This is a genomic window from Pedobacter roseus (genome assembly GCF_014395225.1).
GTDB classification, from domain to species: domain Bacteria; phylum Bacteroidota; class Bacteroidia; order Sphingobacteriales; family Sphingobacteriaceae; genus Pedobacter; species Pedobacter roseus.
The window spans coordinates 3,806,321-3,863,991 of the sequence record NZ_CP060723.1 but is presented as its reverse complement, the minus strand read 5'-3'; the positions used below and the strand labels follow the sequence as shown (position 1 = coordinate 3,863,991).

General features: G+C 38.2%; 48 protein-coding genes (2 of these 48 running past the window's edge). 16 read left to right on the top strand and 32 right to left on the bottom strand.

Annotation, left to right across the window (positions count from 1 at the left end; translation table 11 throughout):
• Positions 1 to 892: the 3' portion of a glucosidase family protein gene (locus H9L23_RS15830; RefSeq protein WP_187591325.1), read on the top strand. It extends 401 nt beyond the left edge of the window; 892 of the gene's 1,293 nt are visible here — the last part of the coding sequence; the start codon falls outside the window, past its left edge; it ends in the stop codon at positions 890 to 892.
• A gap of 279 nt (positions 893 to 1,171) precedes the next feature.
• On the opposite strand, the gene H9L23_RS15825 is transcribed toward H9L23_RS15830, so the two are convergent.
• From H9L23_RS15825 to H9L23_RS15815, 3 genes are all read right to left on the bottom strand, one after another.
• Positions 1,172 to 3,517, bottom strand: a complete 2,346-nt coding sequence (locus H9L23_RS15825; protein WP_187591324.1) for a GH92 family glycosyl hydrolase — start codon at positions 3,515 to 3,517, stop codon at positions 1,172 to 1,174.
• A 17-nt stretch (positions 3,518 to 3,534) separates the two neighbouring features.
• Positions 3,535 to 4,938 (bottom strand): sugar porter family MFS transporter, encoded by a 1,404-nt coding sequence (locus tag H9L23_RS15820; RefSeq protein ID WP_187591323.1) that lies wholly within the window; start codon positions 4,936 to 4,938, stop codon positions 3,535 to 3,537.
• A gap of 145 nt (positions 4,939 to 5,083) precedes the next feature.
• Positions 5,084 to 6,910: a class I mannose-6-phosphate isomerase gene (locus tag H9L23_RS15815; protein ID WP_187591322.1), complete on the bottom strand. Its 1,827-nt coding sequence runs from the start codon at positions 6,908 to 6,910 to the stop codon at positions 5,084 to 5,086.
• Positions 6,911 to 7,173: 263 nt separating this feature from the next.
• Here H9L23_RS15815 and H9L23_RS15810 point away from each other — a divergent pair, with 263 nt between their 5' ends.
• The gene (locus H9L23_RS15810; RefSeq protein WP_187591321.1) at positions 7,174 to 7,905 is read left to right on the top strand and encodes a GntR family transcriptional regulator; all 732 of its coding nucleotides are present in this window, start codon (positions 7,174 to 7,176) and stop codon (positions 7,903 to 7,905) included.
• 211 nt (positions 7,906 to 8,116) lie between these two features.
• On the opposite strand, the gene H9L23_RS15805 is transcribed toward H9L23_RS15810, so the two are convergent.
• Entirely contained in the window at positions 8,117 to 9,013 is an 897-nt protein-coding gene (locus H9L23_RS15805) for an ROK family protein (protein ID WP_187591320.1), read from the bottom strand.
• 148 nt (positions 9,014 to 9,161) lie between these two features.
• On the opposite strand from H9L23_RS15805, the gene H9L23_RS15800 reads away from it, so the two are divergent.
• From H9L23_RS15800 to H9L23_RS15785, 4 genes are read left to right on the top strand one after another with little or no spacing between them, the layout of a single operon-like run.
• Positions 9,162 to 9,803, top strand: a complete 642-nt coding sequence (locus H9L23_RS15800) for an RNA polymerase sigma-70 factor (protein ID WP_187591319.1) — start codon at positions 9,162 to 9,164, stop codon at positions 9,801 to 9,803.
• A gap of 47 nt (positions 9,804 to 9,850) precedes the next feature.
• Complete coding sequence (locus H9L23_RS15795) at positions 9,851 to 10,855, top strand: FecR family protein (RefSeq protein WP_187591318.1); 1,005 nt, start codon at positions 9,851 to 9,853, stop codon at positions 10,853 to 10,855.
• 33 nt (positions 10,856 to 10,888) lie between these two features.
• Complete coding sequence (locus H9L23_RS15790; RefSeq protein WP_187591317.1) at positions 10,889 to 13,990, top strand: SusC/RagA family TonB-linked outer membrane protein; 3,102 nt, start codon at positions 10,889 to 10,891, stop codon at positions 13,988 to 13,990.
• 1 nt (position 13,991) lies between these two features.
• On the top strand, positions 13,992 to 15,593 hold the full coding sequence (locus H9L23_RS15785) for a SusD/RagB family nutrient-binding outer membrane lipoprotein (protein ID WP_187591316.1): 1,602 nt from the start codon (positions 13,992 to 13,994) through the stop codon (positions 15,591 to 15,593).
• A 198-nt stretch (positions 15,594 to 15,791) separates the two neighbouring features.
• Here the strand turns inward: H9L23_RS15785 and H9L23_RS15780 are convergent, their stop codons facing one another.
• The 6 genes from H9L23_RS15780 to H9L23_RS15755 form a co-directional block, all read right to left on the bottom strand.
• On the bottom strand, positions 15,792 to 16,289 hold the full coding sequence (locus H9L23_RS15780; RefSeq protein ID WP_187591315.1) for a hypothetical protein: 498 nt from the start codon (positions 16,287 to 16,289) through the stop codon (positions 15,792 to 15,794).
• 356 nt (positions 16,290 to 16,645) lie between these two features.
• Positions 16,646 to 18,343 (bottom strand): porin family protein, encoded by a 1,698-nt coding sequence (locus H9L23_RS15775; RefSeq protein WP_187591314.1) that lies wholly within the window; start codon positions 18,341 to 18,343, stop codon positions 16,646 to 16,648.
• Positions 18,344 to 18,347: 4 nt separating this feature from the next.
• The gene (locus H9L23_RS15770) at positions 18,348 to 21,371 is read right to left on the bottom strand and encodes a tetratricopeptide repeat protein (protein ID WP_187591313.1); all 3,024 of its coding nucleotides are present in this window, start codon (positions 21,369 to 21,371) and stop codon (positions 18,348 to 18,350) included.
• Between the two features lie 440 nt (positions 21,372 to 21,811).
• Positions 21,812 to 22,741 carry an aspartate carbamoyltransferase catalytic subunit gene (locus H9L23_RS15765; RefSeq protein WP_187591312.1) on the bottom strand — a complete coding sequence of 310 codons (930 nt, stop codon included), beginning with the start codon at positions 22,739 to 22,741 and terminating at the stop codon, positions 21,812 to 21,814.
• Between the two features lie 2 nt (positions 22,742 to 22,743).
• Positions 22,744 to 23,292: a bifunctional pyr operon transcriptional regulator/uracil phosphoribosyltransferase PyrR gene (gene pyrR, locus H9L23_RS15760; RefSeq protein ID WP_025144664.1), complete on the bottom strand. Its 549-nt coding sequence runs from the start codon at positions 23,290 to 23,292 to the stop codon at positions 22,744 to 22,746.
• Positions 23,293 to 23,685: 393 nt separating this feature from the next.
• On the bottom strand, positions 23,686 to 24,510 hold the full coding sequence (locus H9L23_RS15755; RefSeq protein WP_187591311.1) for an aminotransferase class IV: 825 nt from the start codon (positions 24,508 to 24,510) through the stop codon (positions 23,686 to 23,688).
• Positions 24,511 to 24,636: 126 nt separating this feature from the next.
• On the opposite strand from H9L23_RS15755, the gene H9L23_RS15750 reads away from it, so the two are divergent.
• Entirely contained in the window at positions 24,637 to 25,035 is a 399-nt protein-coding gene (locus H9L23_RS15750; RefSeq protein WP_187591310.1) for a thiol-disulfide oxidoreductase DCC family protein, read from the top strand.
• On the opposite strand, the gene H9L23_RS15745 is transcribed toward H9L23_RS15750, so the two are convergent.
• The 3 genes from H9L23_RS15745 to H9L23_RS15735 form a co-directional block, all read right to left on the bottom strand.
• On the bottom strand, positions 25,032 to 25,238 hold the full coding sequence (locus H9L23_RS15745; RefSeq protein ID WP_187591309.1) for a hypothetical protein: 207 nt from the start codon (positions 25,236 to 25,238) through the stop codon (positions 25,032 to 25,034). The two genes, H9L23_RS15750 and H9L23_RS15745, sit on opposite strands and share 4 nt — an antisense overlap.
• A gap of 144 nt (positions 25,239 to 25,382) precedes the next feature.
• A complete protein-coding gene (locus H9L23_RS15740) occupies positions 25,383 to 25,757 on the bottom strand; it encodes a DUF779 domain-containing protein (protein WP_187591308.1) in 375 nt (124 codons plus the stop codon).
• Positions 25,758 to 25,949: 192 nt separating this feature from the next.
• Positions 25,950 to 27,455, bottom strand: a complete 1,506-nt coding sequence (locus H9L23_RS15735; RefSeq protein WP_187591307.1) for an aldehyde dehydrogenase family protein — start codon at positions 27,453 to 27,455, stop codon at positions 25,950 to 25,952.
• A gap of 334 nt (positions 27,456 to 27,789) precedes the next feature.
• Between H9L23_RS15735 and H9L23_RS15730 the strand changes: the two genes are divergently transcribed.
• Positions 27,790 to 28,716 (top strand): helix-turn-helix transcriptional regulator, encoded by a 927-nt coding sequence (locus tag H9L23_RS15730; RefSeq protein ID WP_187591306.1) that lies wholly within the window; start codon positions 27,790 to 27,792, stop codon positions 28,714 to 28,716.
• 75 nt (positions 28,717 to 28,791) lie between these two features.
• Here H9L23_RS15730 and H9L23_RS15725 read toward each other — a convergent pair whose 3' ends face one another.
• From H9L23_RS15725 to cmk, 8 genes are all read right to left on the bottom strand, one after another.
• Positions 28,792 to 29,583 (bottom strand): hypothetical protein, encoded by a 792-nt coding sequence (locus tag H9L23_RS15725; RefSeq protein ID WP_187591305.1) that lies wholly within the window; start codon positions 29,581 to 29,583, stop codon positions 28,792 to 28,794.
• Position 29,584: 1 nt separating this feature from the next.
• Positions 29,585 to 31,252, bottom strand: a complete 1,668-nt coding sequence (locus tag H9L23_RS15720) for a beta-N-acetylhexosaminidase (protein ID WP_187591304.1) — start codon at positions 31,250 to 31,252, stop codon at positions 29,585 to 29,587.
• A gap of 458 nt (positions 31,253 to 31,710) precedes the next feature.
• Complete coding sequence (gene rpsA / locus H9L23_RS15715; RefSeq protein ID WP_025144672.1) at positions 31,711 to 33,645, bottom strand: 30S ribosomal protein S1; 1,935 nt, start codon at positions 33,643 to 33,645, stop codon at positions 31,711 to 31,713.
• 1,183 nt (positions 33,646 to 34,828) lie between these two features.
• Positions 34,829 to 35,812 carry an SH3 domain-containing protein gene (locus H9L23_RS15710; RefSeq protein ID WP_187591303.1) on the bottom strand — a complete coding sequence of 328 codons (984 nt, stop codon included), beginning with the start codon at positions 35,810 to 35,812 and terminating at the stop codon, positions 34,829 to 34,831.
• A 186-nt stretch (positions 35,813 to 35,998) separates the two neighbouring features.
• Positions 35,999 to 37,072 carry a hypothetical protein gene (locus H9L23_RS15705; protein WP_187591302.1) on the bottom strand — a complete coding sequence of 358 codons (1,074 nt, stop codon included), beginning with the start codon at positions 37,070 to 37,072 and terminating at the stop codon, positions 35,999 to 36,001.
• A 16-nt stretch (positions 37,073 to 37,088) separates the two neighbouring features.
• Positions 37,089 to 38,582 (bottom strand): TPM domain-containing protein, encoded by a 1,494-nt coding sequence (locus H9L23_RS15700; RefSeq protein WP_187591301.1) that lies wholly within the window; start codon positions 38,580 to 38,582, stop codon positions 37,089 to 37,091.
• 61 nt (positions 38,583 to 38,643) lie between these two features.
• On the bottom strand, positions 38,644 to 39,474 hold the full coding sequence (locus H9L23_RS15695) for a 3-keto-disaccharide hydrolase (protein WP_187591300.1): 831 nt from the start codon (positions 39,472 to 39,474) through the stop codon (positions 38,644 to 38,646).
• A 262-nt stretch (positions 39,475 to 39,736) separates the two neighbouring features.
• The gene (gene cmk, locus H9L23_RS15690) at positions 39,737 to 40,417 is read right to left on the bottom strand and encodes a (d)CMP kinase (protein ID WP_187591299.1); all 681 of its coding nucleotides are present in this window, start codon (positions 40,415 to 40,417) and stop codon (positions 39,737 to 39,739) included.
• A 128-nt stretch (positions 40,418 to 40,545) separates the two neighbouring features.
• Here cmk and H9L23_RS15685 point away from each other — a divergent pair, with 128 nt between their 5' ends.
• The 3 genes from H9L23_RS15685 to H9L23_RS15675 all read left to right on the top strand — a co-directional run bounded on the left by H9L23_RS15685 (position 40,546) and on the right by H9L23_RS15675 (position 42,684).
• Positions 40,546 to 41,070, top strand: a complete 525-nt coding sequence (locus H9L23_RS15685) for a ferritin (RefSeq protein ID WP_223190986.1) — start codon at positions 40,546 to 40,548, stop codon at positions 41,068 to 41,070.
• 27 nt (positions 41,071 to 41,097) lie between these two features.
• The gene (locus H9L23_RS15680) at positions 41,098 to 41,511 is read left to right on the top strand and encodes a peptide chain release factor-like protein (RefSeq protein ID WP_246474712.1); all 414 of its coding nucleotides are present in this window, start codon (positions 41,098 to 41,100) and stop codon (positions 41,509 to 41,511) included.
• Between the two features lie 138 nt (positions 41,512 to 41,649).
• The gene (locus H9L23_RS15675; RefSeq protein WP_187591298.1) at positions 41,650 to 42,684 is read left to right on the top strand and encodes an MAC/perforin domain-containing protein; all 1,035 of its coding nucleotides are present in this window, start codon (positions 41,650 to 41,652) and stop codon (positions 42,682 to 42,684) included.
• Positions 42,685 to 42,749: 65 nt separating this feature from the next.
• Here H9L23_RS15675 and H9L23_RS15670 read toward each other — a convergent pair whose 3' ends face one another.
• The 3 genes from H9L23_RS15670 to lon all read right to left on the bottom strand — a co-directional run bounded on the left by H9L23_RS15670 (position 42,750) and on the right by lon (position 46,881).
• Positions 42,750 to 43,265 (bottom strand): L,D-transpeptidase family protein, encoded by a 516-nt coding sequence (locus H9L23_RS15670; protein ID WP_187591297.1) that lies wholly within the window; start codon positions 43,263 to 43,265, stop codon positions 42,750 to 42,752.
• A 110-nt stretch (positions 43,266 to 43,375) separates the two neighbouring features.
• Positions 43,376 to 44,326, bottom strand: a complete 951-nt coding sequence (locus H9L23_RS15665; RefSeq protein ID WP_187591296.1) for a lipid A deacylase LpxR family protein — start codon at positions 44,324 to 44,326, stop codon at positions 43,376 to 43,378.
• 83 nt (positions 44,327 to 44,409) lie between these two features.
• Positions 44,410 to 46,881: an endopeptidase La gene (gene lon, locus H9L23_RS15660; protein WP_187591295.1), complete on the bottom strand. Its 2,472-nt coding sequence runs from the start codon at positions 46,879 to 46,881 to the stop codon at positions 44,410 to 44,412.
• Positions 46,882 to 47,198: 317 nt separating this feature from the next.
• Here lon and H9L23_RS15655 point away from each other — a divergent pair, with 317 nt between their 5' ends.
• Positions 47,199 to 47,819, top strand: a complete 621-nt coding sequence (locus H9L23_RS15655) for a tetratricopeptide repeat protein (protein WP_187591294.1) — start codon at positions 47,199 to 47,201, stop codon at positions 47,817 to 47,819.
• 52 nt (positions 47,820 to 47,871) lie between these two features.
• Here H9L23_RS15655 and H9L23_RS15650 read toward each other — a convergent pair whose 3' ends face one another.
• Both H9L23_RS15650 and gpmI read right to left on the bottom strand, forming a co-directional pair.
• Positions 47,872 to 48,402 carry a hypothetical protein gene (locus H9L23_RS15650; protein WP_187591293.1) on the bottom strand — a complete coding sequence of 177 codons (531 nt, stop codon included), beginning with the start codon at positions 48,400 to 48,402 and terminating at the stop codon, positions 47,872 to 47,874.
• Complete coding sequence (gene gpmI, locus H9L23_RS15645) at positions 48,402 to 49,925, bottom strand: 2,3-bisphosphoglycerate-independent phosphoglycerate mutase (protein ID WP_187591292.1); 1,524 nt, start codon at positions 49,923 to 49,925, stop codon at positions 48,402 to 48,404. The genes H9L23_RS15650 and gpmI overlap by 1 nt, the downstream gene beginning before the upstream one ends.
• 206 nt (positions 49,926 to 50,131) lie before the next feature.
• On the opposite strand from gpmI, the gene H9L23_RS15640 reads away from it, so the two are divergent.
• From H9L23_RS15640 to H9L23_RS15625, 4 genes are all read left to right on the top strand, one after another.
• On the top strand, positions 50,132 to 50,497 hold the full coding sequence (locus tag H9L23_RS15640) for a DUF4783 domain-containing protein (protein WP_246474711.1): 366 nt from the start codon (positions 50,132 to 50,134) through the stop codon (positions 50,495 to 50,497).
• Between the two features lie 65 nt (positions 50,498 to 50,562).
• On the top strand, positions 50,563 to 51,405 hold the full coding sequence (gene nadC / locus H9L23_RS15635; RefSeq protein ID WP_187591290.1) for a carboxylating nicotinate-nucleotide diphosphorylase: 843 nt from the start codon (positions 50,563 to 50,565) through the stop codon (positions 51,403 to 51,405).
• A 49-nt stretch (positions 51,406 to 51,454) separates the two neighbouring features.
• A complete protein-coding gene (plsY, locus tag H9L23_RS15630) occupies positions 51,455 to 52,102 on the top strand; it encodes a glycerol-3-phosphate 1-O-acyltransferase PlsY (RefSeq protein ID WP_029279402.1) in 648 nt (215 codons plus the stop codon).
• Between the two features lie 96 nt (positions 52,103 to 52,198).
• A complete protein-coding gene (locus H9L23_RS15625) occupies positions 52,199 to 53,005 on the top strand; it encodes a M48 family metallopeptidase (RefSeq protein ID WP_055906438.1) in 807 nt (268 codons plus the stop codon).
• Between the two features lie 289 nt (positions 53,006 to 53,294).
• Here H9L23_RS15625 and H9L23_RS15620 read toward each other — a convergent pair whose 3' ends face one another.
• The 6 genes from H9L23_RS15620 to H9L23_RS15595 all read right to left on the bottom strand — a co-directional run.
• A complete protein-coding gene (locus H9L23_RS15620) occupies positions 53,295 to 54,551 on the bottom strand; it encodes an anthranilate synthase component I family protein (protein ID WP_187591289.1) in 1,257 nt (418 codons plus the stop codon).
• Between the two features lie 198 nt (positions 54,552 to 54,749).
• Positions 54,750 to 55,055, bottom strand: coding sequence for a type II toxin-antitoxin system RelE/ParE family toxin (locus H9L23_RS15615; protein ID WP_187591288.1), 306 nt, complete (start codon positions 55,053 to 55,055; stop codon positions 54,750 to 54,752).
• A complete protein-coding gene (locus H9L23_RS15610) occupies positions 55,049 to 55,276 on the bottom strand; it encodes a hypothetical protein (RefSeq protein WP_187591287.1) in 228 nt (75 codons plus the stop codon). Before H9L23_RS15610 ends, H9L23_RS15615 begins: the two co-directional genes overlap by 7 nt.
• A gap of 357 nt (positions 55,277 to 55,633) precedes the next feature.
• Positions 55,634 to 56,914 (bottom strand): adenylosuccinate synthase, encoded by a 1,281-nt coding sequence (locus H9L23_RS15605; RefSeq protein ID WP_187591286.1) that lies wholly within the window; start codon positions 56,912 to 56,914, stop codon positions 55,634 to 55,636.
• Between the two features lie 37 nt (positions 56,915 to 56,951).
• A complete protein-coding gene (locus H9L23_RS15600) occupies positions 56,952 to 57,449 on the bottom strand; it encodes a Fur family transcriptional regulator (protein WP_147229375.1) in 498 nt (165 codons plus the stop codon).
• A gap of 172 nt (positions 57,450 to 57,621) precedes the next feature.
• On the bottom strand, positions 57,622 to 57,671 hold the final stretch of the coding sequence (locus tag H9L23_RS15595) for a RelA/SpoT family protein (protein WP_187591285.1). It continues 2,158 nt past the right edge of the window; the window shows 50 of its 2,208 coding nt (coding positions 2,159–2,208); the start codon falls outside the window, past its right edge — the gene reads right to left on this strand; it ends in the stop codon at positions 57,622 to 57,624.

The window sequence follows — 57,671 nt, the reverse complement described above, 5'->3', positions numbered from 1 at the left end:
AACCGATCAGGAGACCTCATTAATTCAGGCGATTGCAAAATATATCCGCATTACAGGGGATAAAACCATTTTAAACGATAAAGTTGCAGGTTTAACGGTTAAAAACCAGATGGAAAGGGCGATGGATTTTCTGATGAAGGAACGGTTTAATGAGAAATATGGCCTAATCTGGGGAGCAACCACTGCCGATTGGGGCGATGTACAACCAGAACAGGGCTGGGGAGTGGTGATAGATGAAAATACTCACCGGGCAATTGATATTTACGATAATGCCATGTTTTTAATTGCTATAGAAGATTTTATAGCTGTTGGAGATTTAAATACTGATCAAACCCGTAAATGGAAAGGGATTTACAAGAATGTGCGTCAAAATATCAACAAATATCTTTGGGATGATCAGGCACAGAAATATATTCCGCATGTTTATTTAAATGGTTCCCCTTTTCCGGCATCGTTTGACGAATCAAAAGTATATTATCATGGTGGTACGGCAGTTGCTATTGAAGCTGGCCTGTTAACCAAAAAACAGGTAAAGGAAGCTTATCAAAAGATGCAGCAAAATGTTAAAGATGCCCATGCAGCAACTATCGGCCTTACACTTTACCCGGTTTATCCGGCAGGTACCTTCCAAAATAAGGTAATGGGGCCATATTCTTACCAAAATGGAGGCGATTGGACCTGGTTTGGGGGTAGGATGGTTACCCAGCTTATAAGATATAATTTATTGGCAGAAGCGAAGGAAGCACTGGATCCGATGTTGGCCAGGGTAATCAGTAATAATGGTTTTTACGAATGGTACACACCCGATAATCAACCAAAAGGTTCTTCAAGTTTTAGAGGCGAAGCCGGCGTATTGTGGACGGCTATTCGTGAGCTGGAGAAGAAGAAGTAAAGTACGGTTGAAATTCGGTTTTTGAGTTACACAATAAACACACATATAATAATAAGATGGGGTAATAAACGATAGGTTTATTGCCCTTTTTTATGGATAAACCAGCGAAAAATAATTCGGGAGATCGTCATTCCCAACCCGATAGCTATCGGGTCGATTGGGAATCTTAATGCATTGTGCCTTTTGTTAGCTTTAAGATTTCCGCCTGCGCGGGAATGACGACAAATCTCTGAGAATGACAGAATAAATGGAATGGTCTGATTCCCATTATTTTACTCATCAATACTTATCTTTCGGCGTTTTCTCCATGTGGATCAACAATTTCCCGCCATTTTGAATATCCTTAAGTTTCATAAAAGGAGTATTTAGTGCATTACCATTAAGCGAGAATGACTCCACATAACTGTTATCCTTGTTGTTATTTTTGGTTTCAATTTCGAAATCCTTTCCGCTAAAATATTGTTTATTGCCCTTAATCCTGATGGTGTTAAAAAGCGGGGCAGATAACCCGATTTCCGGCGAAGCATCGCTAAAACCCTTTACATCAAAAATACCCATAGATGCCATTACATACCAGGCACCAAGCTGGCCCTGATCTTCATCCTGCCCATATCCGTAACCATGTATGCCTTCAGTACCATAAAAATCATCCAAAATTTTTCTCACCCATTTTTGGGTAAGCGATGGTTTTCCTGCATAATTGAACAGCCACGAAATGTGTAAATTGGGTTGATTGCCATGATTATACAGGCTCTCCAACCCAGAAAAAGCATCGATCGTGGTGCCGCCGCCAAATTTATTTTTTTCGGATACGGTGAAGATACTGTCGAGCCTTTTATTAAAATCGTCTTTACCAATGGCCGATATTAAACCCATCGGGTTTTGAGGAACATAAAAAGTGTACTGCCAGGCATTTCCTTCCTGAAAACCTCTCCATGCAGCTTTGGGGTTAAAATCGGATATGAATTTCCCCTGCTCATCTTTAGGCCTGATGAACTTGGAAGTGGGATCAAAAATGGTTTTCCATGCATTTGAAAGCGTTGTTAAACGGTTATAATCTGCTGTTTTATTCAATAATTTTGCCCATTGGCCTACAGCATAACAGCTAAACGCATATTCGAGTGTGTGCGAAGCCGAAAACTTCCAGTTTTCATCTGATCCGGTACCCTGATCCAGGTGATTTACATAGCCATATTTTAAAAACCTTTCCAAATCAGGTTTTCCGGCACCAAAAGGACGGTTTTTAAATTCCAATTCGTTTTTGAGGGCTGCTTCGTAGCCCGTTTTTACATCAAAATCACGAATACCCGAATTGTAGGCCGATGCAATGGCCAAACTCACAAAATTTGTTCCTACGCCTGATACATAGCGGCTATTGGCAATGCCATCTGCCAGCCAGCCCGAATCTTTATACACCAATAACTGACTTTTAACCCAATCCGAATAATATTCGGGATAGGCGATGGCCCAAAGCTGGGTTAAATTCCAGAAAGCACCCCAAATCGCGTCGGTATTATAGTGGTTATGTAAGGGTACATTATTTTTATCGAGTGGGATTCTCCCGATTCCTCCATCGTTTTTGGGATAAGCGCCATTTACATCGCTAGCTAAACCACGGCCAGATAATGCATGATATAAGCCTGTATAAAATTTGGTCAAATCTTGTTTGTTTTCTGAAGTCACCCTGATTCTGCCAAGGTAGCTTGCCCAGGTATTCAATGCCTGTTCTTTGGCCTGGTCGAATGAAAGATGAGCTGCTTCCTGCTTTAAATTTAGCCTGGCGTTTTCAATTGAAGTGTAGGAGAGACCTGCTTTTAAGGTAATGCTTTCTTTTTCTTCAGTGGAAAAAGTGAGGTACAAACCTGCGCCTTTACCACTTATACTTTTTTTGCCCTTTGAAATGTTTTCTCCACTAAAAGTGCCGAAAGCAGTGGGTTTTTTACTTGCTACCACAGAAAAGTACATTTTTACGTCGGCACCGGGCTGATATTTCTGAACATAAACAGGCTGTGTAATTACATATCCTTCAATTTTCCCGTCCGGAGTGAGGTACACTTTTGCATCGGTTACTTTGCCACTCTCGCCCTGTTGATGTCCGATATCAAAAATGACATTGGCCTGTTTAGATTTTGGAAAGGTGTAACGATGAAAAGCAACTCTTTTGGTCGAAGTGAGTTCGGCCTTAATCTTGTAATCTTTCAATAATACCGAATAATAACCCGGCATGGCTATTTCATCCTGGTGATCGAAAGTGGAACGGTAACCTGTTTCAGGTTGTTCTAAACTTCCGGCTAATGTTTGCAGTTTTCCTACTGATGGGGCAAAAACTACTCCTCCGATCTGAAATTCGTGAAAATTGGCAAAACCTTCTATCGAAGTATGTCTTTGGTCGTAGCCTACCGCTTCCCAACCACTTTTATTGCCATACGATCCATTGGTTGATGGTGCTGGTTTGGCCATTCCAAAGGGTACAGCTCCCGGCGTAAAATAAAACCAGCGGCTGTGTGCCGTGCCAATGCGCGGATCTGCATAAGCCAATAAATCGCGGTCGGATTGTGCTTTTACCCGACTGCAAAATAAAGTGGTCAGCAATAAAATGGCAACCTTAATTCTGTTCGATGTCATATCCATAAATTCATTTGTTAATGAAAAAATACTGGTTTATCGCTATCCTCTTTCCAGTCGTTTTCTATTTGTTCAAGCGATTTTCCCTTGGTTTCGGGCAAGAGTTTATAAACCACAATAAACGCGATGATACAGAAAAAGGCGAAAAACCAAAAAGTACCTGCACTGCCAATTTGATTGAGTAAAATAGGGGTAATCTGGCCAACAATGGTATCGGCCACCCACATTACCATAATGCTAATAGCCAGGGCTCTTCCTCGTATGGCACCAGGAAATATCTCTGAAGCCACTACAAATTTTAATGGTCCGATTGAACAGGCAAAACAGGCTAAAAATGCCAGTACACATACTAAAAGCCAAATGCTTGAAGTGGCATTAAAATAGAAACAGATTCCGGTAAGGATTAATGAAACTGCCGCTCCTACAGTGCCATAAAGGTACAGTGGTCTTCTGCCCCAGCTATCTACTTTCCAGATGGCAAACAGGGTAAAAATCATATTTGCCAAGCCAAAAATAATCTGACTGATCAGCGAATTGCTTAATGAGATGCCTGCATTACCTAGTATTCTTGGTCCGTAATATATAATAGCGTTAATACCACTAAATTGAGAGAATAGCGGTAATAAAATACCGATTAATAATGCTTTGCGCATGGATGGCGCAAATAATTCTTTATAAGAGCTTTTAGAATTGTTGCTTTCTGTTGTAAACTGTTCCGGATGAATCTCAGGCAATGTTTGTCCGGTAATGCTGCTGATAATTGAAGCGCCTTCTGCTGTCCGGCCTTTTTGTATCAACCACCTCGGGCTTTCTGGAATGAGTAATAAACCAAACAAAAACAAAACTGCCGGCAGTACACCCATGCCCAGCATACCCCGCCAAACTTCCTGGTTAAATATGCTGTTTAATGCCGAAGCATTAACATGCTGAGCGGAAACTCCGTTCAACAATGCCGCATTGCTCAAATAAGCGACTAAAATGCCAAGTGTAAGTGCAAATTGATAATAAGTAACCAATCTGCCCCTGATCTGTGCGGGAGCAATTTCGGAAATGTAAAGAGGGACTACATTTGAAGCGATACCAATGCCAATACCACCTAGCACCCGAAAAGCAATAACACCAGAGAGGTTAGGGAATAATGCACAGCCCATAGCAGATACCACAAAAAGTACAGCGGTTAAAATTAATGGTTTTTTCCTGCCGAACCTATCGCTTAGCTCACCTGAAAAGGCCACACCGATAATACAACCCACCAAAGCAGAAGATACGAACCATCCTTCCTGTGATGCACTTAAAGCAAATTGCTTTTGTACCAGGGGTAAAACCCCGGATATAACGGCCATATCAAAGCCGAATAAAAAGCCACCTAAAGATGCTACAAGCGTTATTAAAAGCACACTGGTTTTTTTTTGCTTACTCATAATTTATAATTGGTTAAATTTTTATTACTACTAGCATATTGTCAGTAGGGAGGTCGTCTTTCCCGCGCAGGCGGGAATCTTAAAGCATTTTGCATTACGATTCCCAATCAAGTTGGGAATGACGATCCGCTAGTCAACACTTATATTACAGCGCCCCAAAATTCACGTCATCTTTTACAAAAGCCTTAATTACTTTTGCCCTGCCCACACCGGTATTAATTAGCGTATAACTTTCGGCTGCGGCAGGAATTACAAAAGTTTCTGCATAGTGAAAATCAGTAACCTGGCCATCTTTATTTTTTACTTTGATGGAAGAACCTTCTACAAGCATCAGTATATGACAAACATCGTTTGTTTTTACTGTAATCTCCGTATCGAATTCCAGTCGGTGAACATCATAAAAATGTTCCTGATGGGTTGGAAGGTGAATTAACGCCCAGTCTTCCCCTTTTTCAATCACTGCTGGTTTAGCAATCAGGGTATCAGTAACCACAATTCCTTTTCTATCGAAATTTAGGTTTTTAAAAGCATGTTCAATATTAATGGGCCGCGGCTGGCCATCTAATCCCAAACGGAGCCAATCGTACATTTTAAAGGTAAAGATGTAGGGTGTTGCACTAATCTCGAGTACTAAGTTATTGGCTCCGGCACTATGCACCGTGCTATTTGGAATTAAAAAAAGATCATGTTTTTTCGCATCGTGTACCTGCACATACTTTTCGATGTCTATTTCCTGGCTTAATTGCTGACTATTAATTAATGCCTTATTAAATTCAATCGGGTTAATATCTTCCTGGAAACCCAGGTAAACTTTAGCATCCTCATTACACTCCAAAATATAGTAAGTTTCATCCTGGGTAATGTTTTCACCAAATTCTTCCCTAATGTATTTTAACGATGGGTGGCATTGAACAGAAAGATTTCCGCCATCCATGGTATCCAGAAAGTCAAATCTGATCGGAAATTCAGTTCCGAAAATTGATGAATGTTTGCCCAGTACCGATTGATTTTCGGTTAACATTAAAAAATCAAAGGCAACTTCCAGCAGGTTACCATTACTTTCGAAAACAATGCCATTTTCAGGCACAATAAGTTCAAAAGACCAGGCGTAGTTTACTTCGTTTTTATTGAGCCCCTCAATGTTTTCCTGTAACCAATGGCCACCCCACGCGCCGGCTTCAAACCACGGCCGAACACGGAATAGAGATTGACTAATGTGTTTTAAGCCTTCTTTCAGGTCTTTTGCTATAACCCAATTTACTGAACTTTTATGTTGTACATCGGCAACCAGACTGATCCCATTTAAAATTTGAGCTTTATGGTCATTAAGTACCACCCAATCTACAAAATAAAATCTTTTGTACATTTCAGCAGCACTTGCGGGCTTATCTGCCCCGAGGTTGCTAAGCGCGTTGGCACGCATTCGGTACTGAATTTCGTTTTTAGGGATTTCGAGGTAAATGATAGGGGCATTCCAATCGATTAATGCAGCACCGATTCCGATTACAATATTTACTTCGCATTCAACATCGGGTTGGATAGAGCGGTACCCGCTTTCAAAAAAATCTTCGAGTTGGAGGGTGGATTTTTTGCCCCAAACGCTTTTGGTTTCTCCCAGAAAAGGATTGACCAATTGAGCAATTTCGTGGGTTGGCTTGATATGGTCTGAGAAACGGATCCAGTTAACCTTTACATTCTTTTTCTCAAACTCCTGTTGCAAAAGCAATTCTACCTCTTGCCAGAAAACGCCTATATAACCATCAATAATTACCGTTTCCTGTTCAATAATCCAAGATGCCAGTGACGAATAATCATTAAATATTTTGTTGTTGCCTAAAGGATGTACAGGGTACAGGTTATAGCCATTTTCGGGTTGATTAAAATGATCAATCTTTTCTGGCAAAATCCTTTCACCGCTTTTTCTCCATTTGTTAATTACGGGTGTTTCCTGAACGTTATTTTTTACTTCCATAAATTGGACAATATCATTGTTTTATAACAAATGTATATATGTATGTACATATATCCTAATATTTTAAAATAATTCTTATTTTCTGTTTCAATAAGGCTTTGATTTAGGTTGATCTAATTATTTCCAGGAGAAGTGATCTGAAAATATCGTTTTACTTTAAAGGCTATATACATACATAATGTTTCTGTTTATAAGCGCTTTTTTTATCTTTGCTAGGATGCATTTCGCATTTCTTGTTGCCTAAAGAGATGCATGATAAAAAAATGAAATTTTCAATTGATCATAAAAGCCCTGTGCCTTTACACATTCAGGCAGAAGAATTATTGCGGAACCTGATTAAAGATCCCGAATATGCCACCAAATTTCTGCCGAATGAGGTCGACATGGCTAAACAATTGGCAATATCCAGAACCACCCTTAGGCAAGCATTAAATAAACTGGTTTATGAAGGTTTGCTGATTCGCAAAAAAGGCATCGGTACCAAGGTTGCAGAAGTTTCGGTTAGCTCTAAAGCGAGTAATTGGTTAAGTTTTTCGCAAGAAATGCAGGCAAGAGGCATTCCGATCAAGAATTTCGAACTTCACATCAGCTGGGTATTCCCTGATGAGAAACTGGCCCATTTTTTTGATATCGCTACGGATAAAAAAGTATTGAAGTTAGAGCGTTTGAGGGGGAAAGCAGAAGGGGCTTTTGTTTATTTTATCTCTTATTTTCACCCGCGCATCGGGCTTACAGGCGACGAAGATTTTAAACGTCCGCTGTACGAGATTTTGGAGAAAGACCATTCCATCATTGCTGATCTATCAAAAGAAGAAATAAGCGCTAAAGCTGCCGATAAATTTATTGCTTCGAAACTGGATGTAGAAGTTGGAAGCCCTTTGCTTTTTAGAAAACGTTATGTTTTTGACCAGGGCGACCGGCCCATCGAATATAATTTGGGCTATTACCTGGCAGATAGTTTTGTTTATACGGTGGAGAGCAGGCGTGATGCGTAATTAATGATAAAAGAATCTTTAACAAGACTATAATAGACAAAAGGCATTAGTGCGATCGTCATTCCCGCGCAGGCGGGAATCTTAAAGCATATTACATTAAGATTCCCAATCAAAGTTGGGAATGACGTATCGCAGAGGGGCTAGCATAATATACTTTCCTGTCGATAATATTGGTTTATAAAATAAATTAACGCTCAGGCCTGTGCTTCATTTATATTTTTTCCGCTGCTTCTTTATTCTCCTTAGCCCAGCAGCCTGCAGCGCCAACAAGGGCAGCATCTTCATTCAGTTCGGAAATATGGATCGGGCAATTAATGCCTTGCGATTGAAGGTATTTAATCACTCCGGGGATAAAACGACTGGAAGCATTGGCAATATTACCGCCAATTATTATCGCCTCTGCTGCATTATCCTGTTGAAAACCTTTTAAAAAAAGTCCAAGGTTTTGGCTAAACTCTGTAAATACTTTTCGCACCGTTGGACTTTCGTCGTAAAGCAGGGTAAGTTCGCGAACATTTAAAATGTTTAATCCGCTAAGCTCGTAATAACGTTTTAAAAACCATCGTGTAGAGAGGTAATCTTCGGCTATGCCATCCAAAAAAGGGGCACACCACAAATTGGCATCTGTAATTTTTCCTTCTGCGCATACCGCGCTGCCCAAACCGGTACCTAAGGTGATCCCGATGAGGTTGGCGTAATTACGGGCTTCGCCCGCAAAAACTTCGCCTGCTAAAAAACAGGAAGCATCATTACTCAATAAAATCTGATCGCTGCTGATCTGCAGTTCGCTGGCCAACATTTCTTTAACGTTGAGCCCATAAAATGCAGCATATTTATCGTTTCCGGCAATATAAGAAATACCATTTTCGTAATCGAAAGGACCGGGCATGGCAATGCCCAAACAGCCAATTTCCTGGTCAACTTTTTTATAGGCCGCTTTGATGTTATCGGCCCATGTTTTGATAATTTGCTGGGTTGCGCCATGCGAATCTACACGTTCGCGGGTAAAAGACTTTTTAAGGATGTTTCGTTGTTGCATATCGATTACGGCCGCGGTAATATGCGATCCCCCAATATCAATGCCCAGCACATAATTGATTTTATTCATTGCTTCTGCTTCTATAGATCTATAAATGGCTTGTGCCGGGAAGGGCACTAAAAGAAGAACCCTTTTTTTTGTCAAATTGCCTACAGCAGCAAGATTTTTTTATGAAATATTTTTTATTACCTTACATTTGATTCAAAAACTAACCAAGTTGAAAGCAGTCAAGCCAGATCTAGTCGTTTTATGGAAGAAGATTTGTCTCGAAGATGATATAACGTCCTTTGAGCAGCTTTATCGCTTTCTGTATGGCAGGCTGCTTAAATTTTCCATTTATTATGTAACCGACAGGCAGGCTGCGGAAGATATTGTTACTGAAGTATTTGTTAAATGTTGGGAAAACCGGAAGGAAAGTACCCATGTGCTCAATCCTGAAAGCTACTTTTTTATCGCGGTAAAAAATCAATCACTTAAATACCTTAAAAAAAATTCATCGGTTACGTTTATCGATTTAGTTGATACAGAAGATGATGTTTCGGTGAATATGCAAACCCCCGAATATATTATCGAGACCAAAGAACTGCACAGGCAACTCGACCTGGCCATTGCAGGTTTGGCGCCACAGGCAGCAACGGTTTTCAGGCTGATCAAAGAAAGCGGAATGAAATATAAGGAGGTGGCCGAACTGTTGAATATTTCACCACGAACGGTGCAAACACAATTGTTCAGGGCCATCGCAAAACTGCGGATTGTGCTGCAACCTTTAAAAGACAGTGGTACAGATGAAAAAAAGCTTGGAAAAATGATCTCGCTGGTTATCTTAGTGGGAACTTTATCTTTTTTATATTTCTTGTAGGCAATTTTCTCATAAAAAGGAACATATCATAAAGGACGGAACACAAAATGACAGATCAAAGATTTACAGAATTGCTTGGAAAACAATTGGCCGGAGAAATTTCGCCGGATGAATCTATTGAGCTGAAATCGATTTTGGCCGATAATGCAGCGCTGAAAAAAGAACATGATGTGTTACTTACCTATTTTGAGTCTGAAACTGTTGAAGATGAAAATATAGATCCCGTTTTTGAGCGGATCAAAAGCCAGATTAATATTCCAGGAGAATCGAATTTAATCGTTCGTAAAAGTAAATCTTCTTACATCTGGCTAAAAATTGCTGCCGTTTTAGCAATTGCTTTGGCTGCGGTTCTCCTTTACAACCGGGGAAACATTTTCTCTACGCAACCTGATTTATTAAGCGTACAAACCAAAGCTGCTGAGGTTAAAACCATTGTATTGGCCGATGGCTCTACTGTAAAAATCAATGCGGGCAGCAGCTTAAAATATCCGGCCCGGTTTAAAAATGATACCAGGGAGGTTTATCTGTCGGGTGAGGCCTTTTTTGAGGTGCAAAAAGATGCGGCACATCCATTTATCGTACATACAGAACAGCTAGCAATAAAAGTGCTGGGTACTCAATTTGATGTAAAAGCCTACAAAAACGATACTTTTACCGAAACCACTTTGATCAGGGGAAAGGTATCGGTATCGCTGGAAAATAATAGCGACCAAACTTTTATTTTAAAACCGAATGATAAATTTATTTTATCTAATGGCAAAGGAAGCGTAAGTCAGCTGACGCTTTTCAACGGGGCAGGAGCAGATAAAATAGTTGAAACGGCCTGGCTTAACCATGAACTGATCTTTAAAAATAACCGTTTTGATGAAGTAGCCAAGCTTTTTGAGCGCTGGTATGGCATAAAAGTAAACTTTAAAGAACCAGAACTAAAAGCAATTCAGTTTACCGGTCATTTCGAAAAAGAAAGTCTTACCGAAGCCTTAAACGTGCTAAAACTCATCGAAAACTTCAATTATTCGGTAAAGGGCAAAAATGTGTATATCTACCGTTAGCACACAACACTTTAGCCATGTATATTTGTTGCCATGAATTTTGTGCAGCGGATCATATTGTTAATTGGATTAATTTTTCCGCTGTGTGCTTCTGCGCAAACCAAAGTTACCCTGAATTTTAACGATGCCAGTTTCGAAAAGATAATTGAAGCGATACAGAACCAAACTGTTTACCGTTTTGCCTACAGCGAATCCAAAATTCCAACACATCACGTATCCGTTAAGGTAGAAGAAGTGGAAGCTATAAAAGTTATTGAACAGTTACTGCTCAATACAGGTTTTACCTATTCAGTACTTCCTAATAATTTAATCGTGATCAGAAAAAATACGGAAGGAAAATTGAATGCAGATAGTGTCCGTTTTTTAAAGGAAGTAGTTATTACAGCGTTGGGAATTGAAAAAGACAATGAAAAAGTGGGTTACGCTTTAACCACCATCAAAGGGTCTTCCATTGCCAAAGCCAGGGAAAGTAATATGATTATGGCTTTACAAGGCAGGGTAGCCGGGCTTAATATTACGGGTGTAAACGGTGGACCAGGCTCTGCCGCACGTGTACTGATCCGCGGGGTTTCGAGCATGACAGCGGCTTCACCTTTATTTATTGTAAATGGCGTACCTATTGATAACAGCATCAGGGGCAGTGCAAACGAATATGGCGGGGCTGATTATGGCGACGGCATCAGCAACATTAACCCAGATGATATTGAAACCATCACGATATTAAAAGGTTCGGCTGCTTCTGCTTTATATGGTGCAAGGGCAGCTAATGGCGTAATCCTCATTAACCTGAAAGGAGGTGGAGAAAATACCAATGCTAAACTGGAATACAATACCAATCTATCTTTAGATCTCCCTGTAAATTCTACCGATTTTCAGTATACCTATGGCCAGGGTGCGCAGAATAAACGGCCTACTGATCAGTACAATGCCATTTCTACCAGTTTATTGAGCTGGGGAGAAATGATGGACGGGAAGCCGAGCGTTCAGGTTGATGGTTCTATGCGTCCATATTTGCCGGTTAGAAACAATATCCAGAATTTTTACCGTACTGCGCCTGCTTTTATCAATACCTTATCGCTTGTGGGTGGAAATAACCGGAATAATTACCGCATTTCAGCTTCTAATTTAGATTATAGTTCGCTGCTGATTAACAGTGCTTTAAACCGTAAAACATTTAATTTTTATGGGACGGTAGCTTTAAGCAAAAAGCTCTCGCTTAGCCTCACCGGAAATTACATTTACGAAAAAAATAAGAACAAAAGTTATTTAAGTGATGGTCCTTTAAATGCCAATTATGGGATTTCTGCACTGGCTACCAGCTTAGATCAATCTATTTTAGCGCCGGGTTTTGATGCTGAAACAGGTTTTGAAAGCCGTTGGAATGCCGACGAATATAAAACCAATCCTTATTTTTTAATGAACAAACAGGCTGATTATGCCACCAGGAACCGTTATATCACTTCGGCGGTATTAAAATATCAGCTGGCCAGCTGGGCATCACTTCAGGGCAGGATTGGCTACGATTCCAGTAAAGATGAAGTGGTGAGTATTTTGCCTACCGGAACGGCTTTCTCGATCAACAGACAGGGTGGCATAAATGCGTACAATCAAAATCATACTTCCGAACTGAACAGTGATATTTTATTCAGCGCCACACACGACCTCAGCGATAAACTAAGCTTCGAACTTTCTTTGGGTGCAAATTACCGCAATAGAAGGGGTACAAATGAGAAATTAGTCGGTTCACAATTTAAGATTCCTTATCTGTACGTTCCGGAAAACCTCATCACCAGTACAAAAACACTGGGCATATCGAGAATTGTAACCGAATCTGCTTATTACACTGCTGATCTCAGTTATAATCGTTTTATGAATTTTTCTGTTACAGGCCGTTATGATATCTATTCAACTTTACCCGCCCATAACCGTGGCATATTTGTACCCGGGGTATCAGGCAGTTTTATATTTTCGGATCTTTTAAAAATAAAAGGGCTCGATTTTGGTAAATTAAGACTCGATTTTGCTAAAACAAGCGGTGAACCCATTGTGCCTTACACCACGCAGATTTATTACACGGTAGATAATCAGGTAAACGGTGTTCCGGTAGGTGGTTTTTCAGGCGATCTGCCCAATTACAACCTAAAGCCTTTTACTTTGAACGAAATAGAGGCTGGTCTTGATCTTAAATTTTTTAATAACCGCCTGGATATCGATTTTACCTATTTTAACCGCCTTACCCACAACGAAATTATCAATGCCAAACAATCGGTTACCACAGGTTTTACCTCCGCTTATGTTAACCTTGGCGAAACCCGGAACGCAGGTATCGAGCTGGCTTTGGGTTATACGCCGATCCTCACCAAAAATGCAAAGTGGCAGGTCAACCTAAACATGACCAAGGTGAAAAATACACTGCTTTCAATCGATGGCAACAGCAATTATACATTAACGGGTACCTACCGACCTTTAAACGCCAATACAGCGCTCGTAGTGGGAAAGCCGATTACGCAGATTATGGCTTACGATTATTTACGCGATGCCAATGGAAATGTGGTTATCGGTTCGGATGGCATACCTAAAAGGGGAAACTTTATCCCCATGGGCAGTACGATCCCAAATTTATATGGCGGGATCACTAACAGTTTTAACTACAAACAATTTAGTTTTTCTTTTTTGATTGATTACCGTTTTGGCAATAAAATCTTATCCGCAACTGCTTATTACAGTTATGTGCAGGGCTTAAACAAAGCTACTTTGGTAGGCAGGGAAACGGGTATTGTAGCTGATGGCGTGCTGGAAAACGGGCAAAAAAATACGATAAATGTACCTGCTTATGCCTATTATCCCGAACTGGCTACCAATATTTCTGCATTATCGGTGCTTAACGGTAGTTTTATCAAATTAAGGCAGGCTACATTGGGTTATAACTTTAATCCACGTTATTTAAAAAGAACTCCTTTTAGTAGTGTAGCGATTGACCTGGTGGCGAGAAATCTGTTTACATTGCTAAAATACAGTGAAAATATAGATCCTGAATCTCAGTTTTCGCCAACTTTAGGTTATGCCGGGATAGAAGGCGCTTCATTACCAGCCGCCCGTACTTTTGGGATCAACTTTAACTTTAAATTCAAATAAGATGGTGAGGAAGGGTTTTTATGTTTTGGGTTTATTCTTAGTGATGTTGTTAGGCGGTTGTTCAAAGGCAAAGCTCGATGAAATTAATACCGACCCGACCAAACTTACCGAAAACAATTACGATCCCAACAGTTTGCTGGCGCAGGCGCAGTTAAAATATGCTAATTTGGGTTATTATCAGCTATTGTACCAAAGTACCATGATGCAATTGCTGGCCTCAACCTATTATTATTATAACAATGGCGATAAATACATCAATGTTGGCAGTTTTACCGATTATCAGGGACGTATTTTTGACGAAGGTTATATGGATGCTTCCTACATCAGGGAAATGCAGCGTTTGGCCAGGTTAAAAGATCCTGTTGCTTATCAAAACCTGATTGCAATAGGCGATATCATGTTCGTGCTGATTTTGCAACGGATTACCGATACTTACGGCGATGTGCCCTACAGCCAGGCTGTTAAAGCCATGGAAGGCATTAAATATCCGGTTTACGATCGTCAGGAAGATATTTATACTGCGATGCTGAATGATCTTGATGCGGCCACGCAACAACTGGATGCAGAGAAACCATTGCCAACTGCCGATCTTTTTTATAAAGGCGACATTAACAAATGGAAAAAGTTTGGCTACTCTTTAATGTTAAGGGTGGCCATGCGTTTGACCAAAGCTAACCCTGAAAAGGCCAGAGTGTGGGCAGAGAAAGCTGCCGGTAAGACTTTTCAAAGCATCAATGATAATGCAATACTGTTAACCGATGCTTCTTCTTTTAGCAGTCAGAATGGTACTTCGTTGGCCTTACGCACCTATTCTGATTACCTGGAAGTGCGCTGGAGCAAAACTTTGATCGATCAGCTTAAAAATACCAACGATCCAAGGCTGGGTATTATCGGTGAAATACCGAAAGATGGACTGGCAAAAAATGCAGATCAGAACCTGACGGGAAATAGCGATGCCAATGTTCAATTGGGCATGCCAAATGGGTATGACCTGCAAGGGGGAAGTACCGATATCAGCCGTTCGCCAGAATACCCGGGTGGTACGGGCAGCGGAAGTGATTTTGCACCATTGGGTAAATACTCGAGGCCACGCACCGGAATGTACCTGAAATTGGGTGGGCCGATTTTTATCCTGAGTTATGCCGAAATTGAATTTCTACTAGCCGAAGCCAAGGTAAGGGGTTGGAATGTGGAAGGAACTGCAAAGCTGCATTATAGCAACGGACTAACAGGAGCCATCCAATCTTTAGCACAATTGGATCCCCTGGCTGCGGTTGAAGCCAATAAAATTATTGACTTTGTAAATCAAAACCCACTTGACGAGACGAGTACGGAAAATTCGTTAAATGCCATCAATACGCAATATTGGGTAACCACTGGAACCGATTTTAATTTTATTGAGGCTTGGTTAAACTGGAAAAGAAGCGGTTACCCTAAACTTGTACCTGTAAATTATAAGGGCAATGTAACCAATGGCACCATACCAAGGCGCCTGATTTACCTCTCTACAGAAATCCTGAACAACCCGCAAAATTATAAAGATGCGGTGGCCAGGATAGTTGGCGGGGATGTGCTTACGGCGAGGGTGTGGTGGGATAAGTGAGGGAAAAGGATGTAAGATGGGAAATGTATGATGGATGATTTGGACGAAAATAATTTGTACGTCCAAGTTGGCGCTCTTTGTACCCTATTCTATTGGTCGGTGTCTCACCAACCAAGAAGATAACTTTATTCAATCTATCTTTTATGCCGGTAAACTATCGGTCGGTGGAACACCAACCGATAGGTAAAAGAACCAGGGTTAAAATGCATACATATTGTTGCTACGTAGGTTTTCGATGGCTATTTTAGCACAATCAGCGAAGGTATTGTAGTTACGGGTTTCTTCCTCTACACTGATTAAGGGTTTATATCCATATTCACTAAAGAATAATTTGGTATGTGTATCATAGTTTGTAAGAAAATCAGTTAGCGAAGCTAGGTCGGCATCCAGGCCTTCACTTTCGAAGTTAAACTGACAGGAACTCTTATAGGAGATGAATATATCGTCGCCTGCTTCAAATGAAATTTCGACACTGTACTGGCCCGGACCAGTTTGGGTAACAACTTCTTTTTCATTCTTACCTCCTATATCATAAATGATATTGAACGTGATGTACATGGTGTTTAACGAATCAACCTTTTCGCCGGTAATCTCAAAACCAGATGAATAGCCCCAATTAGTTTTGCTTTCTGCCAAATGTTCGTTGTTATAGATGTATTCATCTATCCGGATAGGCTGTACATTAAATATTTTCATTTGAGTAATTTATAGGTATTCAGATCGCTTTGGGAAGTTCATTTAGTTAAACAAACGCAAATCTTTTTAAAGATAAATGGTTTTGGCTAAAGAGGTAAATTTTTTGCCTCAATAAAACCAATACATTTATGATGGCATTATTCAATTGGTCGGCGTCTCACCAACCAAATAGAAAACTTTGTTCAAGTTATCTTTTATACTGGTACAGTTTCGATCGGCGAGATACCAACCGATAGGTAAAATATTCTCAATTAACCCGATAACCATCGGGTTCGGAATGACGATCTTATTAAGAACCCCAAACAAAAAATGCCTCCCAATTTCGGAAGGCACTTATTGTTTGGATAAGGATTTTCCTAAAAAGAATAAGTCAATCCACCGAAAATATTAAATCCATTTGCCTGGTAATACAAGTATCTACTGTAATTTTTATTTAAGATATTATTTGCTTTGGCAAAAACAGAGAATTTATTGTTGATCCTATATTCTGTACCGAGGCCTAAATCTACATATCCTTTAACTGTTTCAATAAGCTCTATGTTGGTGTTGGGAATTACATATTGTGAAGCAGGGACAGGAGCACCTGTATATACTTTTGCTTTTACATCATCCTGTATTACTACAGCTGCATTAAAACTTAGTTTTTTGTTGTAGGTGTACACAAAGTTCGAACTTACTTTTAAACCCGGTTTAAACCAAGAGTAAGTTTCAGAAGCAGGTTTCCAGTCATCAAGGTTTAATTTACCCGTCCACTTTAAAGCATCACTTACCTGTATAGAGATTTCACCTTCTAAACCGGTTAATTTCGTTTTACCGAAATCGTAGATCACGTCAAACTTATTAAAGTCAGTAAAATTGTTTACGAACAATGGCATATCATCAAACTGTTTAACATATACACGCGCTTTATAGCCAAAACCCGGACCGCCGGTGCCTTTGATACCTGCACTGAAGCTTAATTTTTCTACGGTGTTTTTAATCACTGCATTGCTATTTAACCACGGGTTTTCATCCGTAAAGCTTTTTAACGAGTTTCTGTTCACATCACCTTTAACTTCACCAAAAACCTGTAAATAATCAGGGATCAGGGTGAAATCGGCAGTAATCGCAGGGAATATTTTAGAGCTGCTTACTGCACCAAATTCCTGTACAAAATTAATACCTGCTGTAATTTTAGCCCCTTTAACCTGTAAACGGATATAAGGGTTTAAACGCAAAAGGTTATTGCCAACGCTGGTTAAAGCATCTTTACTATTGCCGAATTCGGTTGATGCGGCTAAACCCAGGTTTAACGAATTAATGCGTTTGTTTACATAACCATTTAAACTCAGGTAATTTTCTTTGGCGCTAAATTTATCGTTCCAGATGTAGCCATTGGCTTTTAAAGCATAGCTGAACGCATCTTCATCTTCGGTAAAGTTTTTTACCAGTTCGCCTTCCAGTTCGATGGTGGTTAAGGCCTGTTTGTCTGGATTTGGATTTAGCGTTGGTCTGCTATCGTCTATGCCATAAAAATAAGTACCGTTACGCTCAAAACTAATTTTACCGCTAACAGTATTCTGATCTAAAATGCTTCTGCCAAAAACGCTTAACTGCTGGTTACTGCTGTTCTGTTTGTTCAGCTTTCCTTCCTGACTAAAGTGTTTAAAATATCCACCAAGCTGTAAACCTTCGTCCTTTCCGGTGTTAAAATAAGCTTCGCCTAAAAGTGTTGCTAACGAACCAAATGCACCTTTAACATAGTTGTTTACCAAAATGCTTGCTTTTTCTTCGGCAAGGGCCTGGGCCTGTAATTTTTGGATATCGCTGTTCAGCTCTAATTTTCTATCCAAAATGCTATAGTTCAGTTTTGCTTTATAGGTTTTAACGTCATCCAGGTTCGGACTTCTTCTCAACTTCACCGCCTCAGCTAAAATTGGTTTATATGGGCGTACCACTTCGATCTCTTCGTTAACCACGCCTTTTTCTTCAGGCTTTTTATCCTGCGCCTGCGCAGTCATTAATCCAGCAGCTAAAAAAAACAGTGAACTATATATATATTTAATCGATTTCATAATGCTACTTCTTCTGGTTTAGTTTTTCTAGTTTTTCTTTGGCAGTAGGGATAATATCATCCTTGCCTTCGTAATTATCAATTATACTTAGAAGTGTGCTCTTTGCCTGCAAATTGTCTTTCAGGGCAACGTAGTTATCAGATAAAAGGATAAATGCCTTGGCTACCCAATAATCGTAAGCGGCCATGTTGTTAATCACATCAAAACAGGTTTTTGATGAAGTTTTGAAATCACGCTTATTGTATTCCAATAAAGCCAGGTTGTATTTCGCTTCAGCAGCAGCAATGGTTTTTGTTTTGGCAACCACATTTTTAAACTCTTTAATTGCAGTGGTGGTATCACCTTTTAACAGATAAGCTTTACCTGAATATAAACTCGAACTGTTTTTTTCTTCCTCTGATGCTTTTTCAGAATCTTTAGTCAACTGTGCATATTTTAGCATGTCATCAGGCATGTTTAAAGCCGTGTAAGCCTTTAACAGGTTATTGATGGCAAAGCTATAGTGCGATTTATAATCGGTCGTGGTTTCTAACCTTTTCAGGTAAACAATTGCCTCGTTGTATTTCTTCTGATTTAAGAACAATTGAGAAATACTCACTAACGAACGTTCAGTATAATCGCTGGTCCAATCGTTTAAGATAAACTCATAGTCAGGGATTGCTTCATCCGGACGACCCAGTTTAACCAATGATTCGGCCCTGATAAATTTGGCTTCTTTCTCATGTATGGCTTTAGGGAATTTATCAAAATAAGCATTTACCGCCTGGAATGCACCGTTTGCATCACCTTTTAAATAAGTGTTATTGGCTGCCGCAAAAACAATGTTATCCTGCTCTGAGCCAGAGTAATTTCCAAGTGGGGTAGTGGCTGCATAAGTGATAAATCCGTTCGCATCGCCACGGTCTACATAGATGTTCTTAATCGATTCCATGGCCTGTTTAGCTTCGTCGGCAGTTGGATAATCGCGGATTACTTTTTTAAACGATTCCAAAGCTGCATCGTCCTGATCCTGGTTATATTGCACCAAACCAATGGTAACCAAAGCTTTTGCTACATAACTGCTGCGTGGATATTTAGCTACCAATGCAACAAGATCTGATTTAGATTTATCAAAATCACCCTTATTGAAATAAGTATAGGCTGTTTCGAAACCGGCATCATCTGCGTAGTTTGAATTTGGAAAGGCATTTAACAAACTTTGCATCGTAGCAATTTTTGCATCATATTGATTCTCCAAACCCTGAATCATCCCTTTTTGGAAAGTCGCGTAATCTTCAGAAGTGGTTTTGCGGCTGATGATCTTATTATAATTCGCCATCGCATCACCGTAATTCTTATTTACGAAATATGAATCGGCTAAACGGATGGTAGCATCATCAATTGTTTTCTGATCTTTATCGTTACCTGCCAGGAATTTTTCGAAATAATTAGCTGCTTTGCTGTATTTTTCATCTTCGAAAGCAGCATACGCCAAAGCATAATTTGCAAAATTGTAAACACCGGTTTTATCAGCATCCGGCATTTTTAAGAATTTTTCGAAAGTGCTAACCGCTTCTCCGAACTTGCGCAGCTCGTACATCGATTCTGCTTTCCAGTAAGTGTTCAATGCATTGATCTCATTATCTTCTGGGAATTTCTCAGAGCGTAGGAACATCGATAAAGCATTAGGAAATGCCCTTTCGTTATAAAACTCCAATCCGCGGAAATAAGTCACCTTCTGATAAGCTTCTTTAGCCTCCAATGTTTTATCAGGGATTGGCTCCAAAATATCTACAGCGGCCTGATAGTTTTTAGTGGTTAATAACACCTCGCCCAATAGGGTTTTGGCTTCATTTATTTTGCGCGATTTCGGGAAGGTTTTTAAGAAGCCCTGCGTAGCCTCTAAAGCCTGTTGGTGAAATTCGAGCTCGTAGCTTAACTTGGCATAATTTAACCATGCTTCTTCCTGGATCACTTTATCAAAACTTAAACGCGAAGCCCTGAAAAATGCACTTTGTGCTTTTTGTTTGTCGCCCAACTGGATAAAATCCTTACCCAGGGTAAGCATACCGTTTTGCAGATAAATGTCGTCGTTATTTAGTTTTTCTAAAACGCTGATCGATTCTTTGTACTTTTTATTCTGAAATAAAGAGTAACCGTACTGATAAATGAACAGGTTATTTTTGGTTTCGCTTTTATCTTTTGCATAATATTCTGCAAAGTATTTTTCAGCATTTTTAAATTCAGATTTTGCGAAGTAAGATGCCGCTACCAGGCTCAACATTTCGGGCTCGAACTGTTGTTTGGTTTTTTGCATGGCAGGCAAAGCATAGCTGATTACATCATCATAACGCTCATCCAAATAGTACATCGAAGTAATGTAATACGGATAACTTGCTTCGTAAGTAGGAGAGCCTTTTAACTTTTCGAAATTGGCCAATGCCGTTTTATACTCCTTGTTTAAGTAGTTGATGTAGGCAAAATAGTAGGTGGCACTTTCCTGAAAATCGCCTTCCTCTTTTTTAACTTTTTCGAATAAAGGCTCTGCTTTTTCGTAATCCTTTAACTCAAAATAAGCATAACCCTGTTTAAACTGGTACTCGTTCCGTTGTTTGCCAGAAAGGGTAGAAGGATCTGTTTTTTCGAACCACTCTAAAGCTTTTTTATAATTTTTCTGGTTGAAATAGGTTTTTCCAACGTAGAAATAAGCCAGTTTGGTGTTCGGATTTAACGGATAATCTCGGATAAATGCCTGGAACAAACTTTCGGCATCAGCATTGGTCAACTCTAAAGCGCAAACTGCTGCATAAAATTTTGCGTTCTCTTTTAATAAAGATAATTCGGCATTGCTCTCTGTTTGGGTAGAAGGTTTATAACGTTGCAGCTCAACTAGTTTAAACTGTTGTGCAGCTGCAGTGTATTTCTCTTTGTCTAATAATTCTAAGCCCGTTTGATAGTTTTTGTTGAGGTTCTGCACAGCGCTAACCTGAGCGTAGGTGCTAAAACTTCCTGCTAAAAGTAGCGGAATTAGTAAGTATTTTTTCTGCATTGGTTTCAAATATGGTTGGTACTAAATTAGAAATAGTATCAAAGCTTATCAACAGAAGTAATTAACATCTGTTAATAACACAAATTAACGACGGGATTTTTGGTTTGGTATTAGGGAGTAGACGAATGTTGAAAAATGATGAGGTTCATTGGTTCAGTTGTCATTAGCACTGCCGCATCTGGTAGAGGTTCACTGGTTCATTTGTCAATAGTTCATTGGTACCGCCGCATCCGTCATTGCTAGGCTTTTCATCCAACAAAGCAATCTAGTAGAAGGATTAATTGGTCAATCATATAAACTGGTTAATCGCCATAGACTATTAGTAATGGACTATTTACCAATGCATTTCTATAAAGACGCTGGACTTAGTCCTTTTGGCAAGATGCTAGATTATGGACTCTGCACAAATAAACCAATGACCAATGAACGATTGAACTAACCTACCCCTGGCTTGCCAGTAAATACAACACTGCCATTCTCACCGCAACTCCATTCTCTACCTGTTCTAAAATGATAGATTGTTTGCTGTCGGCCACATCGCTGGTAATTTCCACACCACGGTTAATAGGGCCTGGATGCATTACGATGATTTCTTTATCTAGGTTATCTAAGATCTGTTTGTTTAGGCCATACATCATGGCGTATTCCCTTAAAGATGGAAAATATTTAATGTCCTGACGCTCTAATTGGATACGTAGCATATTTGCTACATCGCACCAATTCAGTGCTTTAATAAGGTTATGCTCAACCTTTACTCCAAGTTGATGGATGTGTTTTGGGATTAAGGTTGTTGGTCCGCAAACCATAACCTCGGCACCTAAACGCTGTAAGCAAAGGATATTGGAGATCGCTACACGCGAGTGAAGGATATCGCCCACAATTACCACTTTTTTGCTTGCCACATCGCCCAGTTTCTGGCGGATCGAGAAAGCATCAAGCAAAGCCTGGGTAGGGTGCTCGTGCGCACCGTCGCCTGCATTTACAATTTGTGCTTTTACGTGTTTACTTAAAAACTGACCTGCGCCGGCGTAAGGGTGTCGCATCACCACCATATCAACTTTCATTGATAAGATGTTGTTCACCGTATCAATTAATGTTTCGCCTTTGCTTACCGATGACGAGGAAGCTGCAAAATTAACCACATCTGCCGAAAGCCTTTTTTCAGCCAGTTCGAAAGAAAGTTTGGTACGGGTAGAGTTTTCGAAGAAAATGTTGGCAATGGTAATATCACGAAGCGAAGGCACCTTTTTGATCGGCCTGTTAATCACTTCCTTGAAATTATCTGCAGTTTCGAAAATTAATTCGATATCATTCCGGTTAATATCTTTAATGCCTAAAAGATGTCGGGTTGATAGTTTTTCTGCTGCCATTTTTATTTATTGTTTTCCGATATTAAAATCACTTTGTCTTCACTTCCTTCGCTCGCCCAGGTTACTTTTACCTGTTGCGAATTTAAGCTATCTACCTGATGCCCAATGTAATCGGGTTCGATAGGTAAATGCCTGCTAAACCTCCGGTCTATTAAAACCAAAAGTTCCACTTTCTCTGGTCGGCCGTAAGCAAGCAGGGCATCAAGTGCCGCCCTGATGGTTCTGCCTGTCCAAAGTACATCATCAATTAAGATTACTTTTTTGCCTTCGATGATAAAATCGATCGAGTTGCTGCTAGCGGTAACCAAACCATCCTTACGGCGGAAATCGTCCCTGAAAAAAGTAATATCAAGGTTTCCCTTTAATATTTTCTTGTTTTTTAGGATTTGCTCAAGTTCCTGGTGGATGCGGTCTGCCAAAAAAATACCCCTCGGCTGGATGCCAATTAAAACGGTATTCGCGAAATCGTCGTGGTTTTCAATTAATTGATGGCAAAGCCTCTTAATTGTAATCTGAATTTTTTGTCCGTCAAGAAGTGTTTTCTTTTGCATTGAAGAAGGATTGGGCAAATATATAAAAATGTTTTAAGGTAGGAAAGTTGAATGTAGATTGTTTTAGGGTTTCATTGTTAAATTGTTCTTTATCAAAATGTAATGCGTAAAATATTTTTTTTGGAGGAGCAGAAAGGATAAAGCAAAAAGACTAAAGTTGAAAAACCACAGACTCCCATTTAATCTTTTTAAGCTTTAGTCTTTCTGCTTTCAGCTTAATTTGTTTTTTAGCTTAAATTTTGGAAAGCAAGCTCAGCTTTTTATCTTAACGTTAGTCCGGCTGTACACTTTAGTCCCAATTTTCATCCGATAGCTATCGGATCGGGAGCTGCCGTTTCCATCCGGTTTAGGTGGTTGGTTTTCTGCATTTATTAAGGGTAAAAACCCACTGTTTCAATTGTTCTGGTCTAGTTCGATTAGCTTTAAAAGATTATCATTGATTAACCTCGTAATGATACTTTTTCCATCACCTATCAATTTTCCATCGACTTTATTAACAGGAAAGGCATTTTTTGTAGAACTGCTGATGAAAGCTTCTTTGGCATCGTACACCTCGTCTACAGTAAAATCCCTTTCACTAAAAGTATAACCAGGAATTTCCAGACTTAAAATTTTCTTTCTGGTAATCCCATTTAAAACTTCATTTTTCGCTGTAATAATCTCGCTGTTGGTCACAATGAAAAAATTTGCCCTTGGGCATTCCCTCACTTTGCCATTGTTATGGTAAAGCAGGTCGTCGGCTCCGTTTTCTTTTACAAATTTCTGTAAACGGATGGCCTGTAAATAATCGATCGTTTTTACCTGTGGTATTTGCCGCTGGTGGTTATAGCTCACCAGGGCGACCCCCGTTTTGGTTTCAGTTTCGATAATATTTAAAGGCGTTTGGATAATGATGAGATTTGGTTTTACCATTGTATAACCATCTTCAGAGAAACCACCGGTAAGGATAATTTTGATGCCCGAATTTGGAATGTTGTTTTTTTCGATCAATTTAAGGATTGCCTCATGAAGCTGTTCGCGGTTAAGTTCCACTTCCAGGTTCATTTCTTTGGCCGAGTGATAAAAACGGTTAAAATAATCCTGTATAAAAATGGATTTGTTGTTGATCGTTTTCAGAAAATCGAAAATTCCGTATCCTCTTTGAATGGAAAGGTCGGCTACCGAAATATTGGCATCTTCCTGTAAAAACAGTTTATTGTTGATCGAAATATACATCATACATCAGCTAAATAACAAAGGCTAATTTACAGGATTATCTTTTTTATAGCCAATAAATGGTGTAGATAAATCGGAATAGTACAGAAAATTGATTTTTAAAGCAGCTTTAATGGCTAACTTTATGCTATGGCCCAACCTATAATTTTTTTTGACGGCATTTGCAACTTATGCAATGCATCGGTGCAGTTTGTAATTACTCACGATAAAAAAAATCATTTTAGGTTTACGGCATTACAGGGAGATTATGCCAAAGAAACATTGCCTGAATATCGTGTCGATTTGCAAAAACTGAATACGGTTTTGCTGTTGGAAAATGGAAAGCTTTATACTAAATCATCGGCAGCCTTACGCATCGCTAAAAAACTCAGCGGACTATTTCCTCTGCTCTATATTTTTTACGCAGTTCCGAAAGTTATCCGCGATTGGTTTTACGATATTATTGCTAAAAACCGTTATAAGTGGTGGGGAAAGCAGGAGAGTTGTTGGGTACCAACAGCCGAGTTGAAAAGTAAGTTTTACCCTTAGTTTTGCTGATCGTTTTTCTTTCTGCCCGGCGACCATAACCACAGCGATAACACGATCAATGGAATGCAAATACTTAATGAAATTACAATCAGGATCGGGCGCTGTTTTATCATGTCTGCTTCCTGAGAAATGAAAACATATACTGCTTCTTTAATGGCAAATATGGTAATGATGGTGGAGAGGACAGCAAATAGTTTACGCATGATTTTGTTTTGAATGCAAAGATTGCATTTATTTTTAAAAGCAGGAAGAAAAGTCGTCATTGCGAGGCAGCTTTTGGCATTTATCAAAAAAAAGCCAGTCGGATTTCTCCAGGCTGGCTTCTGTTTAAACCAAATAAACAACAATTACTCCGCCGTTTTAACAGGAGTTAAATCTTTTAATTCTTCTTCTGTAAATAAGCGATAATGTATTTTGAATGTTTTTTGCAATGGTGTTTCTAAAGAAAAACCACCTACACCAAATCCATCCAGCACATCTAAGGTAAAATGCGAGAATTTCCAATATTCGAAAAGATCCCTGTCTACCCAGAATTCGCAACCTTCTACTTCACCCAAACAAACATCCCGCATCCGCAGGTAATAGCCTCCTTTTTCGAAACATTGCGGTTGAGTGCCTTCGCAACAGCCACCGGCCTGGTAGAACATGAGTTCACCGTGCTTTTCTTTAAGTACCGCAATCAGTTCCTTGGCTTTCTCTGTGCAATCTATTCGCTCAATCATGATTATTTATTGTTGATGGTTAATAGTCTAATGGTTGATAGCCATGGTGCCTATCGCATGTCTTTTTTAAAACTTGTTAAGCTACTGCGATAAAACGATGAGTATTCAACTAACAAGCCAGTAACTATGATCTACTAGGCTATTGCCATAAACGATAGGCTATGAACCAACAGACCATTAACTATGATCTAACTAAAAGAAACCCAATTTATTTTTATCGTAAGAAATCAACATGTTTTTAGTCTGACGGTAATGGCCCAGCATCATTTTATGATTTTCCCTACCTACACCTGATTGCTTGTAACCACCAAAAGGTGCACCTGCAGGATAAGCATGGTATTGGTTTACCCAAACACGGCCTGCCTGGATGGCGCGAGGCACCTGATAAAGCTCATGGGCATCGCGTGTCCACACACCAGCGCCCAAACCATATAAAGTATCATTGGCAATTTCGATCGCCTCTTCAACCGTTTTAAAAGTAGTCACGGCTAACACCGGACCGAAAATCTCTTCCTGGAAAATCCGCATTTTATTATGGCCTTTAAAAATGGTTGGTTTAATGTAATAACCGCCACCCAATTCGCCGGGTAATTCATTTACTTCTCCACCTGTTAATACTTCCGCACCTTCTTCTTTTCCTAATTTAATGTATTGGGCAATTTTTTCATATTGGATTTTTGAGGCTTGCGCACCCATCATTACCGTTCTATCGAGCGGACTACCGATTTTTATCGCTTCGGTTCTCTCGATTACTTTGGCAATAAATTTTTCGTAAATATCTTCCTGAATCAATAAACGCGATGGGCAGGTACAGATTTCACCTTGATTTAAAGCAAACATTACCGCACCTTCTACTGCTTTATCTAAAAAGGCATCATCATCGGCCATCACCGAGCTGAAAAAGATATTTGGCGATTTTCCACCTAACTCTAAAGTAACCGGGATAATATTTTCAGTAGCATATTGCATCACCAATCTTCCGGTAGGGGTAGAGCCTGTAAATGCCGCTTTGGAAACTTTGGGATTGGTAACCAGTGCACGGCCAAGTTCTGCGCCAAAACCATTTACCACATTAACCACGCCCGGAGGTAATAAATCGCCAATCAGTTCCATTAAGATCATAATTGAAACAGGCGTGCTTTCTGCTGGTTTTAACACCACACAGTTTCCGGCTGCCAGGGCGGGAGCCAGTTTCCAGATACCCATTAAAAGTGGAAAATTCCAGGGGATGATCTGTGCCACTACGCCAATTGGCTCGTGTACAATAAGCGACACTGTATTTTGATCGAGTTCTGATAATGAACCTTCTTCTGCTCGGATCACGCCGGCAAAATACCTGAAATGGTCTACACCAAGTGGTAAATCAGCCGCTAAAGTTTCCCTAACCGCTTTTCCGTTATCTATGGTTTCAACAGTTGCCAGGTACTCCAGGTTATCTTCCATGCGTTGGGCAATCTTATTTAAGATGATGCTTCTTTCGGTTGAAGAAGTTTTGCTCCAGGTTTTAAATGCTTCATGCGCAGCATCTACCGCCAGTTCTAAATCTTCTTTGGTAGAGTGGGCTGCTTTTGTAAATACCTTGCCATCAATCGGTGATATATTGTCGAAATAGGCGCCTTTAACCGGTGCTACAAATTTTCCGCCGATATAGTTATCGTAATGGGATTTGAATGATGGTTTCTCAATTAAATTTTCCATAATTATTATTGATGATTAAATTTTAAAAGTCACCATGAGCAGGATTAGACATAGGATTTTAGTGGGATTGCTCATCATGATTTTTGTGGTAATAAGATTTGGTTAATACAAACCTAATGGCAAAGCGGGCGGAACAGATAGGATAATCGGATCAATCGGTAGCATTATCGTTTCAGGTTTTGTAACCATCTTGAAGCAGTACCAATCTTGGTGCTCAGTTAGTGGGGATTGTCGTATTTAGCAGGATAATAGACACTAGGGATGACGGTTTAAAAAGATGGAAATCGTTATATTTGATTATAGTAAATAAGTCTAACCAAAATTATTTCGGTTTATGCAACATACATTGGATCAGGTAAAGCTCAGCGCTTCGGAAACCTTAAAGACTTTGGTAGAGAACAGAACTTCCTATACTTTAGAGCGCTGCGAATTAAATGTTTTCGAAACCTATACCCAATCTTATAAAGTTCCCCTTACTTTTAACGATTTTGTGATTACGAGTATGCTGAGGGGTAAAAAGGTGATGCATCTGTTCGATAAAGCGGGATTTGATTATTTTCCTGGTCAAACCGTTATTGTTCCTCCATCCGTTACTATGGAAATTGATTTTCCGGAAGCTACCAGTCTGAACCCGACACAATGTATTGCTTTGGCTATTGATCAGGAACAGATCCAAAAAACAATTGTTTATTTAAACGAGTTTTTTCCAAAGGAGGGAAGTAACGAAAAGTGGTTGTTGAATTATGATGAATACCATTTTTACAACAACGAAGAAATTGCCTACCTTATTAATAAGGTGATCCGCATCTGCTCCGAACGTACAAAAGAAAAAGATGTGCTGGCCGATTTAACGCTAAAAGAGTTGTTGGTACGCATTATGCAGACCCAAAACCTTAAAACCATCAGCGATGACGGTTATAACCTCAATCAAAACCCGCTGGCTTTTGTACTGAACTACATTAAATCGAACCTGAACGAGAAGATAAGCATTAACAGTTTGAGCGATAAGGCCTGTATGAGCAAGGCAACATTTTACCGGTTGTTTAAACGCGAACTGGGCATTAGTCCGAACGACTTTATTTTAACCGAAAAAATAAATAAAGCTAAACTTTTACTGGCCCAGCCTGGTACAAAAGTAGCTTCAATAAGTTATGAACTGGGTTTTAACGATGCCAATTACTTTATCAGGGCATTTAAAAAGATAGTGGGTATTACACCTGGTGCTTACCAAGTGCAGGTGGTAAAACAATTGATTCATTAAAACAATAGTCGAACTAATTAAATTAGCGCATCTTTGGTATGCCATAATTTCTAGATGAATATTACTTTTTCTTAGCTAATTGTACTTGAAATTTTCTACACCGGTATATTCAAAATAACCGTTAGGTTTTAGCTTATATACTAAAGCTTGGTTTTTTACAGTTCCTTTATCATTTACTAAAGGAATAAATATCGACTGCCTACTTGTATTATAGGTAATAAGCTGTACTGGGCGCTCTGGTCTATCAACAACGCTAAAAAAATCGAAATATACATCAATGTAGTTTAGCATTTCGTTTTTAGTTTTAAATACTTTTGGTGAAGTTAATTTATTACCAGTTATTCGGAATGCTTGAATTATTTGTACAACATCTTTGCTTGTTTGGATGCTGTTAGATATAGCAAAATAGGTTATGTTGCTTTGAATTTTAACCGAATATATTTTAGAACAGAAACTACCGCCATTTGCATCTTCTTCTTCCACTACCTTAGAAAAAATTTTATCATTATTTCTCCACTGTATTATTGATTTAAAATACCGCATTGTTCCACCGATTCCATCGTCCCAACTGTATATTCTAAAATTCCCATCAGCTGAAGTATTTATATTGCAAGTGTTTTTTGCCAATAATTTTCTAAAAGTATAGTTAATGCTTTCTGGATTGTTTTTTATCAAAGCAATAAAATTCTCCTCAACTTTTTTTGAATAGTACAATGTACTATCAATATCATTATTAGCGCTTTCAGGATAAAGTTTATTGTAAAGCTTAATAAGCTCAATTTCTTTTTTCTCCAGTTTTGATGATTGAGAAAAGCTACTGCTTGATATTAAAAGGAATAAAATAATTGTAAGATTGCGTAATTTCATTTTAGTTTTCTATTAGATACTTTTTGCTGTAAGTTAATCCCATCAAATCGTAGCGTTTAAACTGTGTTTTAAGCCTTTTCTGAAAATCGGAATAGTTACGTTTTTCTTTCGGACTCCACAAAATTTCGCTTAAAGCATCCAATCTGGGGAAAAGCTGATACTGAACTTTCGCAGGATTGGTGATATACTCACTCCATAAACAGCCTTGTCCACCCCAGATGTATTTAGCCTGTTCGGCTGTTAATTCGGCCGGTACGGGTTCGTAATTGTATACATCAATTAGTGGAGAAAATTTATTGGCTGTTAAACTATCTTCCTTTGCAAACTGGGCGTGGTTAAAATACATTTTAATTTCAGGCGTCATAATTACTTTATGTTGCTGTTTGGCGGCTTCAATACCACCTTTTTCGCCCTGCCAGCTCATTACCACCGCATTTGGCGCCAAACCGCCCTGTAAAATTTCGTTCCAGCCGATAATGGTTTTGCCTTTGCTGTTTACAAATTTTTCCATCCTGCGGATAAAATAACTTTGCAGTTCACTTTCGTTTTTCAATCCGTTGGCTTTCATTATCTCTTGCGAAACAGCAGATTTTTTCCACCATATTTTGGAGGCTTCATCACCACCAATGTGGATATATGGCGATGGGAATAAATCCATCACTTCTGTTAAAACGTTTTCCAAAAATTTAAAAGTCGTATCCGAAGCCTGTAAAACATTGTTATATTTGTTCATCATTCCCCAGGTTTGGGCAACTTCATATTTTTTATTGGGCTCGGTTCCTAATTCAGGGTAGGCAGCTAATAAAGCCATGCTATGCGCAGGCATTTCAATTTCAGGAATAATGGTAATGTAACGTTTAGCGGCATAATCAATAACCTCTTTAATCTGCTCCTGCGTGTAGTAGCCTCCATATTTAATGCCATCTGTTTGGAGTACTGCGTCTATAGGGGTAATTTTAACTTCTGTTGGTAAAACCTGATATTTGATGTTTTCATTTCCTTGTCCGGGCCACAGGCCAATAATGCTGCCATTTCTCCAGGCCCCAATTTCAGTAAGCTTAGGGTATTTTTTGATTTCAATCCGCCAGCCATGGTCATCAGTTAAATGCCAATGAAAATAGTTCATTTTATGAAGTGCTAAATAATCGATGTACTGTTTTACAAAGGCTACATCAAAAAAATGTCGACTTACATCGAGGTGCATGCCACGGTAACCGAAACGGGGATAATCAGTAATTTCGACATTTGGAACATTTAAAGTAGTAGATTTTGATGTTGGCAATAATTGTATCAAACTTTGGATGCCATAAAAAGCAGCGGTGTCTGATCCGGCTGTAATGGTAATGGTATTTTGATCTACCTTTAATTGATATTGATTTAGATTGCTTACTCCTTTATCAACGATCACATTGATCATGTTTTTTCTTTTAATGTCAGGGTTTTTAAACCATTTCAGTTTTAAATTATAATATTTATTTAGGTACTCATCTAAAAAACTAATTGAACTGATCGCAGCAAAATCGGCATAAAAACTGGTCGTAATATCTATTTTAAATGGTTGTGCCTGTTGATCTGATTTAATAGCAACAGGTTGAGGGATAATACTTACTTCCTGTGCCGAAAGTTTAAACGAAATAATTGTTAGAAACAAAAGGATAATTTTTCTCATGCTGAAAAGACTTGGTTACACTTTTCAAAAGTAGTCATTATAGGCGGTTGATAGGAAAAGGTTTGGCAGGGCGAATTACTTTGTTACATAAACCCGATGGGAGCGGGCACGAAGTGTAACGGAGTAAAGCGGACAGCGGGGCAGGAGTTACCGATTTAGGATGGCGTTCGTTTCCAAATATTGAACCATATACGACATTTAAGAAAATATAAAAGTATGCTGTAAAACTTAAGTGTACTCAGGTGACTTAGGTGGTCAAAATCCATTGATTGAGTTTGCTTCGTCCCTCAGATTGAAGCACGACGTCATCTCGACTGGAACGTAGTAGAATGGAGAGATCTAGCACAGTAAGATTTCTCGATTTCGTTGCACTCCGCTCGAAATGACGGAAACTCGATGAAGCAAAAAAAATCCCGATAACTTTCGCTATCGGGATTAATATATTCAGTTAAAAAGAACTAGCCTTTTTTAGCTTTGCTTTCTTCGCCTTCTAATTGCGATTTCAATTGAGCCAATACGTCTAAGTCTCCTAAAGTAGATTTCTCTACAGAATCTTTAACTTTTTTAACCGCAGTTACCGCAGCTTTAGCTTCTTTTTTCTTAGTTGCTCTTTCTTCAGCAACAGCTTCAGCTTTAACCTCTTCCCAGATACGGGCGTGAGATACTACAATGCGTTTTGCTTCTTTGTTGAATTCAATGATTTTGAAGTCATTGGTTTCTTCAGCTTTAACCGAAGTACCGTCTTCTTTAACCATGTGTTTAGTTGGTACGAAACCTTCTACACCATAAGGTAAAGCAATAACAGCACCTTTATCAGTTACTTTAACAACTGTACCTTGGTGAACCGAATCTAAAGTGAAGATCGTTTCGAAAGTATCCCAAGGGTTTTCTTCCAATTGTTTGTGACCTAAGCTCAATTTACGGTTATCAACATCAAGTTCTAAAACAACAACATCTAATACATCACCAACTTTAGTGAATTCGTTAGGGTGGTTTACTTTTTTAGACCAAGATAAGTCAGAGATGTGGATTAATCCATCGATACCTTCTTCGATTTCAACAAAAACGCCGAAGTTAGTCATGTTTTTAACAGTTGCTTTGTGCTTGCTTCCAACCGGGAATTTAGCAGCAACTTCTTGCCATGGATCGTTAGATAATTGTTTAATACCTAAGCTCATTTTGCGCTCGTCTCTGTCTAAAGTTAAAACTTCAGCTTCGATCTCATCACCAACTTTTAAGAATTCCTGTGGGTTTCTTAAGTTTTGTGACCAGCTCATTTCAGAAACGTGGATTAAACCTTCAACACCTGGGATGATTTCTAAGAAAGCACCGTAATCTGCAACAGTTACGATTTTTCCTTTTACTTTAGAACCAACCTGGATGTCAGTGCTTAAGTTCTCCCAAGGGTGTGGAGTTAATTGTTTTAAGCCTAAAGCGATACGTTTTTTCTCATCATCGAAATCTAAAACAACCACGTTGATTTTTTCATCTAATGATAATACTTCTTTCGGATGCTCTATGCGGCCCCAAGAAATATCTGTAATGTGAAGTAAACCATCAACACCACCTAAATCGATGAAAACACCGAAATCAGTAATGTTTTTAACAGTACCTTCAAGTACCTGACCTTTTTCTAATTTAGAAACGATCTCTACTTTTTGGCTTTCTAAATCGTCTTCAATTAACACTTTATGAGAAACTACTACGTTTTTAAACTCATGGTTAATTTTAACAACTTTAAATTCCATTGTTTTACCCACGTATACATCGTAATCGCGGATAGGTTTAATATCAATTTGAGATCCTGGTAAGAAAGCCTCAACGCCCATGATATCAACAATTAAACCACCTTTAGTACGGCTCTTAACGAAACCGTTGATGATTCTATCATTTTCAAGAGCCTCGTTAATAGCTTCCCATGATCTTTGGGTTTTTGCTCTTTTGCGGGAAAGGATCAATTGACCGTTAGCATCTTCCGGTGCTTCAACGAAAACGTCAACTGAATCGCCGATTTTAAGATCCGGTGTATCACGGAATTCTGAAGTAGAAACTAAACCGTCTGATTTGAAACCTACGTTTAATACTACATCTTTGTTGTTAATTGAAACAACAATACCGCTGATGATTTCACCTTTAGTGATCTGATTGAATGTTCCGGCATACATATCTTCAAACTTTTTACGGTCTGCATCATTGTAATTACCGAAAACTTTTTCATCTGCATCCCAATCGAAATCTTCGGTTGGTGTTGCTAATGATGATTTGATCGATTCGATCGAAACTGAATCAGCTTCTGATTCAATCGTTTCTTTTTCAGTCAGGCGTCCGCCTTCTCCCTGAAGTTCAGCTGTTTTTGCTGCTAATTCTTTTTCTGCTACTTGTTTTTTAGCCATTAATTAATTATCTCCTTTTTTCCCTATTTAGGGACTGCAAAGGTAAAAATTTTTTAATTAATAGAAAAGATTTTTTTAATAAATGTTGCTGATTTTTAGCGTTTTATAATTCCCCTCCCATGGAGGGGTGCCTGAAAGGCGGGGTGGTTATTTAAATTTACCAGATACATTACGTGATATATGAGCATAATATAATGATTTTTAATCTAATTATTTGAAAATGAATGTGCAGTAGTTCTTCTCAAACAGCAGTCCCGCTATCGCTTATAGTCCTCACTGCGCTGCGGGCTATTCCGCTCTATCGGGTTTAGAAACAAAGGATTGTGTAAAAAAAAAACATCAAACGTTCCTACGGAACGATACGCCAATTACAAATTGGCTACCCATGATTCGTCCCGCCGGGACGGTTTACCGGCAATAGTTTAAAATGTCTGTTAAATAAATTCTTAATCAATCCTTTCCATTTTGCCAGGAAGGTTTACAGCAATGAAAAAAAAGTGTCAATTAAATATAAATGGCAATAACAATATTTGCCGTCCCACCGAGACGGTTTACAGGCAATGGTTTAAAATGTCTGTTAAATAAATTCTTAATCAATCCTTTCCATTTTGCCAGAAAGGTTTACAGCAATGGAAAAAAAAAGTGTCAATTAAATATAAATGGCAATAACAATATTTCCCGTCCTGCTGTGACGGTTACAGGCAATGGTTTAAAATGTCTGTTAAATAAATTTTTAATCAATCCTTTCCATTTTGCCAGGAAGGTTTACAGCAATGAAAAAAGTGTCAATTAATATAAATGGCAATAACAATATTGCCGTCCCGCAGGGACGGTTTACCGGCAATGGTTTAAAATGTCTGTTAAATAAATTTTTAATCAATCTTTTCCATTTTGCCAGGAAGGTTTACAGCAATGGAAAAAAAAGTGTCAATTAAAATAAACGGCAATAACAATATTTGCCGTCCCGCTGGGACGGTTTACCGGCAATGGTTTAAAATGTCTGTTAAATAAATTTTTAATCAATCTTTTCCATTTTGCCAGGAAGGTTTACAGCAATGAAAAAAAAGTGTCAATTAAAAATAAACGGCAATAACAATATTTGCCGTCCCATCGGGACGAATCATGGGTAGAAAAAAAATATATGTTTTTTTCGTTCCGTAGGAACGTTTGGTAGGTGGCAGATTTATTTTTTCGTAAACGTTCCCCTCGTAAAGCCTTCGCCAATTAAGGTATGGTCATCCCTGATCAATAACATAATGGTGTTTTGCTGATCGTATAATTTGATCATGTCACCCTCAACTACATATTTAGAGGTAAAAATCGAATCCCTGTAAGCATCGGTAACCGATACCGAATCTTTTGATTTAAAATTGAAGGTTTTGTATTGGATATCTTCATTGCTGGCAAAGGTGCCCGAAACTATTTTTTCTTGTATAAAGGTAATGAAACAGAAATAACCGATCACCAGGATTACGATGACCGAAAAGCCTATTAAAAATTTATTTCCACTCGCATATTTGATTGAAAAATATAATATCGTGATTAATATTAAGGCAACAACGGCAAAAAAGATAATGTTGTTATAACTCTTGGTTTGTAAAGGAACCGATGCAGCAACAGTTGTTTTATCTGCAGCAGGTTTATTTACCGGAGAAATCCTCACCAAAAATTCTTTGCTTACCCATCCTTCGCCATTGGTAACTTTGATTTTGTAAAAGCTTGTATTTGATGAATCGATAACAGCAACATTTTCATTCTTTGGCAGGTGCCCAACAATTTTGCTTTTAGGATCAGCTTTTTCCCTCACCCGCAAATCGTCAGTTGTGGTGCGGTACATGTCATTGCTTGTAGCTGTTGGAGTGGTAGTACTTGGCTGTGGTGTATTGGCTTGCGGAGTTGTTGGTTTAGCCGCCGGGGCAATTTTTTTAACGAAATCTTTACTCACCCAACCTTCGCTGTTTTTTAATTTAATCTTATAAAATTTAGCATCGCCTGCATCTAAAACCGTCAGATTTTCATTTTTAGAAATCGATCCGATTACCTTACTTTTCGAATCCTTAGTTGCCCTAACACGTAATTTATCGGCCGTAACACGGTATATATCTTGCGCATTTACGCTTGTAGAAAAGATTGTGAGGGCAAAAAATAGGAATAAGATTTTAGTCATGTTGTTATTTTTGGTAGATGCTTTAACAGAGCGTTAACTGCATAAAAGGCATCAAATTAAGATGCAGAGCGAGCCATTATTATGCCAAAAATAGAAATTCTTTTAGTAATGATTCCAGAAGATGAGAAAAGATTTTTTTACAAATTTTATCCTGCACCCAATCAGGCATTAAAAAACACCTGGTTCCTATTTTCTTTTAACCACATAAAGTCCGTTTCCACCGCGGTCGCCAATATTTGTGCCGTATGATAGGATAATAAAAGCAACGTCTGTTTTATTTTCAAACGCTTGCGGTACCTGGTATAAATTTAAGTCGATTGCTGGCTCAGTGGAAAATCCAACATTTTTGAGTGCAATTTCCTTAAAACCGATCACTTCATTTTTATGCTTCAATGTTAAGTATGCATCGCCACCCCAGGTTTGTGGCAGTCCGGTATATGGCGCCCGGCCCTGTAAGTTCTCCTTTTTAAAATACTTTAAATTGATGGGGTTCTTCGGATCTTTCCAGTTGTAAGGCCGGGTTTCTCCATCATTTTGGTTTTTATAACTTAATAATGGGTATTTTCCAGTTATACTGCTTTTTAAAGCAACAAATCGATTTCCTTTAACCGGATAACCCTTAAAATCGAGCTCATTTTCAGAGCCCATATCCTGATAAATCCGCTCATCATTTTTAAGTGTATTCATCGCGAGCCAGCCTTTATCCATTTTAAAATAAAAAGTTAAAGAATGCCAGTCTTTTGATGGTTTATAAGTTACTGCAGTTGTATTTTTGTAATTGGCTTCAAAAATTTCTTCCCATACCTTTTCATCCATTTTAAAATCATGGTTCAAAAAATCAACAAAAGGCTGTCTGTTTTTATTGCCCGATGTGCACCAATCGATAAAATAATCTTCTCCAAAAACCACACCTTCATTATGAAAAGTATGGATGGCACTGCTGTCGTTTACCAGCGAGTCTGTTAAATTACCTTTTGCATCGAGTTTATGGTATACTTCAAAATCCTGGTTTACATGTGCCGTAGTTATAATAAAACTAGCCGTTTTGGTATCGTAATCTATATTGGCCGGGTCATAGAAAAGATATTCCACCCCAAAATTTTCTGATTGGGCGCCTTGATTCAAATAGGGGTAATGTTTAAGCTGATTAGGGAATGATAATTTCGATAAGGCGATATTGATGGCCGTAAACTTAGCCATATAGATAATAAGCAGAACGATGAAAATGGCTAGCGCTATCAAAATATTTTTCCTGGTCATTTAATTTGATTTAACACTACCAGCTTCCACCCGTACCACCACCACTGCTGCTTCCACCACCCCAGCTACTGCTTGATGAAGAGGAAGAGCTGCTGCTGCTACTTGAAGAAGAGGATGATGAACTGGATTCGACAAGCATGGCCAGTGTAATCCACTTTATAAATTCTGTTTTTTTGCAAAAACTGCACTCGTTTATAAGTTTCGCTTGCCCCTCATGACTATAAGTAGCCTGTTTTGTGGTTACGCGTTTGTTGAGTTGGTAGGTTCTGAAATAACAATCAGGACATTCGGTATAGCTATTATACGCTTCAGCAGGCCATGCTTTAATAATATGCTCCTTGTGATCTGTACTCTCCCAGATATCATAATCATAAGCTTTCACTATTTCCTCTTTACGTTGCCCTCTTGTTAAAAAAGGTTCACCCTCAATATTTAGGTCCCGGTCTACACGCACCATTTCCTGGTTTTTGCTATCCAGAACCGGTTTAAAGCGACTGATATTTTTAACCCTTTTGAATAAATAGGTAATAATAGTAATCAGGACAAGCGGAGAAAAAATAATCAGCCAAAAATTCTTTTTGTTAAAGGTGCTTACCGAATTAAAGAAGTTTTTATCGTCATTGTGCATTTTTCGCAATGCTGAAATGTGGAAAAGGTACCTGCCAAAAAGTGCAAGCGCTAAAACAACATATAAAATGATTGGAACATCTTTCAGCTTTATTTTTTCAATTAATTTAAAACCACCAAAAAAGAAGAATATAAAGCAAGTTACAAAAGTGATGATCATCGCAACTGCACAGCCTTTGCCAATCTTCTCATATTTGCCATCATCCGCTTTGGACGTTTTGATCGCATTTTTAGCCTGCCTGTTCACAATTTTAAATACTCCCCAAAAAAGCAGGCAAATTATCCCGGTAGGCAACCAGAAATTTTCTAAATTATTACTGTTGTCGTGTTGGGTAAAAAATTGATTAAGCTCGGATTTATTCTCCGGATTTAAAATAATTTCACCAATGGCATTAATGGTATTGGTAATTCCGGTGGCAAAATCATTTTCTCTAAATGCTGGTAAAAGCTGTTGCTCAGCAATGTGTTTTAGCTTTACATCAGGTAAAACACCTTCGGCACCAGTACCTGTAATAAACCTGTATTTTCGGCGCTCCTTCGAGATAAACAATAGTAAACCATTGTTACTCGTTTTAGAGCCTATTCCCCAGATATTGAACAGTTCATAAGCAAAATCGAAATCTTCTTTATCGTGGTCAAAATCGTTAACCACCACTACAGCCACTTGCACGTTGGTTTTGCTTTCAAAATCAGCAATGGTGCTATTAAGCTGCGAAACGGCGTCGCTGCCCAAAATTTTGTCAGGATCACTTACATAACCGCCACCATTTTTTTTAGGATCGGGGATATCTTTTACCTGATGGGCTTTTTGCGCGAATGCGACGTTTGTCGCAAAAAGAAAGAATAATAGGGCAAAGCGTTTAAATAAAGGGATATGGAGCATCGTATAAATTTAGGTGTAAGGTTCTTTACATCATCATTTAACATATAAGTACTGATATGGTTTACTCTTTTAATATTTTCGCCAGTACTTTATCCAGCTTTGCTTTATCCTTCATATAAGCTTCCAAATCGTAAAGCTGCACTGTTTTAAACTCAATAGGATGACTTTCGCTCTGTAAAGAAATATAACCAGAGGTTAAAGGTTTGCCATCTATTTTAACTTTCGGATCGAAATTAGAAACATTGCCACCGCCAATCTGAGGTTTGGTATATTCAAGTACAACCTCACCTTCAATAATGTGTTTTATAACCGAATCGCCCAGTACTAAAAATTCTGCTGTTACCCACTGGTCGCCAGCATAGGTTTTAGATTTAGAATCCAAACAGTGTGGCGTAAACAATTTACCGTTATAATTAATTAATGTTCCAGGAGTACATACATTGCTGGTATGGCGCTCGTGTTCGCCATCTCCGCCTAAAATTTGCCCTTCGATAGAAATCGGGAAATCCTGGTTTTTTAACATCGTTGCCGGATCCTGGCAGTGTAACATGGCTCCGCTATTGCGTGTTGCCCAGCCTTCGCCTCCTTTAGCCTGTTCACCAATAAAGCGATAAGTTACTTTCAAAAGGTAAGCAGAAAAAGGTTTTTTATAGAAAATATGTCCATATTGTTGGTCAAACTCTTTGTAGCCATCATAACTCACTTTCATTACACCGTTTTCTACACGGAAAGTGTTGGCATAATTTTCTTTATAGTCGTGTTTTGCAATTTTAATGTTCCAATCTTTTAAATCTTTTCCATTAAACAGGTTAATCCAGCCTTTTTGGGCATTCACATTTAGGATAAAGAGGGATAAAAATAATACGGTAAGGTAAATTGATTTTAATTTCATAGCAACATTTGGGTTAGGTGCTAAAAATATGAAATTTTTTCTGAAGTCAAAGGTCAATAGCCTGATGGGTTCATGGCTGATAGTCTGGAGCCGATCAGTTTGCAGATTAGCGTTTGGGTTTTGGAGTCAATTATCCGATTGCAACAATTCCCCTCGGTGTGTTACCCTGAGGGGAGTTAAAGGGCTTGGTAGTTAAGGTTGGTGGCCCATAGCTAGGGTGTCAGTTAACCGATTTAAACAATTAACCAGTTAACCCATTGAACTAATGAACCAAAAACGGATTAACTCTCTCCAGAGCAAAATCTAATTGTTCTTGTTGGGTAAGATCAGTATTATCCAGTATCACGGCATCGTCGGCCCTTACCAGCGGACTTTCTTTACGGGTGGTGTCCGCATAATCGCGGTGGGCAAGGTTTTCGAAAACCTCTTCTAATGTGGGTTCGTTATTTCCTTTGCTTTCCAGTTCTTTAAACCTGCGTTCGGCCCTGATTTTTGGATCAGCCGTCATAAAGAATTTTACCGGTGCATCAGGAAAAACGGTGGTGCCAATATCACGGCCATCCATTACGATGTTTTTAGATTTACCCATGCGTTGCTGTTGTTTCACCATTTCATGGCGTACAATTTTATGTGCCGAAACTTCGCTTACATTTTCAGAAACGGGCATTAAACGGATTTCATCAGAAACTTCTTCGCCATTAAGGGTAATGTGCGATTCGTAATCGCGGGAGTGGAAATTCAGTTCAATGTGCTGTAAAGCATCAACAACTTTAGCGTCATCAGCAACATCAATATTATTCCTTAAAAAATAGAGCGTAACGGCACGATACATCGCCCCGCTGTCTACATAAATGAAACCTAATTTTTTAGCCAATGCTTTTGCTAATGTACTTTTTCCGCAAGATGAATAGCCATCTATTGCTATTACCAGGTTTTTCTTCATCGTAGCGCAAAGGTAAAAAATAGAAACAGAATGCTGAATTTTTGAAGATATAAAGATAGATTCTAAACAAGATAATGCTAAAACATTGATTTACCGGATGTGTTTATAGTTAAATTAAATACACCATTATGTTGTTATCTGAAAAAATGCTGGAGGCCCTGAATAATCAGGTTAAACTAGAAGCCGAATCATCACAAGTATATTTGGGCATTGCCTCATGGTTGGAAACACAACCCGGTTTAGAAGGTTATACCGAGTTTTTCTACCGTCAGAGTGATGAAGAACGCCACCACATGCTTAAACTGATCCATTATATTAACGACCGCGACGGACATGCCATTGTGACGGCTTTAGATATGCCCAAAAACTCTTTTGGACAAGTGATAGAAGTTTTTCAGGATTTTTTAGATAATGAATTATTGGTATCGAAGAGTATTAACGATCTGGTAGAACTTTCGCTAAACGAAAAAGATTACCTCACCTTTAAATTTCTTCAATGGTACCTGGATGAACAATTGGAAGAGGAAAAAATGGCAAAAACCATGTTGGAAAAACTGCAATTGGTGGGCAACGATAGGGGAGGAATTTACCAGTTGGATAAAGATATTGTAGACCTTAGAAGTAAAGTGAGCGAAACCAAAGAAGGAGAATAAGCTTTTATTAATACCAAATTCTTACTTTTGCAGCATGTTGCCTACAAGAGAAGAAATTTTACGAGCTGTTACTTTCAAAACTTCCAGAAGTGGGGGCAAAGGGGGCAGAACGTAAATAAAGTTTCGAGTAAGGTTGAACTTATTTTTAGTATTGATTCTTTCGAGCACTTTAACGAGCAGGAGAAAGGGCTTTTAAAGGAAAAACTTCAGCACCGCCTGGATACTGAAGGACTTTTGCACATTGTTTCGCAGGAAGACAGGAGCCAGCTGTTAAACAAGGAGAAAACCATCGTAAAACTGATCGATTTATTAAAAAGATCACTTGTTGTACAGAAAAAACGAAAACCGACCAAAATTCCAAAAGATGTTATCGAAAAAAGGTTAAAAAATAAAGCTTCAACGGCTGAGAAAAAGAGAAACAGGAAAATAATTGATTTCTAAAGGCTTACGTATACTTTTCTACTATTTTTTTAGTTGTTTTAATTTGTAGTTTGCGGAAGTCTGTCTGAGTTTAAAATTTGTGGATGTCAATGGCATAAAAATTGACAGTGCTGGGCACACACACAAATAATTAACCAAATGAAAAGAACAATTTTAGCGCTGGCCCTTATGGCCACACTTGCTGCCTGCAAGAAAAACTCCGAAGAAATTCCAAATCCTGTTCCTGAAGAAAAATTATCGCCTAATATTCCTTTTACAGTTAAAGGAGCAAAACAAGATGTTAAACCGCTTTACCCGGCATCAGAAACTTTTAATTTTTTAGGATTCGGATATGATGTTACAGATAAGTTTAATGACCTATCTTCTGTAAGGGCAAATGTAGTTGATATTTCAGCTTATGATGCCGACAGAAAATATAACGTTGTTTTTATAAGAGGTACACAATCTTCTTGGAGGACTACTCAGGCCGAAAGTGCCTTTGATTTATCAACAAAACTCTCTAATTCGTATGATGCAACCAAGGGTTTAAAACTCTTTGGAAATACCATTAATCAGGTATTTCCAGAAACAGATGCTACTAATAAAAAATATGTTTATGGCCACTATTCATATTACATAATATGGAAAATATATAAGTTCTATAACGATCAGTCAGTAAATAAATTTCTGACAGCAGATTTTAAGAGAGATATTACTTTATTATCTGCTCAGGAACTTGTTAATAAATATGGAACACATGTTTTAACAAACATAAAAATAGGTTCTAAGTTTGACGTTGTTTATCAGGCAGAAGCGCCTCAAGGTGGAAGAAGAGATAATATTATTATGGAAGGATTGCGTTATACACTAAAAAGAACTTTTGGCTTGCCTACCGGCTATTTGGATGATCCTAACTTACGCGACTTGAATGATAATACTTCTGCACAGATTTATTATAGTTCAACAGGAGGTGATATTAGCAAATTAAAACCCGAAACCATAAATAACAGAGTTGTTGTGAACCTTAATAATTGGGTGGCTTCTACTATAGAAGATAAAACAACTTTTATAGGCGCTTCAGATGATGGTTTCGCTCCGCTCTATAACTTTATCGATGATGCAGTTAAAAAAGCTGAAGTAAAAGCTTACCTCGATCAGTACTACGTCGCTAAGGCGGTTAAACTGACAAATTAAAATATCAAAAAAGGGACATTAATTGTCCCTTTTTTGATATTAGCTAACCATTGTCATATTAAAATTTAAGGTCTGATATCTATTTTGGTTCCAATTTTTACGGCATAATACAACTCATCTACTTCTGCATTAGTTAAAGCCATACAGCCATTGGTCCAATCAAAAAGCCTTTGAAATTTACCAATAAAACCTATATGGTTTCTGATTCCATGTATTTTAATGTCGCCGCCAGGGTCCTTGCCCAGTAATTTTGCTTTTTCTATATCCTTTGTGTTTGGATAAGATACGCCTAGATTTTTGTGATAACCGCTGTTTGGGTTTTTGGCGTTAATGGTATAACCTCCCTCAGGGGTTTTTTCATCACCTTCATATTCTTTATGTCCAATAGGACTATCACCTAATGAAATCTGATAAGTTTTAAGCAGTTTTTGCTTTGAATATGCTAATAATTGCCGGTCAGATTTTTTTACAAGGATATAATCAATTTCCGCATTGGCAGGCAATTTCTTTTCAGGATATGAATTGTATATAACCACACCGAGTAGGAATAACAAAATTGTAAAGAAAATCACTTTTTTCATATTCTGTAATTATCAATTAACCAATTTAAACAATTAACCTTTGCCAGGTTCCAATTATCAGTTAACAGTTAACTACTCAATTAACCGGTTCAAACAGTTAACCGATTAACCTAACTTTTCCCAAACCTATAATATAAGCTCAAAGCACCATAATTCTGTGCTTTAGCCACACTTTTAACCTCTTTTGTTTTAAAAATGACGTTAAAATCAGCTGTAAATCGCTTCGAGCTATAATTTACTCCAAATTGTTGCTCAAAAACAATCGGTTTTACGCCAAATGTAACCGGACTATTATTGTTAAACAGACTTCCCTGTATTGTAGCATCATAAGCCACAAAATTAAGCTGTGGTTTTACATAAAAGAAAAACTCCGATTTATTTAAACTTTTTGTTTTCGAATTTCCGATTACCGCATTGTGGTAAGCACTGTTGAACAATTGATTTAATTTACCAATCCTTAAAAGTGCTGATGCGCCCAAGCCCGAAAAGGTTGTTCCTAAATTGGCATAACCCTGCCCGCTGATATCAAAAATAGGGTCATCTGGTCTGAAAAGTAATTTGCTATAATTGGCCGCGAAATTTACAGCTACTTCATTTTTAATCTGGTAGTCCCAGCCTGCCGGGGTATAAAAACCCACGGTTTTGTGTAGAAAACGTTGCGCATCCTGGGCAAGTGAATTTGGGCCAACGGTACCCAATTCTACACTGGTTTTTAAAACACTTTCATTTTTATAAAAAACAGAATAAGCACCACCAGCATATAAGTAACCTGCAAAAGGCCTGTCCTGATCTTCTTTGTTAGGTACCTGCCCCCAATAAGGTGTGTACATTTTCTGTCCGGCAGAAATTTCAAAAGTCTTTTTCTCTATTTTATCAGAAAGTTTTTCGGTATTAAGTGCCCTGCGGAAATATATAAATAAGCCATTGGTGTAATATCGGTCGTTTAGTGTAGCCAAATAAGCATCGTTTTCGGTTTTAAAACCAAATTCATTTTTAAATGATTGAGCAAAACCAGTTGAAACAACCAGGCAAAAAACTATAGTGGATAAAATCGATTTCATAAAAAAAGTCCCGATGGTTATCGGGACTATAAAAGTATTTATTGTAATTGGATTTTTGATCGTTAATCCAAAAGATTTACCAATTAGTTGACAATCGGCGCAATTTTTATGCTTAAATCCAAGGGCTTTTTAACCTTGTTTTTAGTCAGGGCCATTTCAATTACTTCACTCATTTCGGTTACATAGTGAAAGGTTAAATCTTTGATGTAACTTTCTTTAATCTCTAAAATATCTTTACGGTTGCTTTTGCAAAGGATAATTTCTTTAATGTTTGCCCTTTTTGCAGCCAGTATTTTTTCTTTTATACCACCCACCGGAAGTACTTTTCCACGCAGGGTAATCTCACCAGTCATAGCTAAATGTTGTTTTACCTTACGTTGTGTAAAGGCAGAGGTTAATGCTGTAAGCATGGTTACACCTGCTGATGGACCATCTTTTGGCGTAGCACCAGCCGGAACGTGAACATGAACATCCCAGTTATCAAATAAAGTGTAATCGATACCAAATTCAGCAGCATGAGCACGTAAATAAGCCAGAGCAATCACTGCTGATTCTTTCATTACATCACCCAGATTACCGGTTAGGGTTAATTTCCCTTTTCCTGGGCTTAAACTCGATTCGATGAATAAAATATCGCCACCAACGCTTGTCCAGGCTAAGCCTGTTACCACACCAGCAACTTCATTGCCTTCATATAAATCCTTATCGTAAATCGGTGCGCCTAAAATACGCTCTACATCATCATTGGTTAAGTTGGCTTCGTAGGTTTCTTCCATGGCGATTTTTGTAGCTACACCACGTACCAACGAACCTATCTTTTTCTCTAAACCACGAACACCCGATTCCCTTGTATAATCTTCTATCACTTTTTCAATCAGGGCTGGTTTAAGGGCAATATCCTTGGTTTGCAAACCATGATTTTCTTTCTGTTTTGGCAACAGGTATTTTTTGGCAATCTCTATTTTTTCTTCAATGGTATAGCCGTTTACCTCAATAATCTCCATACGGTCTAACAAAGCAGGTTGTATGGTGCTTAATGAGTTTGCCGTAGCTATAAAAAGGATATTGGATAAATCGTAATCCATTTCTACATAATGATCATAGAAAGCGCTGTTCTGCTCAGGGTCTAAAACCTCCAGCAAAGCAGATGACGGATCGCCACGGTGATCGGTACCTACTTTATCAATCTCATCTAAAACAAAAACAGGATTATCTGCCCCGGCTTTTTTGATGGAAGAAATGATACGGCCCGGCATTGCACCAATATAGGTTTTACGGTGACCACGGATTTCAGCTTCATCGCGGATGCCGCCCAAAGCCATACGCACATATTTACGACCTAAAGCTTTGGCAATTGATTTACCAAGAGAGGTTTTACCCACTCCCGGAGGACCAACCAAACATAAAATCGGCGCTTTCATGTCGCGTTTTAATTTAAGTACCGCCAAATATTCGATAATACGTTGCTTTACTTTTTCTAAACCGAAATGATCTTTATCCAAGATACGTTGTGCTCTTTTTAGGTCGAAATTATCTTTTGTAAACTCACTCCATGGCAAATCTAAAAGTAATTCCAGGTAATTTAACTGTACCGAATAATCTGGGGCAGCAGGGTTCATTCTACCTAGCTTATCCAGTTCTTTATCAAAATGATCTGCAACCGGTTTAGCCCATTTTTTCTTTTTGGCTTTTTCCTGTAAGGCATCAAATTCTAAATCGGCAGAATTACCGCCCAGTTCTTCCTGGATGGTTTTTAACTGCTGATTTAAGAAATAATCGCGTTGTTGCTTATCAAGATCGGTACGCACTTTAGACTGGATCTGGTTTCTCAGTTCCAGCATCTGCAGTTCGACCATTAAAAGCTCCATTACCTTTTGGGCCCTTTCCTGCAATTTATCCATTTCAAGGATTTTCTGCTTATCGGCCATTTCGGCATTCATGTTTGAAGAAATGAAATTGATCAAAAATGAATTGCTCTCGATGTTTTTAAGCGCAATGCTGGCCTCACTGGGGATATTTGGAGAAAGCTGAATAATCTGTGCAGACATCTCACGGATAGAAGCGATCAATGTTTTGAACTCTTTATCTGCCTTGTGTTTCTGCTCTTCGAACTTTTTAACAACAGCTTTAATATAAGGCTCGTTCTGTACCTCTTCAATCAGGCTGAAACGTTGTTTACCCTGTATAATTACGGTGGTATTTCCGTCAGGCATCTGCAACAGCTTAATGATGTTTGCTACAGTACCAACGGTGTTAAGTTGCTCAAAAGTAGGGTCTTCTATCGAAACATCCTTTTGAGATACCACTCCGATAATTTTATTTCCCTTGTAGGCTTCCTTAATTAATTTAATTGATTTATCTCGCCCAACCGTAATGGGAATCACTACGCCAGGAAATAAAACGGTGTTTCGCAAAGGCAATATGGCCAACGTTTCAGGGGTTTCCTCATTGTTCATTTCCTCTTCGTCCTGTTGAGACATAAGGGGGAAAAACTCTGTATCTTCGTTGATGATTGGCATTGCTGATTGGAAATCAAATATATCTTGTTTACTCATTATCACATTTTCCGCTAACGACAAACTGGCAGTTTAATCGTATTCACTTTGTTTAATTTTGGTATTAAGTTAATAAATTCAACTCTTGTGCCAAAGTGAAAATAGTATTAATCTTATGTTAAAAAGGCAGAGTAACATAAATATTTCCGTCAATATCATATAAAGCATATTTTAACGTTAAAGCTAATGTTTAAGGCCTTTGGTTTTGAATGAAAGAAAAATTAAAAACTTTTAAATTATCAGAATAGAATTATATTGCAAAAAAATTCTCCTATAATTTTAATAGGCGTTTGATTTGTTAAACTTATTACTCATACATGAACTATTTTAAAAAGGCGATTTTAGGACTCATTATTTTTTCATCAACAGCTAGTTTTGCACAGAGCAATTATGAAAGAAGTATGCAGTCTATGATGAAAGGGGACTATAAAACTGCCGCTGCGCAACTGGAAAAAGCAGATGCTAAAACGCCTGATAATGCACAGGTTTTACAGATGCTTGGATATTCATATTTTCAGAACCGCGAATATGAGAAATGTATTGCCACTTACAGCCGTTTATTAACGGTTAAACCAACCGAAGTTTCGGCTTATTATTACCGTGGAATTGCAAGATTAAAAATTGCTAACGATCCAAAAGAATCGTTAAACACAATGCGCGAAAACTTTTATCTGGCATCTCTCAAAGATTTTACAAAAGCCATCGAGATTAATGGGGATGAAGATGCGCAGATGTTTCAGAACCGTGCTTTAGCTTATAAGGATTTCGCGATTTTTAAATCTTTTAAAGCCAAGAAAAAAGAAGAAAAAGCAGCTTGTGTAGCATTGTTCAATAATTCAATTGCCGATTTTCAAAAGGTATTAACTTTGCAACCGTTAAGAAAAGATATTATTGATTGGGTTACTTATGATAAAGCACAGATTACAAGCTTAAAATAACTAATAATCAAAATGGAAAAAGGGGATCCGAATATATTCGGCTCCCCTTTTTTTATTTCAGCTTTCCAATAATGGAATATTTCTTTTCGTTTAAAAGCTTTATTTTCTGTTTCTTTTTAATGGCATATACACTATCAGGAAAATAAGTTAAAGTATCCTGCGATTGGTAAAGGATGTTTTTATTATCGAGAATGATCTCTATTTTATCCACTTGCTGTCCATGCTGTGTTACAGAAATTTTCTTGATCGGGATTTTCTTACTGTCAGAAGTATAAATATCAGTTCCATTCTGTTTAACCGTTTTAAAACTTCCTTTCCACGAAGTTTTATTGATATCGGCATTCACAAAAATGGCTAATTCTTTGTTCCAGTCAGCAATTTTCGACTTTTTGTTTTCTGAAGCTCCATTAATGCTAACGGTTTTGTCCACATCAGGGTTTAACTGCTGCATACGCGAAATTTCTTTTCCGAAATAGCCTTTAATATCGAAATATTTCAAATCAGTATTTGCTTCGGCTTCTTTTCGCTGATTACAGGAAAATAAGGCCAAAGCAAATACCAGGATATAAGGTTTTTTAGTCATTATACTAAAACGTTTCCTGTCATTTCTGCTGGAATGGCAACACCTAATATTTTTAAAACAGTAGGGGCAATGTCGCCTAATTTACCATCAGCAATGGTTTTATAATCATTATCGATTAAAATACATGGAACCAGGTTGGTGGTATGTGCGGTATTGGCAGAACCATCACCGTTTACCATAAATTCAGAATTTCCGTGATCGGCCAAAAGAATAAATGAATAACCGTGTTCTAAACCTTTCTTTACCACTTCTTCAGCGCATTTATCAGCAGTTTCAACCGCTTTAATTACGGCTTCAAAAACACCTGTATGGCCTACCATATCCGGATTGGCAAAGTTTAAACAGATAAAATCAGCCCATCCGGTTTCCATTTCTTGGGTAATGGCTTCTGTAATGCCTGCAGCACTCATTTCTGGTTGAAGATCGTATGTAGCTACTTTTGGTGAAGGGATTAATAGGCGTTTCTCGTTAGCAAATTCTGTTTCCCTTCCGCCAGAGAAAAAGAAAGTTACATGCGGGTATTTTTCAGTTTCGGCAATACGGATTTGATTTTTATTGTTGTTAGCTAACACTTCGCCGATGGTTTGTACTAAATCATCTTTGGTGAAGATTACGTTTACCTTTTCAAAACTTTCGTCGTAAGTTGTCATGGTAACATAATACAATGGCAATTTGTGCATTTGCTGCTCAGGGAAATCTTTTTGGGTTAAAGCTGTCGTAATCTCACGGCCTCTATCGGTACGGAAATTGAAACAGATCACCACATCGTCGTTTTGAATGGTAGCAACCGGAGCGCCGTTATCCTGAGTTAAAACAATTGGTTTTAAAAACTCATCTGTTACCCCATCAGCATACGATTTTTTAATGGCTGCTAAAGCATCCTGAGTTTTTTCGCCAATTCCATTTACCATTACATCATAAGCCTGTTTAACACGCTCCCAACGGTTATCGCGGTCCATTGCATAATAACGGCCAACTAGTGTAGCCAATTTGGCATTGGTGTTTTGAATGTGGTTTTGAAGATCGGTAATAAAACCTAAACCCGAATTTGGATCGGTATCACGGCCATCTAAAAACGCGTGAACAAAAGTATTTGGCACGTTTGCTTCATTGGCCGCATCACATAAAGCTTTTAAGTGTTCGATATGGGCATGCACACCACCGTTTGATACCAGGCCTATAAAGTGTACCGCTTTGTTGTTTTGTTTAGCATAATCGAATGCGCTTAGCAAAATAGGGTTGTGGTGTAATTCTCTATCGGTGATCGATTTGTTGATTCTTCCAAGTTCCTGGTAAACTACACGGCCGGCACCTAAATTCATGTGCCCAACTTCTGAGTTGCCCATCTGTCCGGCAGGTAAACCTACGGCTTCACCAGATGCTTCGAGCTTAGAATTTGGGTATTTTTGTAATAACGAATCGAAAAAAGGAGTGTTGGCAGCATAAGCAGCATCAGAATTGTCTTGTTTTCCGTAGCCCCAACCATCAAGGATTATTAGCGCGAGTTTTTTATCGTTTACCATCTTTATTGTAAAATTTATTGATCCACGTTAAAACATTTTCATGTATAACATGTTTTAGTGTTTTGTTTATATGGCAAATATAAGTTTATTGAAGCTTATACAAATTAAGAAATCCTTTTTTTGATATGCTAATGGCATAATTTTAGCTATAGGGTTCTGTATAAAATACAGAAATGATCCGGAGCTTATTTTTATTCATTATTAGTTTGTCGTCATTATATAGTAGTAAAGCCTTCCAGGCTGATATTATTGATGATTTATCCTCGTATTTTAAAGCGGGCAACGCTAAAGAAATTGCCAAAAGTTTTGCTTCTACCATCGAACTGATCATGGTTGATGAAGAAGATGTCTACTCAAAAGCACAGGGTGAACAGATTTTGAGAGATTTTTTCGTGAAACATCCTCCGGTTAAAACAAGTATTTTTCATAAAATTAATACCAATCCAAATTATCGATTCGGTGTAATTATCTTAAATACCGCAAAAGAAACTTTCAGGGTTTCCATCACGATGAAAAAATTCAATACCAGCTTTTCGATCACCGAACTGAGAATTGAGCCTGTTAAAGATTAGCCTAAATCTGAAATCAGCAGAGTTTTGCCAAATAATTCTTATTTTTGCGGCATAAAGCCTACATTTTGGATACTAAACTTATACATCAATTCATAAAAAATGCCCTTACCGAAGATATTGGTGATGGCGATCATACCTCACTTTCTACCATTCCTTCCGGTACGCAGGGAAAAGCAAAGCTCATTATCAAAGAAGATGGTATTTTGGCCGGAATTGAATTGGCGATTGAGATTTTTAAGGAAGTTGATGCTGATCTGAAAGTTGAAGTATTATTGAAGGATGGCGCAGCCGTAAAAGTTGGCGATATCGCTTTAACCGTAGCCGGAAGTACCCATTCTATTTTAATTGCAGAGCGTTTGGTTTTAAACTGTATGCAACGCATGAGTGGTATTGCCACCAAAACCCATCGCATTGTTTCTCTGCTAAAATCAACTAAAACCAAAATTTTAGATACCCGTAAAACTACTCCCGGACTTCGTTATTTAGAAAAATGGGCTGTAAGAATAGGTGGTGGTGTAAATCACCGGATTGGTTTATATGATATGATCCTGATTAAAGATAATCATGTGGATTATGCCGGAGGTATTTCAAACGCAATTACAGCTGCCCAAAAGTATCTTGCCGATCAAAATAAAAACCTGCAGATTGAAATTGAAGTTCGAAATTTAGAAGAACTGAAGCAGGTTTTAGCCATTGGTGGTGTAGACCGTATTATGCTTGATAATTTTAACTTCGACACCCTTAGTGCTGCAGTTGCATTAATCGATGGTAAATTTATTACAGAAGCTTCCGGAGGGATAACCGAAGAGAATGTTGCAGAATATGCTGCATGCGGTGTTGATTTTATCTCAATGGGTGCGCTTACACATTCTGTGAAAAGCCTGGATATGAGTTTAAAAGCATACTAAAGTGATTTGCTATAAAATTAAAAGCTTATTTTTTGTATCATTGTAGGCTATGGTTACGGTTTATTCTCTCAGCGCGCTATTAATTGCTTACCTTTTCGGATCTATACCAACGGCTGTATGGCTTGGTCAGGCCTTTTATGGGGTTGATGTAAGGGAATACGGAAGTGGCAACGCTGGCGCAACCAATACTTTTAGGGTATTGGGCAAAAAAGCCGGAATTGCCGTTATGATCATCGATATTGCAAAGGGTTATACCGCAACCAACCTGGCCTATTTAATCGGCATGTCGGTAACCGGGCCACAAAATTCAGTTGTTTTTGTTAATTATCAGCTTGCCCTTGGTGTAACCGCCGTAATGGGGCATTTATTTCCCGTTTTTGCGGGTTTTAGAGGAGGAAAAGGAGTGGCTACGCTTTTTGGAATGATTTTGGCAGTTAACTTCGAAGCATCTATGCTTTGTGTTCTGGTTTTCGTGGTGGTATTGTTATTAACCAAATATGTTTCATTAAGCTCCATCTGTGCAGGTTTTACTTTTCCGCTCAGCGTAGTCTTTTTGTTTCAGGTATCTATCAAATCCGAAGTGCTTTATGGCATGGTGGTTTGTATTTTAATTCTGGTAACCCACCAAAAAAACCTCGAAAGATTGCTGAAAGGCAAAGAATCCAAAGTGTACTTGTTTAGGAAGAAAACTAATTAATTAAACAAAACACATTTCATTAAAACTTATTTATAGGCTCACTGTTTAATCTTCGGTTTTGCTTATACGTATTACTAATCATTTAAAATCGCATTTATGAAAAAGTTATTTTTAACAGCAAGTGTTGCTGGTATTTTATTATTTAATTCATGTTCTACCGTTCCTCTAACAGGTCGTAGTCGATTTGATTTAGTTAGTAACGATCAGGTTTTGCCAATGGCATTTCAAGCTTATAGCACTTTCTTAACAGAAAATAAATCTACCGTTTTGCCTGCTTCGAATGCCCAGGCTCTGAAGGTAAAAACGATTGGAAGCAGGTTAATTACAGCAGTAAAATCGTATATGAACAGCAATAACTACGGTAATCTGATCGCTGATTATCAGTGGGAAGTTAACGTAGTACAGAATAATGAAAAAAATGCCTGGTGTATGCCTGGTGGTAAAATTGTTGTTTATACAGGCATTTTGCCGGTAACGCAGGATGATGCTGGTTTAGCAACGGTAATGGGCCACGAGATTGCGCACGCTATTGCAGGTCACTCTGCAGAGCGTATGTCGCAGGAAATGGTTGCGCAGGGTGTTGGTGCAGCAGCAGGCGTTGCTTTATCTAAAAACCCGAAAACACAATCTATTTTTAATACCTTATATGGCGTTGGTACACCAGTTGCGATGTTGAAATTTAGCCGTAACCAGGAGTTGGAAGCCGACCGTTTAGGTTTGATTTTTATGGCCATGGCTGGATATAACCCACAAAGTGCCACTGCTTTCTGGAACAGAATGTCGGCTGCTTCTGCCGGAGCACAAAAACCAGCCGAATTTTTAAGTACCCACCCAAGTGATGCAACACGTATTGCGCAGATTCAAAAATATTTACCTGAAGCGCAACAGTATTATAAGAAATAAGGTAGAAGGCTTGAGGTAGAAAGGTGGAAGGTTTTGCATGATGCAGAAAATTCCACCTTTTTTATTTTAAGGATGTTCATTTAAGTAACTCGTCCTGGTCTTAGCGTCTCGCTAAAATCTTTTTATTTTTAGGATGTTGATTAAATCGTAGCGAGACGCTACAACTAGAATGGTAGATTTCTCCATTTCACTACGTTTAAGTCGAGATGACGGATCGCTAAGTGCAAATGAACTAATGAACCAATGACCAGTGAACTAATGACAATTGAACCAATGACTAATGAACTTATTAATCTCCCAATACCTTCAATATTGCACTGGCTTTCAATAAACACTCTTCATATTCTGAAGCCGCATTGCTTTGGTAAGTAATCGCTCCTCCGACCTGAAAAGATAAATATTTTGATTTGGCATTATATAAAATGCTGCGGATAACGACATTAAAATCGAAATCCCCATCAGGACTGATGCAGCCAAAAGAACCTGAATAAATACCACGTTTGGTCACTTCGTATGCTTCGATCAATTTCATGGCTTTAACCTTTGGTGCACCAGTCATGGAGCCCATTGGAAAAGCATTTTTAATGGCGTCGATAAAATGGATTTCCGGTTTTAGTTCGCAGCTAATGGTAGAAATCATCTGGTGTACTTGTGGGAAGCTGTAGATGCCAAATAGCTCGTCTACTTTAACAGAGCCTTTAACGGCTGATTTAGTGAGGTCATGGCGCACTAAATCAACAATCATGACGTTTTCTGCCTGCTCTTTAATATCGTTCCTTAGTTGCGATTTTATAGCTTCATCTTCTGTTGGATCGAAACTTCTTTTTGCCGTTCCTTTTATAGGTTGAGAAATAAGTTTTGCACCACGTTTGCATAAAAACCTTTCTGGTGTTGCAGATAGAATATATTGATCGTAAATCTTAAAATATCCGGCAAAGGGGGTAGGGGAAACAGTATTGAGCAGTTCGAAAGTTTGGACAGGATTTATCTCCGCATTTTCAGCAAAAAATTCCTGACAGAAATTAACTTCATAGATATCTCCCCTTAAAATATGATCTCTCAGCTCTTCTACTTTAGCTATGTACTGATCTTTTGATAATCTTTGCGAAATTTGTAAAGTTTCCGATTGTTCCTGTTTTTGCAATTGAAACAATTCAATTTCTTCTAAAACTGATTTTTTACCAAGCAATACTTCAGCTTGCCCATCCTTAAATGCAATTAAATATTTTGGAACAAAAAAGTATAAATCCGGAAAGTTTAAACCGTCAGTATTATTAGATTGAAGATCTTCTATTTCGTTTTTTAAATCGTAGCTGAAAAAGCCAAAAATCCATTGTTTATGCAAAGCATAAAAGCTTTTTAATTCATCAAAAGCACTTCCTGTGTTACATCTTAATTCATGCGTTACTTCTGCAGCAATGATAAAATCGTATGCCGAATAGGCATCTTTATATTCATTTGAATCAAAGAAGCAGCAAACTTCGAACTGGTTGGCCCAGTGTAATGCCTTTTGTTTGAAATCGGATATGTTTTGCGGGGTTTTCAAGCTGCCGCAAAGGTAGAAATAGGGATGATAATTGTAAGAAATTAATTTTTATCTTTTGAAAGAACATATAGTCCTCGTTTGTAACGAGGATTAATGCGAAAAGCGATTTTATTGCTTAATTCATCTTCTGATATAGCAAATATGAATCTCTGGCAACCTGGTTACAAATGAGGGCGATTATAAAATAATAGAGTGGAATCAATGTTTTTTAGGATTCATTTTGGTATGCCTAATCCTTAGTATTCTTATTACCTGATTTTCGTTTCGATAAGATACCCGAAAATGATGTTTTTCAAAAGCACGATATGTCCCGTCATTATCTTTTTTATATTGATCAGTCTTATGTTTTTCAGGATACTGAACTATATTTTCTACTGCTTGGGTTAAATCATTTATAACCTTTATTGCATTTTGGACAGATTCTTGACTAATGTATTTATAGATTTCTCTTAATTGGCTTTTGGCTGATTTAGTCCAGACAATTTCAAGATGTTTATTTACCAACTTTTAATCTCATTTAATAATTCATCATGAGAGATGTAATTGCCGTTTTTAAATTCATTTTCTGCGGCTAAAAGTTCATTATTATACTCTTCTATTGTAATGTTTGAATTTTCCTTTTTCCCATTTATAAATGCTTTGAGCATTCTGACAACAGATGTCTTTTCGGCCTCATCTAGCTGGGTAAAGTAATTTAGCATTTCACTCTCTAAGATAGTCGCCATAATAAATTGTTTATAATCAAAAATAACTAAATTGAAGATGCGAAACAAGTATTTGTATTATCGTTTTTTTTGTAAAGTAGGCTGTTGAGAAAGGTAATTTTCTTAGCTAATTCATCTTCTTACATTGCAAATGTGAATCTCTCTCATCCTGGTTACAAATCAGGCCCATGAGGTGTATAATACGGGGCTAACAATTCCTAAATCCTGTTGCATTAAGATTCCTGCCTTGGCGGTAATGACGATTTTTTTTATAATAAGGAACTAAGAAACAAAAAAAGCAACCCGTTAAGGATTGCTTTTTTATTATAGGTCTCTTCCATTTCGCTGCGCTGCAGTTGAGATGACGATGCTAGTTTTTTAACGTAATTCTAAAGTTTGTGCTCTGTCTGGTCCAACCGAAAGGAATTTAATTGGCACTTCCAGTTCTTTTTCTAAGAACGCGATGTAATCATTCAATTTAGCTGGAATTTGATCAACTGAAGTAATTTTAGTTACATCAGTAGCCCAGCCATCAATTGCTTTTAATACTGGTTTTGGTTCGATAGAAATGATGTCGTAAGGCATATAATCGATCGTTTCGCCATTGTATTCGTAATGTGTACAGGCATAAATGGTATCAAAAGTATCCAAAACATCGGCTTTCATCATAATTAATTCGGTTACACCGTTTAACATGATGGCATATTTTAAAGCAGGAAGATCAATCCAGCCACAACGACGGGCACGGCCTGTGGTTGCACCAAACTCGTGACCTAAAGCACGTAAATTTTCGCCAACTTCATTATCTAACTCAGTAGGAAACGGACCACCGCCAACACGTGTGCAATAAGCTTTAAAAATACCATATACGGCACCAACTTTATTAGGCGCAATACCTAAACCGGTACAGGCACCAGCAGTTGTAGTGTTACTTGAAGTTACAAAAGGATATGAACCGAAATCTACGTCCAGTAAAGTTCCTTGTGCACCTTCGGCTAAAACAGCTTTTCCTTCTTTCAAGAAACCGTTCACATAATGTTCACTATCTACGTGAGGAATGGTTTTTAAGAATTCAATTGCTTCAAAGAATGATGCTTCTTTTTCAGCCAGTTCGTACTCGAAACCTTCGTAGTGAGAAAGGATTTCAGTATGTTTTTCTACCAGTTTAGCATAACGCTCTTTAAAATCAGGAAGAGTAGTATCACCAACGCGTAAACCGTTACGGCCAGTTTTATCCATATAAGTTGGACCGATACCTTTTAAAGTTGACCCGATTTTGTTTTTACCCATGCGTGCTTCGTTAGCAGCATCCAATAATTGGTGGGTTGGTAAAATTAAGTGTGCTTTACGGGCAATCACCAGTTTGCCATCAGCAACAGGATCATGACCAGCTTTTTTTAAATTATCTAACTCTCTTTTTAGGATAATTGGATCGATTACTACGCCATTACCGATCAGGTTCATGGTTTTTTCGTTAAAAATTCCTGAAGGGATAGTATTTAAAACGAATTTTTTGCCATCGAACTCTAAAGTATGTCCGGCATTTGGGCCACCCTGAAAACGGGCAATAAGATCATATTTTGGACTTAGAACATCAACGATTTTTCCCTTTCCTTCATCGCCCCATTGCAGGCCGAGAAGTACATCTACTTGCGTCATTATTAATAAATTAAGCTGGTTTTATTTGAATTTTGATTTAATTTGCTTCAATTTTTGCAGCTGTAGCCGCATTTTCATTTACTTTTCTGGCCATACTGCAGTCAGAGCAGAAGCCGTAAAGGTTTAATGAATGGTGTTTAACATCAAATTTTAAAAGATCACCAACCATGGTTTGGATCTGGTGGATACGTGGATCGCAGAACTCTACTACTTTACCGCATTCGATACAGATCACGTGATCATGCTGGCGGTAACCGTAAGATTTTTCGAATTGCGCCATATTTTTACCAAACTGGTGTTTGGTAACTAAATCGCATGAAACCAGTAATTCCAAAGTGTTATAAACCGTAGCACGACTTACGCGGTACTTTTGGTTTTTCATGTGGATATAAAGGGTTTCTACATCAAAGTGGTCGTTTCTTGAATATATTTCTTCCAATATAGCGAAACGCTCTGGTGTTTTACGTAGATTTTTGTTTTCTAAATAAGCCTCAAAAATCTTGCGAACGAGCTCATTTGTTTTTTGTTCAGACATAGTTTTTAAACTCCATTCAAAGGTAGGTAAATTGTTTGATTGTTCGAGCGTTAGATTGTTGAAATGTTGTCAAAGTCGGAAAGACTGTGGGAGGGAGCCCGAAGTTTAAATCACAAATAGTTTGCGACTTAGACGCGAAATATCGACTTCCGACTCCTGACTTTCCGACTAATTATGCGTCAAACCTGGTAACTCCGGTAACTCCTCTAACTTTTAATAAAT

Bases quoted from the DNA above. Each gene is read 5' to 3' on its own strand.
- H9L23_RS15650 (WP_187591293.1), bottom strand. From the start codon at position 48,402: ATGACTAAAAAACCTTATATCCTGGTATTTGCTTTGGCCTTATTTTCC.
- H9L23_RS15740 (WP_187591308.1), bottom strand. From the start codon at position 25,757: ATGATTGAGCGAATAGATTGCACAGAGAAAGCCAAGGAACTGATTGCG.
- H9L23_RS15820 (WP_187591323.1), bottom strand. From the start codon at position 4,938: ATGAGTAAGCAAAAAAAAACCAGTGTGCTTTTAATAACGCTTGTAGCA.
- H9L23_RS15700 (WP_187591301.1), bottom strand. From the start codon at position 38,582: ATGCTCCATATCCCTTTATTTAAACGCTTTGCCCTATTATTCTTTCTT.
- H9L23_RS15675 (WP_187591298.1), top strand. From the start codon at position 41,650: ATGAAAAGAACAATTTTAGCGCTGGCCCTTATGGCCACACTTGCTGCC.
- H9L23_RS15655 (WP_187591294.1), top strand. From the start codon at position 47,199: ATGAACTATTTTAAAAAGGCGATTTTAGGACTCATTATTTTTTCATCA.
- H9L23_RS15720 (WP_187591304.1), bottom strand. From the start codon at position 31,252: ATGAGAAAAATTATCCTTTTGTTTCTAACAATTATTTCGTTTAAACTT.
- H9L23_RS15625 (WP_055906438.1), top strand. From the start codon at position 52,199: ATGAAAAAGTTATTTTTAACAGCAAGTGTTGCTGGTATTTTATTATTT.
- H9L23_RS15685 (WP_223190986.1), top strand. From the start codon at position 40,546: ATGTTGTTATCTGAAAAAATGCTGGAGGCCCTGAATAATCAGGTTAAA.
- H9L23_RS15780 (WP_187591315.1), bottom strand. From the start codon at position 16,289: ATGAAAATATTTAATGTACAGCCTATCCGGATAGATGAATACATCTAT.
- H9L23_RS15610 (WP_187591287.1), bottom strand. From the start codon at position 55,276: ATGGCGACTATCTTAGAGAGTGAAATGCTAAATTACTTTACCCAGCTA.
- H9L23_RS15785 (WP_187591316.1), top strand. From the start codon at position 13,992: ATGGTGAGGAAGGGTTTTTATGTTTTGGGTTTATTCTTAGTGATGTTG.
- plsY (WP_029279402.1), top strand. From the start codon at position 51,455: ATGGTTACGGTTTATTCTCTCAGCGCGCTATTAATTGCTTACCTTTTC.
- lon (WP_187591295.1), bottom strand. From the start codon at position 46,881: ATGAGTAAACAAGATATATTTGATTTCCAATCAGCAATGCCAATCATC.
- H9L23_RS15745 (WP_187591309.1), bottom strand. From the start codon at position 25,238: ATGCGTAAACTATTTGCTGTCCTCTCCACCATCATTACCATATTTGCC.
- H9L23_RS15725 (WP_187591305.1), bottom strand. From the start codon at position 29,583: ATGAAATTACGCAATCTTACAATTATTTTATTCCTTTTAATATCAAGC.
- H9L23_RS15795 (WP_187591318.1), top strand. From the start codon at position 9,851: ATGACAGATCAAAGATTTACAGAATTGCTTGGAAAACAATTGGCCGGA.
- pyrR (WP_025144664.1), bottom strand. From the start codon at position 23,292: ATGCAAAAGAAAACACTTCTTGACGGACAAAAAATTCAGATTACAATT.
- gpmI (WP_187591292.1), bottom strand. From the start codon at position 49,925: ATGGTAAACGATAAAAAACTCGCGCTAATAATCCTTGATGGTTGGGGC.
- H9L23_RS15735 (WP_187591307.1), bottom strand. From the start codon at position 27,455: ATGGAAAATTTAATTGAGAAACCATCATTCAAATCCCATTACGATAAC.
- H9L23_RS15775 (WP_187591314.1), bottom strand. From the start codon at position 18,343: ATGAAATCGATTAAATATATATATAGTTCACTGTTTTTTTTAGCTGCT.
- H9L23_RS15710 (WP_187591303.1), bottom strand. From the start codon at position 35,812: ATGACTAAAATCTTATTCCTATTTTTTGCCCTCACAATCTTTTCTACA.
- H9L23_RS15810 (WP_187591321.1), top strand. From the start codon at position 7,174: ATGAAATTTTCAATTGATCATAAAAGCCCTGTGCCTTTACACATTCAG.
- H9L23_RS15765 (WP_187591312.1), bottom strand. From the start codon at position 22,741: ATGGCAGCAGAAAAACTATCAACCCGACATCTTTTAGGCATTAAAGAT.
- H9L23_RS15790 (WP_187591317.1), top strand. From the start codon at position 10,889: ATGAATTTTGTGCAGCGGATCATATTGTTAATTGGATTAATTTTTCCG.
- H9L23_RS15605 (WP_187591286.1), bottom strand. From the start codon at position 56,914: ATGACGCAAGTAGATGTACTTCTCGGCCTGCAATGGGGCGATGAAGGA.
- H9L23_RS15600 (WP_147229375.1), bottom strand. From the start codon at position 57,449: ATGTCTGAACAAAAAACAAATGAGCTCGTTCGCAAGATTTTTGAGGCT.
- H9L23_RS15750 (WP_187591310.1), top strand. From the start codon at position 24,637: ATGGCCCAACCTATAATTTTTTTTGACGGCATTTGCAACTTATGCAAT.
- H9L23_RS15705 (WP_187591302.1), bottom strand. From the start codon at position 37,072: ATGACCAGGAAAAATATTTTGATAGCGCTAGCCATTTTCATCGTTCTG.
- H9L23_RS15670 (WP_187591297.1), bottom strand. From the start codon at position 43,265: ATGAAAAAAGTGATTTTCTTTACAATTTTGTTATTCCTACTCGGTGTG.
- H9L23_RS15730 (WP_187591306.1), top strand. From the start codon at position 27,790: ATGCAACATACATTGGATCAGGTAAAGCTCAGCGCTTCGGAAACCTTA.
- H9L23_RS15755 (WP_187591311.1), bottom strand. From the start codon at position 24,510: ATGATGTATATTTCGATCAACAATAAACTGTTTTTACAGGAAGATGCC.
- H9L23_RS15665 (WP_187591296.1), bottom strand. From the start codon at position 44,326: ATGAAATCGATTTTATCCACTATAGTTTTTTGCCTGGTTGTTTCAACT.
- H9L23_RS15825 (WP_187591324.1), bottom strand. From the start codon at position 3,517: ATGACATCGAACAGAATTAAGGTTGCCATTTTATTGCTGACCACTTTA.
- cmk (WP_187591299.1), bottom strand. From the start codon at position 40,417: ATGAAGAAAAACCTGGTAATAGCAATAGATGGCTATTCATCTTGCGGA.
- rpsA (WP_025144672.1), bottom strand. From the start codon at position 33,645: ATGGCTAAAAAACAAGTAGCAGAAAAAGAATTAGCAGCAAAAACAGCT.
- H9L23_RS15815 (WP_187591322.1), bottom strand. From the start codon at position 6,910: ATGGAAGTAAAAAATAACGTTCAGGAAACACCCGTAATTAACAAATGG.
- H9L23_RS15695 (WP_187591300.1), bottom strand. From the start codon at position 39,474: ATGAAATTAAAATCAATTTACCTTACCGTATTATTTTTATCCCTCTTT.
- H9L23_RS15805 (WP_187591320.1), bottom strand. From the start codon at position 9,013: ATGAATAAAATCAATTATGTGCTGGGCATTGATATTGGGGGATCGCAT.
- H9L23_RS15770 (WP_187591313.1), bottom strand. From the start codon at position 21,371: ATGCAGAAAAAATACTTACTAATTCCGCTACTTTTAGCAGGAAGTTTT.